Origin of the sequence: Clostridium sp. D5, from assembly GCF_000190355.1 — a bacterium.
GTDB classification, from domain to species: domain Bacteria; phylum Bacillota; class Clostridia; order Lachnospirales; family Lachnospiraceae; genus Faecalicatena; species Faecalicatena fissicatena_A.
Genome location: NZ_GL870812.1, coordinates 312050 through 369720, shown reverse-complemented (window position 1 = coordinate 369720; position 57671 = coordinate 312050). Strand labels below are relative to the sequence as shown.

At 46.1% G+C, this 57671-nt stretch carries 45 protein-coding genes and 2 pseudogenes (1 of these 47 cut by a window edge); 19 read left to right on the top strand and 28 right to left on the bottom strand.

The window, feature by feature from the left end; genetic code table 11:
* Positions 1–316: the 3' portion of a cation:proton antiporter gene (locus tag HMPREF0240_RS11780; protein WP_009003635.1), read on the top strand. The gene continues 905 nt to the left of window position 1, outside the view; only the last 316 of its 1221 coding nucleotides appear in the window; its start codon lies beyond the left edge, outside the window; it ends in the stop codon at positions 314–316.
* A gap of 46 nt (positions 317–362) precedes the next feature.
* Here the strand turns inward: HMPREF0240_RS11780 and HMPREF0240_RS11775 are convergent, their stop codons facing one another.
* The 5 genes and pseudogenes from HMPREF0240_RS11775 to HMPREF0240_RS11755 all read right to left on the bottom strand — a co-directional run bounded on the left by HMPREF0240_RS11775 (position 363) and on the right by HMPREF0240_RS11755 (position 7312).
* Positions 363–2987, bottom strand: a complete 2625-nt coding sequence (locus HMPREF0240_RS11775; RefSeq protein ID WP_009003634.1) for an FtsX-like permease family protein — start codon at positions 2985–2987, stop codon at positions 363–365.
* Positions 2980–3667: pseudogene (locus HMPREF0240_RS11770) on the bottom strand (ABC transporter ATP-binding protein). Before HMPREF0240_RS11770 ends, HMPREF0240_RS11775 begins: the two are co-directional and overlap by 8 nt.
* Before the next feature lie 98 nt (positions 3668–3765).
* Positions 3766–4614: a HAMP domain-containing sensor histidine kinase gene (locus HMPREF0240_RS11765; protein ID WP_009003631.1), complete on the bottom strand. Its 849-nt coding sequence runs from the start codon at positions 4612–4614 to the stop codon at positions 3766–3768.
* A 3-nt stretch (positions 4615–4617) separates the two neighbouring features.
* Positions 4618–5298, bottom strand: a complete 681-nt coding sequence (locus HMPREF0240_RS11760) for a response regulator transcription factor (protein WP_035313159.1) — start codon at positions 5296–5298, stop codon at positions 4618–4620.
* A 148-nt stretch (positions 5299–5446) separates the two neighbouring features.
* Positions 5447–7312: a glycosyltransferase gene (locus HMPREF0240_RS11755; protein ID WP_050794536.1), complete on the bottom strand. Its 1866-nt coding sequence runs from the start codon at positions 7310–7312 to the stop codon at positions 5447–5449.
* Positions 7313–7509: 197 nt separating this feature from the next.
* Here HMPREF0240_RS11755 and HMPREF0240_RS11750 point away from each other — a divergent pair, with 197 nt between their 5' ends.
* On the top strand, positions 7510–8529 hold the full coding sequence (locus tag HMPREF0240_RS11750; RefSeq protein ID WP_009003628.1) for a hypothetical protein: 1020 nt from the start codon (positions 7510–7512) through the stop codon (positions 8527–8529).
* Between the two features lie 303 nt (positions 8530–8832).
* Here HMPREF0240_RS11750 and HMPREF0240_RS11745 read toward each other — a convergent pair whose 3' ends face one another.
* From HMPREF0240_RS11745 to guaA, 8 genes are all read right to left on the bottom strand, one after another.
* Entirely contained in the window at positions 8833–9444 is a 612-nt protein-coding gene (locus tag HMPREF0240_RS11745; protein ID WP_347462588.1) for a KilA-N domain-containing protein, read from the bottom strand.
* 81 nt (positions 9445–9525) lie between these two features.
* Positions 9526–9702, bottom strand: coding sequence for a hypothetical protein (locus tag HMPREF0240_RS25320; RefSeq protein ID WP_347462587.1), 177 nt, complete (start codon positions 9700–9702; stop codon positions 9526–9528).
* Positions 9703–9886: 184 nt separating this feature from the next.
* Positions 9887–10654, bottom strand: a complete 768-nt coding sequence (locus tag HMPREF0240_RS11740) for a hypothetical protein (protein ID WP_009003627.1) — start codon at positions 10652–10654, stop codon at positions 9887–9889.
* A 123-nt stretch (positions 10655–10777) separates the two neighbouring features.
* Positions 10778–11710: a reverse transcriptase family protein gene (locus tag HMPREF0240_RS11735; protein WP_009003626.1), complete on the bottom strand. Its 933-nt coding sequence runs from the start codon at positions 11708–11710 to the stop codon at positions 10778–10780.
* Positions 11707–12003: a helix-turn-helix transcriptional regulator gene (locus HMPREF0240_RS11730; protein ID WP_009003625.1), complete on the bottom strand. Its 297-nt coding sequence runs from the start codon at positions 12001–12003 to the stop codon at positions 11707–11709. The genes HMPREF0240_RS11735 and HMPREF0240_RS11730 overlap by 4 nt, the downstream gene beginning before the upstream one ends.
* A gap of 84 nt (positions 12004–12087) precedes the next feature.
* Positions 12088–12264: a hypothetical protein gene (locus HMPREF0240_RS24355; protein ID WP_009003624.1), complete on the bottom strand. Its 177-nt coding sequence runs from the start codon at positions 12262–12264 to the stop codon at positions 12088–12090.
* 425 nt (positions 12265–12689) lie between these two features.
* Positions 12690–13064, bottom strand: coding sequence for a hypothetical protein (locus HMPREF0240_RS11725; RefSeq protein WP_148486327.1), 375 nt, complete (start codon positions 13062–13064; stop codon positions 12690–12692).
* Positions 13065–13612: 548 nt separating this feature from the next.
* A complete protein-coding gene (gene guaA, locus HMPREF0240_RS11720; protein WP_009003622.1) occupies positions 13613–14905 on the bottom strand; it encodes a glutamine-hydrolyzing GMP synthase in 1293 nt (430 codons plus the stop codon).
* A gap of 457 nt (positions 14906–15362) precedes the next feature.
* Here guaA and HMPREF0240_RS11715 point away from each other — a divergent pair, with 457 nt between their 5' ends.
* From HMPREF0240_RS11715 to asnB, 3 genes are all read left to right on the top strand, one after another.
* Positions 15363–16277, top strand: coding sequence for a dipicolinate synthase subunit DpsA (locus tag HMPREF0240_RS11715; protein ID WP_009003621.1), 915 nt, complete (start codon positions 15363–15365; stop codon positions 16275–16277).
* A 6-nt stretch (positions 16278–16283) separates the two neighbouring features.
* Positions 16284–16862, top strand: coding sequence for a dipicolinate synthase subunit B (locus HMPREF0240_RS11710; protein WP_009003620.1), 579 nt, complete (start codon positions 16284–16286; stop codon positions 16860–16862).
* A 75-nt stretch (positions 16863–16937) separates the two neighbouring features.
* Complete coding sequence (gene asnB / locus HMPREF0240_RS11705; RefSeq protein ID WP_009003619.1) at positions 16938–18785, top strand: asparagine synthase (glutamine-hydrolyzing); 1848 nt, start codon at positions 16938–16940, stop codon at positions 18783–18785.
* Between the two features lie 191 nt (positions 18786–18976).
* On the opposite strand, the gene HMPREF0240_RS11700 is transcribed toward asnB, so the two are convergent.
* Positions 18977–20026: a LacI family DNA-binding transcriptional regulator gene (locus HMPREF0240_RS11700; protein ID WP_035313156.1), complete on the bottom strand. Its 1050-nt coding sequence runs from the start codon at positions 20024–20026 to the stop codon at positions 18977–18979.
* A gap of 234 nt (positions 20027–20260) precedes the next feature.
* Between HMPREF0240_RS11700 and HMPREF0240_RS11695 the strand changes: the two genes are divergently transcribed.
* The 8 genes from HMPREF0240_RS11695 to HMPREF0240_RS11660 all read left to right on the top strand — a co-directional run bounded on the left by HMPREF0240_RS11695 (position 20261) and on the right by HMPREF0240_RS11660 (position 30531).
* Positions 20261–22951: a glycoside hydrolase family 38 C-terminal domain-containing protein gene (locus tag HMPREF0240_RS11695; protein ID WP_009003617.1), complete on the top strand. Its 2691-nt coding sequence runs from the start codon at positions 20261–20263 to the stop codon at positions 22949–22951.
* 18 nt (positions 22952–22969) lie between these two features.
* Positions 22970–23662, top strand: a complete 693-nt coding sequence (locus tag HMPREF0240_RS11690; protein ID WP_009003616.1) for a D-lyxose/D-mannose family sugar isomerase — start codon at positions 22970–22972, stop codon at positions 23660–23662.
* 150 nt (positions 23663–23812) lie between these two features.
* Positions 23813–25111, top strand: a complete 1299-nt coding sequence (locus HMPREF0240_RS11685; RefSeq protein WP_198137791.1) for a sugar ABC transporter substrate-binding protein — start codon at positions 23813–23815, stop codon at positions 25109–25111.
* Between the two features lie 168 nt (positions 25112–25279).
* Positions 25280–26182, top strand: coding sequence for a sugar ABC transporter permease (locus HMPREF0240_RS11680; RefSeq protein ID WP_009003614.1), 903 nt, complete (start codon positions 25280–25282; stop codon positions 26180–26182).
* A 10-nt stretch (positions 26183–26192) separates the two neighbouring features.
* Entirely contained in the window at positions 26193–27029 is an 837-nt protein-coding gene (locus HMPREF0240_RS11675; protein ID WP_009003613.1) for a carbohydrate ABC transporter permease, read from the top strand.
* A gap of 26 nt (positions 27030–27055) precedes the next feature.
* Positions 27056–27976, top strand: coding sequence for a class II fructose-bisphosphate aldolase (locus HMPREF0240_RS11670; protein ID WP_009003612.1), 921 nt, complete (start codon positions 27056–27058; stop codon positions 27974–27976).
* A 9-nt stretch (positions 27977–27985) separates the two neighbouring features.
* Entirely contained in the window at positions 27986–29473 is a 1488-nt protein-coding gene (locus HMPREF0240_RS11665; RefSeq protein ID WP_009003611.1) for an FGGY-family carbohydrate kinase, read from the top strand.
* Between the two features lie 77 nt (positions 29474–29550).
* Positions 29551–30531, top strand: a complete 981-nt coding sequence (locus tag HMPREF0240_RS11660) for an aldose 1-epimerase family protein (protein WP_035313154.1) — start codon at positions 29551–29553, stop codon at positions 30529–30531.
* Between the two features lie 173 nt (positions 30532–30704).
* On the opposite strand, the gene HMPREF0240_RS11655 is transcribed toward HMPREF0240_RS11660, so the two are convergent.
* The 5 genes from HMPREF0240_RS11655 to HMPREF0240_RS11635 all read right to left on the bottom strand — a co-directional run bounded on the left by HMPREF0240_RS11655 (position 30705) and on the right by HMPREF0240_RS11635 (position 37003).
* On the bottom strand, positions 30705–31394 hold the full coding sequence (locus HMPREF0240_RS11655) for a YoaK family protein (protein ID WP_009003609.1): 690 nt from the start codon (positions 31392–31394) through the stop codon (positions 30705–30707).
* Between the two features lie 436 nt (positions 31395–31830).
* Positions 31831–34494, bottom strand: coding sequence for an FtsX-like permease family protein (locus HMPREF0240_RS11650; RefSeq protein ID WP_009003608.1), 2664 nt, complete (start codon positions 34492–34494; stop codon positions 31831–31833).
* Positions 34491–35198 (bottom strand): ABC transporter ATP-binding protein, encoded by a 708-nt coding sequence (locus tag HMPREF0240_RS11645; RefSeq protein ID WP_009003607.1) that lies wholly within the window; start codon positions 35196–35198, stop codon positions 34491–34493. Before HMPREF0240_RS11645 ends, HMPREF0240_RS11650 begins: the two co-directional genes overlap by 4 nt.
* Before the next feature lie 96 nt (positions 35199–35294).
* Positions 35295–36215 (bottom strand): HAMP domain-containing sensor histidine kinase, encoded by a 921-nt coding sequence (locus HMPREF0240_RS11640; RefSeq protein ID WP_009003606.1) that lies wholly within the window; start codon positions 36213–36215, stop codon positions 35295–35297.
* 56 nt (positions 36216–36271) lie between these two features.
* Complete coding sequence (locus tag HMPREF0240_RS11635; RefSeq protein WP_009003605.1) at positions 36272–37003, bottom strand: response regulator transcription factor; 732 nt, start codon at positions 37001–37003, stop codon at positions 36272–36274.
* Between the two features lie 126 nt (positions 37004–37129).
* On the opposite strand from HMPREF0240_RS11635, the gene HMPREF0240_RS11630 reads away from it, so the two are divergent.
* Positions 37130–40939 (top strand): S8 family serine peptidase, encoded by a 3810-nt coding sequence (locus HMPREF0240_RS11630; protein ID WP_035313152.1) that lies wholly within the window; start codon positions 37130–37132, stop codon positions 40937–40939.
* Positions 40940–41423: 484 nt separating this feature from the next.
* Here the strand turns inward: HMPREF0240_RS11630 and HMPREF0240_RS11625 are convergent, their stop codons facing one another.
* Positions 41424–43955, bottom strand: a complete 2532-nt coding sequence (locus HMPREF0240_RS11625; protein WP_009003603.1) for an FAD-dependent oxidoreductase — start codon at positions 43953–43955, stop codon at positions 41424–41426.
* An 83-nt stretch (positions 43956–44038) separates the two neighbouring features.
* On the bottom strand, positions 44039–45352 hold the full coding sequence (locus HMPREF0240_RS11620) for a hypothetical protein (RefSeq protein WP_009003602.1): 1314 nt from the start codon (positions 45350–45352) through the stop codon (positions 44039–44041).
* Positions 45353–45469: 117 nt separating this feature from the next.
* Here HMPREF0240_RS11620 and HMPREF0240_RS11615 point away from each other — a divergent pair, with 117 nt between their 5' ends.
* Positions 45470–46825, top strand: coding sequence for an MATE family efflux transporter (locus tag HMPREF0240_RS11615; protein ID WP_050794535.1), 1356 nt, complete (start codon positions 45470–45472; stop codon positions 46823–46825).
* A gap of 204 nt (positions 46826–47029) precedes the next feature.
* On the opposite strand, the gene HMPREF0240_RS11610 is transcribed toward HMPREF0240_RS11615, so the two are convergent.
* The 7 genes from HMPREF0240_RS11610 to HMPREF0240_RS11580 form a co-directional block, all read right to left on the bottom strand.
* Positions 47030–47548, bottom strand: coding sequence for a nitroreductase family protein (locus tag HMPREF0240_RS11610; RefSeq protein WP_009003599.1), 519 nt, complete (start codon positions 47546–47548; stop codon positions 47030–47032).
* A 164-nt stretch (positions 47549–47712) separates the two neighbouring features.
* The gene (locus HMPREF0240_RS11605; RefSeq protein WP_009003598.1) at positions 47713–48558 is read right to left on the bottom strand and encodes a MerR family transcriptional regulator; all 846 of its coding nucleotides are present in this window, start codon (positions 48556–48558) and stop codon (positions 47713–47715) included.
* 242 nt (positions 48559–48800) lie between these two features.
* A complete protein-coding gene (locus HMPREF0240_RS11600) occupies positions 48801–50126 on the bottom strand; it encodes a putative ABC transporter permease (RefSeq protein WP_009003597.1) in 1326 nt (441 codons plus the stop codon).
* 787 nt (positions 50127–50913) lie between these two features.
* A complete protein-coding gene (locus HMPREF0240_RS11595; protein ID WP_009003596.1) occupies positions 50914–52161 on the bottom strand; it encodes an ABC transporter permease subunit in 1248 nt (415 codons plus the stop codon).
* Between the two features lies 1 nt (position 52162).
* Entirely contained in the window at positions 52163–53050 is an 888-nt protein-coding gene (locus HMPREF0240_RS11590; protein ID WP_009003595.1) for an ABC transporter ATP-binding protein, read from the bottom strand.
* 45 nt (positions 53051–53095) lie between these two features.
* Positions 53096–53893, bottom strand: a complete 798-nt coding sequence (locus HMPREF0240_RS11585) for a hypothetical protein (protein WP_035313150.1) — start codon at positions 53891–53893, stop codon at positions 53096–53098.
* A complete protein-coding gene (locus HMPREF0240_RS11580) occupies positions 53877–54458 on the bottom strand; it encodes an RNA polymerase sigma factor (protein ID WP_198137790.1) in 582 nt (193 codons plus the stop codon). Before HMPREF0240_RS11580 ends, HMPREF0240_RS11585 begins: the two co-directional genes overlap by 17 nt.
* Before the next feature lie 462 nt (positions 54459–54920).
* Between HMPREF0240_RS11580 and HMPREF0240_RS11575 the strand changes: the two genes are divergently transcribed.
* From HMPREF0240_RS11575 to HMPREF0240_RS11560, 4 genes and pseudogenes are all read left to right on the top strand, one after another.
* Positions 54921–55904, top strand: a complete 984-nt coding sequence (locus HMPREF0240_RS11575; protein WP_002590557.1) for a DUF6017 domain-containing protein — start codon at positions 54921–54923, stop codon at positions 55902–55904.
* 21 nt (positions 55905–55925) lie between these two features.
* Entirely contained in the window at positions 55926–56144 is a 219-nt protein-coding gene (locus tag HMPREF0240_RS11570) for a DUF5348 domain-containing protein (protein WP_002590558.1), read from the top strand.
* A gap of 41 nt (positions 56145–56185) precedes the next feature.
* A complete protein-coding gene (locus tag HMPREF0240_RS11565) occupies positions 56186–56662 on the top strand; it encodes a PcfB family protein (protein WP_002590559.1) in 477 nt (158 codons plus the stop codon).
* Positions 56659–57384 (top strand): annotated as a pseudogene (locus HMPREF0240_RS11560) (type IV secretory system conjugative DNA transfer family protein); the annotation flags it as partial. The gene HMPREF0240_RS11565 and the pseudogene HMPREF0240_RS11560, both read left to right, overlap by 4 nt.
* Positions 57385–57671: the final 287 nt, after the last annotated feature.

Below are 57671 nucleotides of genomic sequence, written 5' to 3'. Positions count from 1 at the left end.
TCTCGGCGCAGGGCTCTATACTTTTATCTATATTGCGTCAAGGGCTTTCGGCAAGTATTTTGGCGCAAGACTGGGTGCTAAAGCAACCAAAATGCCCGATACCGTGAAAAAATATCTCGGCTTGACACTGCTGCCCCATTCCGGAGTTTCGCTTGTTTTTACAGGGATTATCTGTACGGTTCTTGCTCCTGCGGAGCCAGGGCTTGCGCAGATCGTGCAGGGGACAGTCGCTGCCGCTGCGGTAATTAATGAATTTATTGCGGTTGTAGCTGCTAAGAAAGGGTTTCAGCTTGCGGGGGAAATTAAGAAGGCATGATTAGAGGGGGACTTGATCATTCAAGTCCCCCCTAATCATAAATATCCTAATCCACTTTCTGTAATTCTTCCACTACACTGCCAGAATTTCCAAACCGGAATGCCAGATACGGCACCAGTACTCCAAGTAATATCAGAACCGGGAATACAATCAGCATCGGGGTAATGAGAAATTCATACTTCATAAACCACATTCCTTCCGACAGCTTCCTGACAATAGTCAATGAGAGCATACATCCCGCTGCCAGCGAAAATACAATGGTAAGAAGTGCATAATAAAGCCCTTCCGCGATCACCAGTTTTGTCAGCTGCCGCCTCGTCATACCGATTGCCTGCATCATGGCAAACTCCCTCTGCCTTGAAATAATTCCCGTCAGTATGGAGTTAATGAAGTTAAGTATCCCAATAAATCCAATTACAAATGCGAGGGACCCTCCCACCATCAGGAACATTCCTGTTATGGATGAGAATTGTTCTTCATACTGCAGTTTTGACGAATAATCCATAAGCGGTTCACGGCTTTCGGTATAGCTCTCCAGCCAGGCGTCCACATCCCGGTCTTTTCCCTCCTCCACGTTAAAGGAGCAGCTCATAAGAAACTGATCAGACAGTATTTCTTTAAAGAAGTCCGCACTTGCATAATACTTAAATTCAGCGCTGAGCCGGTTGGTAAGGTTCCAGTAATCATCTTTAATGACCGACAGAACCGTGACCTCCTTCTCCTTATATTCTCCATTTCTATCCGTATACGAGAGTGTGATCTTATCTCCCGGCTCGTGCATGACTTTATCCTCATACACTTCCCCTTTATCACCAATTAATGTAGAATAGATGATGTAATCTCCTGTGGCAAGTTTTTGCCGTATCGTATCCACGTCGCTCTCGCCCTTCCACACTTTCATTTCATCCAGAATAAAGTCCTCCACACCGTAAAACATGGATGCATAATCCCCGTTCTCCATCTGCGGAATTGGAATGAAATGTTTCCCATAGTGCTCTCCAACTTCCCCTGACTCATTCACGTCATATCCCGAAGGAATGGTTAGCCCCTCTTTCTTAACCCCTACTTTTCCATTGGCAGCATAGATTCGTCCGCCCTCCTCAAACCCGTCAATGTCCTGGCATGCCTCTATAAAGGATTCCGTAAGGCTTTCCTCTGCAGCCAATTCTTCTGAGCCTCCATGATAATGTTCTGTATTAAAATATTTTGCATTGGCAATTAAAAAATCGGAACTCGTAAAGCTTCTCAGAAACATATCCATGTCAAAAGAATTCGTGACCGTGAAGACACTGTTTAAAAGCACGACCGCCAGTGATAAGGATACAATGATTATGGCTGTTTTCCCTTTACTTCTTCCCAAATTTGAAAGTGCCATCCGCCAGATCTTCCCACCGCCGGAAGAACGCTTCCCTTTCTTCTTTGCCTTCATCCCTTCCGTAAAACGCAGCGCCTCAATAGGAGAAACCTTTGCCGCCATTCTTGCCGGATGCCCGGTAGATATGAATACTGTGATCAATGAAAATACCGCAGCGCCGATAAAAATAACCGGGCTTACCGGAATCTGGGTCTCTGCCGGTGCTACTGTCCCCGTAGAATTCAAAATAGCGGGCAGCAGCGCTTTTCCCACGAAAAAACCGGCCAAAAGTCCGATGGGGATCCCTATGACAGAGAGTTTCAACGCCTGCCTGCGGATAATCTTCTTAATCTGACGCCCTGTCGTCCCGATTGTTTTAAGCAGTCCGTAGTAGCGGATATCTTTCATGATTGAAATGCGGAATATATTATATATAATCAGGTAGCCGGTAATCAGGATCAGCACAAGAGCTCCCGCAACAGCGCCCACGGTGGTGGGGTCTGTGTCTGCCCCGTCAGAAACATATGCCCAGTTGGCATTGCTGGCTATATAATTATCATCGCCCGATTCCGTTGAGAATCCACTTTCTGTCAGCACTTGATCCAGCTTTTTCTGGATACCTAAGCTATTGGAAAATATAACATCCATCCGGATAGCACCTATCGTGGAGCCAGTGTCATCTTGTCCCTTATACGCAAGCTCCTGTGCATATTTATCCGCGTAGGCTTCGGATACCAGGGCAAATCCCACATCCAGTGCCGGATCTGATTTTATAATCCCTGACACCGTAAATGTACGCTCTGTTATGGTTTCATCATAACTGTACAGCTGCAGATCCAGAGTGACTTTCTGTCCCGGCTCTTTCGGAAGTCCCAAAAGCTCCATAGAGGTCTCATCCAGCAGGATTTCGTCTGCCGCTTTCGGTGCTTTTCCCTCTATGATGTCTATAAAACAGTGCGGGTAGGCTTTTTCCGGATAGTACCAGGCCTCGGCATGGCGCTTTAAAAATTCCGGATTCCGGACATAATCCGCCACAAGCCGGCATGGCATGCTCTCTTTAATCAGCGGATGTACTTTAAGCTTCTCATACGCCTCCTGTGTCAGCTCTTTGAATACCCCGTGTGCATCGCCGCCGGACTGCCGTGCCGTCTGTCTCTGGAGGGTATATACGGTCCCAATGCCTACCGAAAACAATGCCGAAAACAACATTGATGTCAGTGCAATTGCAACCACGGCTATCAGATTCCTTGTTCTATTTAGTCTAAAACTTTTGTCTGAAAGGCGGCGGATCACCTCTTTATTCTTCACCTTACGCATGGCTTTCACCGCCTTTGCCCCTCACCTTTCCGTCCTCAATCCGTACAATTCTGTCTGAGAGCTGGGCAATCCCCTCATTGTGGGTAATCATTACCATGGTCTGCCCGTACCGCTGGCTTGTAATCTTCATCAGGCTTAACACATCCTGGCTTGTGGCAGAATCCAGATTCCCCGTAGGCTCATCCGCCAGGATAATGGCTGGCTTTGATGCCAGCGCCCTTGCAATGGCCACCCTTTGCTGCTGTCCTCCAGAAAGCTGTGATGGCAGACTATAGGTCTTTTCGCTAAGTCCCAGTGTTTTAATGACTTCTTTTACGAACGCCTTGTCAACCGGGTTGCCGTCCAGTTCAATGGGAAGGACGATATTCTCGTACACATTCAGTACAGGGACAAGGTTAAAGCTCTGGAATATAAACCCGATCTTGCGCCTGCGGAAAATTGTCAGTTCCTCGTCCTTCAGGGCGAAAATATCTTTTCCGTCCACATATACCGTCCCTTCCGTAGGCCGGTCAAGTCCCCCCAGCATATGCAGGAGCGTAGATTTGCCGGACCCGCTGGTCCCTACCGATCGATAGGAATTCCCCTTTCTCTACACTAAGGTCTACCCCGTCCAGGGCTTTTACAAGGATTGCGTCTTTCCCATAATATTTTTTCAGATTCTCTGTCTTTAATACAGCCATTTGTCATCCTCCTTACTTTTATATCCTCTATATTACGGGTCAATCCTTACCACATTCTGTCCGAATCCTAACAGTTTTGATAGATTTTAAGACAAATCTTAAACTCCCTTCCCCAAATAGATTTCAAAAAGTGATCCCTTCTCAGTACCCGGCCCTGCTTTGATATATCCATCGTTTTTTCTCACAATTTCCCTCGCCAGGTAAAGGCCGATACCGACTCCTTCTTCCTGCTGGTTGCCAGCGCTCCTGTAGAATCTTCCATATATCCGGTTCCGCTCCTCCTCGGGAATACCAGGGCCTTCATCGGCGACTCCAATACATACGTACATCGGATAATCCTTTACAGATACCGTTATTGTGCTGTTTTTTGGGGAATATTTTATCCCATTGTCCAGGATATTGAAAAGCGCTTCTTCCGTCCATTTCAGATCAAAAACCGCCTCAATGCCGTTAAAATCAGGTTCCAGGATTGCAATAGATTTCTCTTCGGCGCGGGCCTTTGCGTCCTTAACTGCGTTTACAACAAGAGGCCTGAGCGGTTGTTTCCTCGGAACAACTTCCAGAATATCACTCTCAAGCCGGGACATCTTAACCAGTGCTTTGATCAGGAATTCCAGCTTTTCGGCCTGGGTGTGAAGCTGTTCTGCAATGACCTCCCCTTCCGGTGTAAGAGGCTGTTCTTTTAAAAGCTCGCTGTATAGGATGATGTTAGCAAGCGGGGTCTTTGTCTGATGGGAAATATCTGAAAGAATTGCCTTGATCTCCGACCGTTCTCTGCGTGCCGCCTCAACCGACAGCCTGGAGGAGGAAAGGTATTGTTTCCATCTGGATTCCAGCCTTGAAAGCTCCGTCTCATCATAATTATCTTCCTGAAAATGACCCTCAATGGCATCATCAAGCATCTGTTCCAGGCGTTTCATCGTTTTATTTGTCCTCACTATGCCCATAATCTACTCCCCTTTTTCCCACACATACCCGATCCCGTAGACAGTTCTGATTGGGCTTTCTTTCCCGTTCAGCTGCAGCTTTTTCCTAAGCCTGCCTACGGCAACCGACAAGGCATTCTCATCGATGTAATCAGATCCCTCCTGCCAAATTCCTTCGTTTAGAATCTCCCTTGTCAGCGTCTGCCCCGGATGTGATATAAACATGCGGAGAAGCTTCTGCTCTGTACGGCTCAGCTCGATCTGTTTTCCCAGGACTTCAAACTCCTGCCGGTCAAATACAAAAGAATAACCGCCCTTTTGGTAACTGCCTCCTGTTTCATTTTCCAGACGCGAAAACAGCCGTTCCACACGGGCCCTTAAGACCATCAGGCTGAACGGCTTTGTAATGTAATCATCGGCACCCATCTCTATGCCCCGGACCTCGTCAATCTCCATATCGTTGGCCGTAAGCATGATGACCGGGACACGGGAAGTCAGCCGTACATGTCCAAGAAAATCATAGCCGCTTCCATCCGGAAGATTGATGTCCAGAAGCACCATGTCCACATCTGTTGACTCCCAGTATTTCATCCCTTCTTTCAAAGAAAAGGCTTTCAGGAACTGCCAGTCCGGCCTCCTTAAAGCCAGTGCAACGCCCTGGTTCAGGCCCTTGTCGTCTTCTATAATTAAAATTACTTTTCCCATAATGTGTCCTTTCATAAGTTCGGTTTTCGATCTGATTTTATAACATGCGAACTGGTTTACGGTTCCTCTATTGAAATATTATATTATGGGTTCGGTAAGAATTCAACGGTCCATCCGATGCAATCCACCTTTATTAAAATGATCTGTTCTAACGTTCTATATGATAATATGGACCAAGCCGGTCTACCCATATCCCATACAGCCATTCTTTTTCCCGGACAGACAGGGAATCCAGACATAATTCTAATCCGTGGTCTGTTACGGCATGCACAGGACATTTTATCTTACAGTGAAGTTTATTCTGGACAAAATCAAGGCGGACCTTTGAATGAACTGTAAACGGAACTGAATCAGAAAGATTCAGCCATAAGCTTACTTTAGATATCTTTTTAATTACACAAGGATATTTTTCACCTTTAAAAGATATCACCGCAACTTTACCTCCAGGGATCACGCCATATGGTTCGGGTTCAATTCCTGAGACATGATAGGCAGCCCGTACACAGATCAAGAGTCCCGCTAAGTTATAAATGCTCCAGACCATATTAACAGCATATGCTCCCGGACCGATCTGGCCGGATTTCAAGTAAAGGAATCCGCACAGCCACGCGATGATTGTAAAAAATATGAATAAAATGTGAGGGATTACAATGCCGAGTTGAAAATAAGACTTTTCCCTGCCGGCGTGTTTAGGCGTCACAATAAATTCCTTCTTCTGATGGAAAAGTTCTTTTAAAATGGACATCGATATGTGGGGAGCCATCGCCAGATCATAGATATGTGCCCACTTAAGACTTCGGGTGTTGGGTACCAGTGACCAGAAAGCCAGTAAAATCCCTAAATAATAAGGAATGAACATGGCATAGAGCTGGTCGAATGATGCATCAATACTTCTCTGTGAGGTAAAAAGAAACCAGAGAGGACAAAAAAGATATATCATTTTCTGAATGGAAGTAAACCAGTACAGGAAGCCGTTCAAGTATGCAAACTTCTGCCGGATGTCAAGCCCTCCTTCGAAAAATGGCCGGAAATGACGGGCAACCTGCAAATTTCCCCTGCACCAGCGGTCACGCTGTTTGGCCAGGTCGACATAAGTATCGGCAGACAGGCCGAATACCAGCATTTCATTTACAAATATCCCTTTATATCCTATGGACTGCAGGTTCATGCCCATAGCCATATCCTCGGTGATGGCGTTTGTTGGATAATATCCGGCAGCTTTGGCGGCGCTCCGGCGAAAGAGTGCATTTGTACCAACATGCAGAACGGCATTGATGGAGGCAAGCCCATCCTGGATATCACGCATAAAAAAGTCCTGCTCATTTGGAATCTCTTTTTTTAGATTTTGCTGGTACATATCTTTATTATAATAGACCTGGGGTGTCTGAACGAAGGCAGTATTTTCATCTATGAAATAACCGGCTGTCCGCTCTAAAAATCCGGGAGTGCAGACCATATCCGCATCCAGTACGGCAAAGAGTTCCCCATTAGTATGCATGAGGGCATTGTTCAGATTGCCTGCTTTAGCACCATTCCGGTTTTCTCTTGTAAAATAACCAACCTCATACTCACAGCACATCTTTTGCAGATCATCCCGCCTTCCGTCATCACAGACATAGATCCTAAGCCGTGATTTGTCATATCTAAGCCTTTTAGCGGCGATAATTGTCTTTTCAAGAAGCGTAAGAGGTTCATTATAAGTACAGATCAGCACATCTACTGAGGGGAGATTGTTTCCATAATCGGTCAGAGCATGGTCCGGCAGCTTGTTCTTCCTAAAAAACAGATATTGTGTAAAGGCAAACTGAATAAACCCCAAAATCTCGGCGGCCAGAAGGAGAATGCCCAAGATGATACCCGTTACATTATCCTCCGGAATTGTGGTAAAACGCCATAAAAGATAACAGGTGCCTGCCAAGATATTAACGGAGATAAAAAGCCCTTTTCTTTGTTTCCTGTTTCCCATACATAAATAGAGAATCAACAGAGCAGTAATCATTATAATCGTGTACATGTTAAAGACCTCCGCCAGGTTATATTTAACGTATAAAAGGTAGTATATCCTGCCTGTTAAAAAGTATGAAATGGTGTTATTATTAAGATGTCAGATTTGCCATCAGAAAATGTGATGATTGGGAGAAACACTGTCCCTCTTAATCACAGCCCAAAAACTAACCTGGAATTGAAAGCGAACGATAAGGAGTGACATATATGTTGTATTATCCCGGATTTGAGGTAAAAGATATAAACTGGTTGAAGTTTGCCCTTCTATATTTGGATGATTTGCGTCCTATTATCCCAATGATACCATATGGGAGAGAGCATTACCTTGATTCTCTGACTCTCAGGATAATGGATTCAACTGATTTAATAAGGGAATATTGCCCTGATTATAAAGAAGGCAATATCGCTTCATTAAAAGCAATGGAGTATTTTGATAACTATTTAAAAAATCCCAAAATATTTGCCGGTCAATTTAAATCCAGCTATAGACGTGCAGATTTTTTGATCGACAAATGGAAAAATGAATCGCAACAAGATTATGTTTTATACTACGGCAAGTTTTCAAACGCTTTTTATTATTATTGTATAGATGAAGGAATTGCTCACTGCTGTGATGAGGGCATAAAAATCAATGAAGACTTAGCTTTTGTATATATGAGCTTTTTGGCAGAAGTAATTTCTGAAGCAAATCAAATGGAAGCAATAACCGATATTTCTAAATATAACAGTATCATTCTTGGTAATAATACACTGTTAAGTAAAGCCGCTGGTAAAGAACTAAAATATGCTGTAAATAATATAGAACTGAATCTTCCAAATGATATTAGGAAAATCTCTATTAATAAGTTTATCGATCTGAGATCTTCCAAGGAATTCAGACAACTACGCACCGCTTATACAAATGAAATCAAAAACTTAATTGAAGCAAAAGAACAGAAGGATGATGGGTACTCTTTAGAAGACTTACTAAGTTATCAAAAGGAATTTGTGCGATTTTGTCAACAGAGTTTTAATATGTTGGGATCAATTTCCTTAACCGCCTTTGGCATACACCAAATTGCTAACCATAATCTGACTCCCATGGCACTGTTGAGCACCGCAATAGGAGTACATAGAGATCTCAATGCTGTAGTTAAGGCCAAAGAAATAGCCGAGACCTTTAAAGACATACATAATAAACATTTGGCAAGAAAATATGTGGCGGTACTAAGAAAAACCAAATTATAACTGGTATCACATCAAACGCAAAAGCCCCAGAAACGGTATAAATACACCATTTCCAGGGCTCTTTACTATTCAAATTCTGGTGCGGGTTGGGTGGTTAGTTGTAATCGATTTATCAGTTATCTGCTGCGATATAATCACGAATTCTTTTTAAATCAACTGCAACCAGGGGACGGGTCCGTAATTTAAGCATATATTTTCAAAAGTTCAGCTACTTTACCAATTTTTCCTTATAGAAACAAGCATATTCTATATGCAACTTCATAAATTGCGAGATTTTGCGAGATTAAATATCCTCTCAGTAAATTATTCATTTTTGCTTGTATCCTTAATAATATTCTGTTTTAATGTTTCAATAGTTTCCTGATTCTTCTTAAGAATTTCAAGCTGTCGGTATGCTTTTTCTCTTAATTTCTTCAGCCGCTCAATTTTAGGCACTTCTTGTCTTATTAAATCTGCATTCGTATCTTCCAGATTAATAAGTACAACTAATTCCTCTGCTAATGCAAAATCTCTGATATTAGGTGTTTTTCCACTTATCCCTTTTTCATTTCTCCATTGAGCCGCTGTCTTTCCAAACAGAGCCATATTGAGAATATCGGCTTCCGATGCATATGTATAAGCCATTTCCTGCGGAGATAATGTAGGCGTTATCAAAAACTCTTTTACCGCATCTGTATGAATACGATAGTTTATTTTGGAAAGCTCTCTTTTAACATCCCAACCAATCGCAAGTCTGTTCGCTTCGTCTTTCTTTAATCTCTGATAGTCTTTGATGATATAGAGTTTAAATTCAGGGGAAATCCATGACGCAAACTCAAAGGCAATGTCTGTATGAGCATAAGTACCGCCATACCGCCCCGATTTTGATACTATACCTATTGCATCCGTTGCTTTTATCCATTGCTTCGGTGTCAACGTAAACGCATTATCACCCGACTCTGCTTTAAACCTATCGAATTCGATAGGTTTAAAATTCGGATTATGAATCTGCTCCCACTAACCCAAAAATGCGATCGTGGATTGATTACGCATCCAATTGGCAACTACTATAAACGCATTGTCTGGATTTTTATATTTAGCAATATCAGTCAAAGAAATATGGGCTTCCTCGTTTATAACATCGCCAGTCACTCTAATTTCCGTTCCATTAGCATCAATTTTCATGTTTTTCATATAGACTTTACCTTCTCATATTCATACCACCTAACAGCCGGGATTATTCAAACTCGGCGTGTTCTTTGTTGTTCTTAACTATATTTGTTTAATGCTTATGCAAATACACGCTAGTTTTTACTTCAATTACATCAATTATTCTGCCTTACTAATTTTCTGTTGCCAATATGTTGCCACACAACACTTAATTGAGGTACGCTCCTTGAGGAGCAAAGATACAGCATACATAATGTTTCAAACGATATAAATCAGTTTTTATCCCTTTGTTATCATAATGTACTGGTATTGCATCAAACCTCATACCAAAAAACACTTTATTATCTGGCAAACACAAATTAAATGTATAGCTATCATTATTAGCTATTTCCTCTGCATGTAATACCGTATAATCCTTTGTTAAATCGAGCAACCATTTTATTTTGCTAAAAACAATTTTATCTATATAGAGAAATGAATCTGAAATCCCATATTTACTTCCTGATCCCTCCATGATATAAGCCTTGGAAAAAGCTGTATTCATCTGAAATTCTTTTGGGTAATAGGTTATAATTTCTCCTGTCGATGGCGTATACATATAATCGCTATCTATATAATCATATCGTTGACCACATGTTATTACCCCTCGAATACCAGGTAATACCTGCTCTTTTTCAATAGCATTAATTTTAGAAAAATCGTTGATTAATCCGCCTAGAAACTTTCGAACCTCAAACAATGTGTTGGATTCTGTCTTCATTATATCCATCGTATTTATAACACCATCATTTAGAATAAAGCTTTTTCCTAGTCCTAAGGCAGAAACCCCATAAAATCTATCTTTAATCTCCGTAATACGATGTACGTTTATTTCACATCTTGAATTCTCCAAATCCCAGCTTGATTCAACAAATGGCGAACCAAAACCTAACAAATCATACCAACAACAAATACATTCCTTAATCTCATAATTCATGCACTACCCTCACCATCATTTTATCTTTGAATATAATTGGCAGCACTCACACAAAGTAATTCTCAAAATCTAATAGATTACCTCCATATAAAATTGTATATGCAAATCATTTGTTACACAATATTATATTTGATTAACTAGCCTCTTAATTTCTGGGAATTTATTAGTTTCAATATTTCTTGATGCCTGTATTTGACCTTTTAATCTATCCAATTTCTTTTGGTCATTCCCACTTAATTCTTGTCCTTGCAATTTTTTTACCTCTTGAAATCCCTCGAATACTTTTTGCTGCAAACTATTTGGTACTTTTATTTCATGTTTCGCATTAATTATAGCTCCCGTTATAGGAACCGGTTTGCCATGTGAATAGTATTTGACTTTTTTATATTTAGGCTTATGTCCATATTTTCTTAATTTAAAATCAATCTCTTTTACTAATCTATTAACATCGAATGCTTTAATAGAAGAAAACGTCATATCATCAACATATAATGTAAATATGCAACCATGCTCCACTGCCAAACGGTAAATTTCATCAAACATTTGCTCGTATGCGTAATATGCTATCAATTGACTTGTTGGACACCCTGTTGGTATGCCTTGATTGAAAGTAACTATATCTGTACAAATCCCTGCAATATCACCACTCATTTGTAATTTGTTCTTAAAGAATTGATAAACGTATTCTCTTTTACAATTATCATAGAACTTTTTAATGTCAATAGTTAAAAAATAGTTTGATGAAATATGTGCTTTCCCATTATCAATATAACACTTCCCTTTCTCCCCAGAAATCAACCATTGTGGCCTTTCAACCTTTTGGATCAGTTCTAGCACTCGGCTTTGTATCTGCTTTATTCTTCTATTAGGCGCTGTTATGTCTCTTTTTTCTATTCCGTCCTTTTTATCAATTTGAAACTCATGATAACCTACGATTTCTGTTATTTTTTTATATTCTGTATCCTCTAGTCTCAACAATGTTTTTATCTTTTTAGGACTCCTGCATTTATATAAAGCACTTTGCGTGATATTATATCTCTTGGTTTCTTTTCTCATTGTTTCTCCATGTTAGGTGTCATTTTCTCAATCAAATGAACCATCATATTTTTAATGAAAACATCGTTTTTCTTTCCTTTATTAGTTTCATCATATTCTTCAGATAACAATATCAACGAGGAAAGTTTCATCCCATATATTTCAGAATATTTCTTTAGGATATCTAATGACGGTTGTTTTTTGTTATTTTCAATTTCAGAAAGGTAGCTCTTAGATATTTGCAACATTTCACTCATTTCAGATGCCTTGTAACCATAAATTGCCCTTGTTCTTTTTAAAACATCACCTATCATCTTCTTTCCCCTTTCTTCAAAATATATATGTTAAGTCTAATGACTATTTCTCAAAATTAGATAGACCTTTCTGTAGCCTTCCTCTTACTTAAAAATCTGCAATAGATACTGTACAATCTGCGTAAGCATCCACAAAGCTTCAATACCACGAAAGGTCAATTTAAAAATTTTTCCTCTCAGCTTTTTCCACTTCTTTTCAGATTTTTTGTTAGGTTTACGAGGCGCTACCTGAACATCCTGCACGAACAGCTTCTTTTTCATTAAATCATCTCCTTTAGAAGTTAGTAATATAGTTTCTAACCTCCATCCCGAAAGGAGAATGGTGCATACAGAACAGCCTATCTAATTCATTGCGCATCGCCGAGCTTCCCGAGCTCGGCGATGCGTTCGGTGCGGGCGTGCCACGGGTCTTTACGTACCATGCCGGCCCCTAACTGTAGAGTACTCAATTGGTACTCCTCAAGTGCTGACGCACTCCATTTTATGGGATTTTGACCTCAATATGTATGACATATTGTTTAGCTGTATCTATACAATACCAAATCTTTTTTTCTCTGTCAAGAACAAAATTCGCTATTTGCGAATTTTGATTCATATATAACAATAATAAATAGCACAAACAGCATTCTTTCGTTTTCTAATTTGTTAACCAAAATTAAAATAGCTTTTTTACACTATTATCATTCTTATTTATCCTTAATGCCAATATTATAATCTCCATATCTATTATATTCTATCTCCATATCATAATTCCCTATTTTCACCGTTCCTTCATTTACCGGATAGAATAATTTCTTATCCGCATCAAAAATAACAACCCCTTCCACCAATTTACTTTTACTGGCATTAAGTATCTTATATATACACTCATCACAAAACAGCGATTTCATCCTCTGCACACTCACAATACCACGTTCAGACTGAACCGTAGCAGTTCCCACCTTCTGTCCCGGACTTTTCGTAATGCGAATACCCGTCTCACTAATCTCATCGTATCCAAAACTCATTTTTGTTCCACCAGAATCACTATCTGTTTCCTCGCCATTTTCAAATAGATCCAACGAATACAATTCTCCCGTATTGTTACAGAGAAGATATGCCTGCGCCGGATAGTTCTCCATGCAAGTTCTACAGTTTTTAGAAGTATTGGGAATGTATTGAACAGCTTTTTCTGTATCCTGTCCAAACTCGCTCAGTAGCCTCCGACTGGATAAATCAGACTATTCAACCTTTACATCCATGTTTGATATGTTCCGTGCATGGCAGCAAGAAGCCGCCAAACTGGAACGTGGTGAAATCACAAAAGAAGAATATGACCAATGGCGTTACAACTAGCCTAAATTCGATACCTCTCAGCATTTGGTACATCTTCCTTCTCAGGAACTTAGTGATATGCTCGTTGAGGAATTTGAAAAGGAAAGCAAAAAGAAAAAATAAGCAAAAAAACCTTACCGACTTTCAGCTTCATTTCTGAAAATCAGTAAGGTTTCCCTATGTTATTGAAGTATTATTCTTTGAATATAGAGCCAAATGTTGCCAAATCGTTGCCATACGCTAAACAAATATGCTTGCAACCTGCATAAACACTGGACTTTTCAAAGTCATTTCATCACTCAAACTCAATAGTAGCCGGCGGCTTAGGTGACATATCATAGCAAACCCGATTCACATTCTCCACCTCGCCCAATATCCTCTCGGTTATCTTCTCCAGCACATCCCAGTCAACCTTCTCAATCGTAGCAGTCATAGCATCAATTGTATTAATAGCCCTCAGTATCACCATATACTCAAAGCATCTCTCATGATTCTTCATCCCCACAGATTTAAAATCCGGTACAACCGTAAAATACTGCCAAACCTTCTTATCCAGTCCAGCCTTCTCAAACTCTTCTCTCAGAATAGCATCAGACTCCCTGACAGCCTCCAGCCGCTCCCTGGTAATAGCCCCCAGGCACCTCACGCCCAGTCCCGGCCCCGGGAATGGCTGGCGGTATACCATGCTTCCCGGCAGTCCCAGTTCGATACCGCAGGCACGCACTTCATCCTTAAACAGCTGTTTCAGAGGCTCTACAAGCGCAAACTGCAGATCTTCCGGCAATCCCCCAACATTATGATGAGACTTCACCATCTTTGCAGTCTTCGTTCCGCTCTCAATAATATCCGGGTAGATGGTTCCCTGTCCCAGGAATTCAATCCCATCCAGTTTCCGTGCTTCTTCCTCAAATACGCGGATAAATTCCCCGCCGATAATCTTTCTCTTCTCCTCCGGGTCTGCAACTCCTGCAAGTTTATCCAAAAATCTATCCGTTGCATCCACATAAATCAAATTCGCATGAAGCTGATTCTGGAAGACTTCCACAACGCTCTCAGACTCATTTTTCCGCATCAGTCCATGGTTCACGTGGACGCATACCAGCTGCCCGCCAATTGCTTTGATCAAAAGCGCCGCTACTACAGAAGAGTCAACGCCGCCAGAAAGAGCAAGGAGGACTTTCTTATCCCCAACCTGACGCTTCACCAGCTCAACCTGGTCCTCAATAAAGTTCTTCATATTCCAGTTTGCCTCTGCTTTGCACTGGTCGAAGATAAACTCTTTCATCGTCTCATCATCTGGAAGCTCGTCGTACTGCTTTTCACATTTTGCGGTCGGGTGGTCTACGGAAATTACCGGATATCCACACTCGTATAATGCCGGGCTGACATCGACTGCCTGTCCGTCTACAACGCGGTTTTCACCGCCGTTTAATATAATTCCTTTTACATTGTCCAGTGCATTCAGCTCGTCCACGGTAATATCGTGAGGGTGAATCTCACTGTATACGCCAAGGCTGCGGATTTGACGGGCAAGCACAGTATTGTTGGTACTTCCCAGGTCCAGAATAACAATCATGTCCTGTTTCATTTGTTTTCCTCTCTTTCTTATACCATGAACCGGAACCGGATTCCCCTGTGGATTCCGGCCCATAATATATTCGTTCGTTTTTTCCATATTTTTTTGATGAGTCAGGCATACAAATTATTATAAACAGTTTCTTCTGTATGCAGAACCGGCTCATGAATGCAAGGCCAAAAGTATTTCCTGCGGCCCCATACCTTTTTATTATAACTGAACACGCCTTTATTTTCCATCTAAGAAATAGAAATAGCACATATTTTTGTTACTGTTCACGGAGCCGTGTACCCCGCTGCGGGGCATCCGCGCGAATAAAGTGATGGGGGTGGGCATCTGGCTCCCCGCCACAGACTACTTTTAATGAGCCAGATACCGTTACTATGCACCGCTCATAGGCCCGTGAATAGTAACATATTTTTCTCTCTGCATATAATAATTAAAATTGTATTTTGTCAGGAGTTTCAATATGGAATATCCCCAATACGATTACGCGGTCATCGGCGGAGATATGCGGCAGGTATATCTGGCGGAGGAACTGGCCCACCATCAGAACCGTGTATGTCACTATGCCCTGATGGCAGCGCCGGATGAGCGCAGATACTCCGATGCCTCCTTTGTAGCCGGAGTTTCCGGGCTGAAAGAAGCCTGTGCCGGATCCCGGTGTGTTATCGGTCCGATTCCGCTCAGCAAAAATGGGCGTGATATCAGTCAGAACGCACTGGACGGCTGTCTGCATCTGGATGCACTGCTCACCGCGCTGCGCCCCGGATGCCATTTCTTTTCGGGCTGTATCCCGGAAGCCTTCAGGGATGCCGCGCTGGAAAAAGGTGTTTCTGTTCATGATCTGATGGAACACACTTCCCTCGCTTACTACAATACGATTGCAACCGCGGAGGGCGCCCTGTGCGAGGCTATTTCCAGAAGCCCCCAGAATCTCCGCCAGAGCAGCTGTGCTGTTCTGGGATATGGAAAATGCGGCCGCACACTTGTCCAGTATCTGAAGGCAATGTGCTGTCATGTCTTTGTCTGTACCGATAATGAGCAGGAATGTGCCCAGGCCTCTGTTGCGGCAGACGGTTCCGTAACCCTGGACACTTTGCCGAAACGCACGGGTAGCTTTGATTTTATTTTTAATACGATTCCTGCCCCTGTCGTTACTGCGGAGGTGCTTGGCAATCTGAAAAGTTCCGCCACGATCATTGATATTGCATCTGCCCCCGGCGGAGTCGACTATAAAGAGGCACAGAAGCTTGGAGTCAACGCGGTTCTGTGTCCCGGACTGCCCGGAAAATATGCCCCTTCCTCCTCGGCGAAGGCGGTAAAAGAAACCATCGAATCCCTGCTCTCCCAAGAGGAACTGACTCAAATTAATAAGGAGTGATTGAATATGTCTTTAGAAGGAAAAACCATTGGAGTGGCCCTGACCGGCTCCTTCTGCACCTATGAGAAAGTATTTGTCGGAATTCAGAGTCTGGTAGACGAAGGTGCCCTGGTCCAGACCATTTTTTCCGACGCCTCAAGCAGCATTGACAGCCGCTTTGGCAGAGCGGAAACGTTTATTGAAAGAGCTGAGGACATCACGGGGGTCCATCCCATGATGACGATATCCGAAGCAGAGCCGATCGGCCCCGGCAGTCTGCTGGATATCCTCGTGCTTTTCCCCTGTACCGGAAACACGATTGCCAAACTGGCAAACGGCATCACCGATACCCCTGTCCTGATGGCGGCAAAGGCCCACCTCAGGAATAACAAACCGCTTCTCATCTCCATTTCCACCAACGATGCCCTGGGCATGAACATGAAAAATATCGGCCTCCTGCTGAATGCCAAAAATATCTATTTCATCCCGTTCGGCCAGGATAATCCGAAGAAAAAACCAAACTCCATGATCGCACACACGGAGCTTCTCATTCCCGCTCTGGAAGCCGCTTTAGAAGGACGCCAGTATCAGCCTGTCATCCGGTAAAGCGAAGGGCACCCTGTCATAATCTGAATTGTCTGGAAGAAGATATGACATTTATATGAAAAAGGAGAAGAAAAAATGTGTGGAATTGCCGGATTTTTTAACCCTTACATGGATTACAAAACAGAGGAACTAAAGTGGAAACATATACTGGAGGAAATGAACCGCGCCCAGAAGCGCAGAGGGCCCGACGATGAGGGTACTTATCTGAGTCCGATCTGTGCTCTGGCACATGTAAGGCTGGAGATCATCGACCTGAAGACCGGGCATCAGCCCATGATCCGCAGGACACAGGGCCGTGAATGTGCGATTGTATTTAACGGAGAAATATACAACATGGCGGAGCTGAAGGCAGAACTCATCCTGGAGGGCGCCGATTTTCGTACGTCCAGCGATACAGAAGTCGTTCTGACAGGTTATATGCTCCACGGAAAAGATTATATCCAAAAGCTGAACGGCATCTTCGCCATTGCACTGTGGGACTCTGTTCCCCAGGAACTCTACCTGTTCCGCGACAGGCTTGGCATTAAACCGCTGTTTTACACCATGACAGGGAAAACGCTTGTATTCTCCTCGGAAATCAAAGGACTGTTTGCCTATCCCGGTGTTGAACCGGTGCTGGACGCAAGCGGACTCTGTGAAGTCTTTGCCCTGGGGCCTGCCAAATCATACGGCAAGGGTGTTTTTAAAGATGTTCTGGAAGTCCTCCCCGGCCAGTGCATCACCTTCGACAGAACTTCCTGCACGGAGGAATTCTACTGGAAACTGGAGAGCCGCCCCCATGAGGATTCCATGGAGAAAACCATCGAAAAAACCGCATGGCTTGTAGAGGATGCAGTCAAGAAGCAGATGCTCTCAGACATTCCCATCAGTACCTTTCTGTCCGGCGGCGTAGACAGCAGCCTGGTCACTGCAATCTGTGCCAGAGAGCTGAAAAAGCAGGGAAAGCTGCTGAACACTTTTTCCTTTGATTTTGTGGGCAACAACCGTTACTTCCAGTCCAACTCCTTCCAGCCCAGCCAGGACCGGCCTTATGTGGATAAGATGGTTGAATTTGCAGGCACCAGCCACAGATATCTGGAATGCTCAAACCAGGACCAGCTGGACTGCCTGTACAAAGCCGTGGATGCCAGGGATCTGCCCTGTATGGCAGATGTGGAATCATCCATGCTGTATTTCTGCTCCCAGGTGAAGGACTTCAACAAGGTGACCATGACCGGAGAATGCGCGGATGAAATTTTCGGCGGCTACCCCTGGTTCCACAACAAGGAGGCTTTTGAGACCGATGCCTTCCCCTGGTCCAGAAGTATGGAGCCCAGACAGACGCTCCTGGATGACAGCCTGATCCAGGACCTGCACATGGAAGAATACGCCCATGCCGCTTATGAGAAAACAATCCACGAGACACCACTCCTTGCGGAAGACACACCGGAAGAAAAAAGACGCCGTGAAATCGCCTGGCTCAACCTGCGCTGGTTCATGGTTACCCTGCTCGACCGGATGGACCGCACCAGTATGTACAACGGACTGGAAGCCCGGGTTCCCCTGGCAGACCACCGGATCGTAGAATATATCTTCAATGTTCCCTGGCAGATGAAGTGCCCGGACGGCATCGTAAAAGGCCTTCTCCGACATGCAGGGGAAGGACTCCTCCCAAAAGAAATCCTCTGGCGGAAAAAGAGCCCCTACCCAAAGACCTACGATCCCGCATATGAAAACCTGCTTGGTGACCAGCTGAAAGAAGTCCTGGCTGATCCCAATGCCCCGATCCGATCCCTGCTGGATACCAAAAAAGTCCACGCATTTATGAACAGCCCGTCCGACTACGGAAAACCATGGTATGGACAGCTCATGGCCGGTCCCCAGATGCTGGCCTATATGCTCCAGGTCAATTACTGGCTGGATCGTTATAAAATCAGCCTTTAAAAGACAACCACAGGAAAATAAAGACAGGAGCTACCGGCCAACTGCCGGTAGCTCCTGTCTTTATAAATAAACTAATTGTTAAAACGTTCTTCGTTCATCCTCACACAAAACACAAAATTATGTAACGCTGCCCGCCACATAGCTCCCGCCCTAAATTGCTGCGTGAATTGCTACATAAACTGCCACATGAACTACCGCCTGATATCATTCACGCTGTCATAGTTTAAGTCCGTAGACTGCCGGATGACAATCTGGGCTCGATAGTCAGGATTCAGGCCGGATGGATCGATTTCTTTTTTGAAAATCAGCGAATACAGACATTCTACAGCCTGCTTTCCCATGTCTTTAATGGGAAGTGAAATGGTCGTCAATGAAGGATGTGACATGGCTGCCATAGGCAGATCATCAAAACCAGTCACAGCCACGTCATCGGGTGTTTTTATTCTGTTCTGGTGGCAGTATTTGATACTTCCGAACGCAAAAATATCCGCCTCCGTTACGATTGCATCGGGTCTTTCTGACGATTGATACATGTTCTGAGTGCCGAAATACCCCGTTTCCACATTGTACGGTCCATGGAAAATAAAATCAGGCCGGATCTCCAGACGGTTCTCTTCCATTGCCCTGAGATATCCATTCTTCTTTGACCTGGACGTGACACTGTCCTCGGGCGCCCCTATATATCCGATTGACTTCCGCCCTATGGAAATAAGATAATTGGTGATTTTATAAATCCCTTCTTCGACATCGACTAAAAGATTGATATCTGCCTTCTTGTCCGCTTTCCAGTTCAGGGCAACTATAGGCTGCTTCTTCCACTGGTGTCTTAGAAAGGAGATCACGTTGTCATCATCCGGAAAACAGACAATGATACCGTCCACATGCCGTATAAGTGATGAAAACGTAGAAAAGCGTTCATTCGGTTCGTCATTCGTCTTCTTGATTGATGAAATCGTCTGTAAGACAACGATGTACCCCACCTTGGCCGCCTGCGACTGGATGATACTGAATAGTTCAGCGAAAAACGGGTTTGTTACATTCGGACTGATGACCGCGATCATGCCTGTCCGGCCGGTGCGAAGCGATTGTGCCTGGGCGCTTGGTACATAATTTAATTCTTTAATTGCTTTCTCAATTCTGGTCTTTGTATCCGGTCTTACACTATCGGGATTTTTCAAATATTTAGACACAACCGAGACAGAAAGTCCGGCGGTTTCAGCAACATCTTTTATAACAGCCAAGAGAATCCCCCCTAATTATCGTTTTTTACCCTTTGGTGATTCATATGATACTTCACTAATTTGGAGAAGTCAATCAAAAACAAAAAACTGTATATTATCACTAAAAACGACACAGATTAATGTAGCACATTGCATAATTGACAAACGTGTATCGATACACGTATAATGAATTTAATCCATTTGGAACACGATAACTAGTTACGGATATTTAAAAATCAAGGAGGAAAAGAGGATATGGAAAAAGAATTTTTAGCCCATGTTGTACCTCACACTCACTGGGACAGAGAATGGTATTTTACTTTTGAAGAATTCCGGTATCGTCTGGGAAAGATGATGTCCCGTCTTTTAGATCTGATGAATGACAACACGATTGAGTATTTTATCGCTGACGGACATACGCTGATGATCGATGATTATCTTGAAGTTTGTCCCGAACGTGAAGAGGAAGTCCGTAAGCTGATCAGCGAAGGCAGACTTCTGCTTGGTCCCTGGTATACACAGCCAAACGTATATATGTCCGATGCCGAAGCGCAGGTGCGCAACCTGCTCCGCGGAAAAGAAGAGATGTTAAAGTACGCAGACACCATGGAAATGGCTTCCATTAATTACATGCCCGACATGTTTGGATACCACGCTCAGCTGCCCCAGATGATGAAACAGTTTGGTATGACACATCTTATTGGTGCAAGGGGGATGCCGAACGGCTGTCCCAATTATTTTAAATGGGAAGGCACAGACGGCACAAAGGTCATGGTATGCTGCATGCCAAACAGTTACAACAATGGTATGGCATTATCTGACAGAGAGGAAGCCATCGGAATTCCTGCACTGGGTGACCAGGTGATCCTGCCTTCACTGCAGACTCAGCTCAATGTAATCTTTGAAGATAACGACGAGCGCAAAAGAGCCATCGCACCACAGCTGCTGATTCTCAACGGTGTTGACCATATGTGGGCAAACCCCAGAATGAAAGAAACACTGGCTAAGATCTCCGAGCTTTATCCGGACGTTACTGCAGTACAGAGTACTTTTGCAAAATACATTCAAAGCGTTGAGGATACATTAACCCAGGAACCGGCTTTATATCAGGGCGAATTGCGTGACCCCCGCCAGATCTTGATTCTGCCGGCATCTCAATCTACCAGAATGGACGTGAAAAAGTTCAATCGAAGGCTGGAAGATAAACTGGAATTCCAGGTGGAACCACTGATGGCCTGTCTGCAGAGCCTTGGCGAAGAAGAACTTCCCTTTGCATTCCTGAAAAAAGCCTGGGAATATATGCTGACCAATCAGGCCCATGACAGTCTTTGCTGCGCAATGCCGGATCCCGCCTACCGGGAAGTTATGACACGGTTTGAAAAAGCGGAGCAGATTACAGAAGAGATGCATACAGAATTAGCACAGCGCCTGTTCCGCAGAATGAAAGGAGTAACGGACGAGGCAGTTATGATCTATAACCCCCTGCCTCATAAGCGAAACGAAACCATCACATTTGAAATTACTGTTGCCGACAAAGAGGCATATAAGAATACGCAGCCTCATTTATATGATGCCGGTACCGAACTTCCGGTTTTCGTTCAGAAAGTCCGTAAAAACACGCTGCTGAAATATGTTCCGGCGAATGGTTATACAACCGAGATTCCGGTTTTGATTTATACCGTAACAGCAAACTTTGAAAACATCCCGGCACTGGGATACAAAACATATGAGATTCGTTACGCAAAGCCCCATACAAAACCGGTCGAGGGTATTGTAAAAGGCCTCACAACACTGGATAACAAATATCTCACAGTTGAGGTCAACAGTGACGGAACTCTGGATGTGACAGACAAGAAAACAGGCAAAATTTACAGACAGATCCATCGTTTCTACGATGAAGGGGAAAACGGCTGCGGCTTTATGCATATCCCGCCCGTCGGGGATGCCATGTTTGTCAGCTCAGGCAGGGACATGGATCTGGAAATTGTCGAAAATAATGCCTGCCAGGGGATCATCCGGATCAGGCAGACATTCCGTATACCAAAAAGCATTGCACCTGACGAACAGTCCAGAAGCACAGAGCTTGCTGAGACAAAGATTGTTACCGATGTGATCCTTGGGAAAGACAGCCGCAGTGTAGAGTTTGAAACAGTCATCGATAATCAGGCAAAGGACCACCGCCTGCGCGTGGCATTTCCAACGGATATCGACAGTGATGAGACTTATTCGGGTCTGCCATTTGATGTAATCACCCGCCCGGTTCAGCCGGAAAATGTGAATGATATTGAACCAGGCTCCAATGAAGCTTATGTGGGCTACCATCCCATGTTTGATTTCTGCGGCATTACAGACCAGACTGCAGGGGCTGCCGTTGCGGGAGACGGCATTACAGAATTCGAAGTACTGCCGATGCGCCGCACCGTATCCATCACTTTAATAAGAGCCGTAGATCACTTACATGTGGGTGCCATGAGATATGGGGATAAATTCAAAATGAACGCGGCCCAGATGATTGGAGAACACTCCTACCGCTATGCTTTTCTACCCCATGACGGAGGCTATGAAGCCGTACTGGATAAAGTACAGGAATTCCGCCATCCGTTATGCACGGTACAAAGAGATTTCCTGGAGGAAGAATCTCTGGCGGATTATAAGGCGCCAAAGCAGAATCTGGGGTTAGAACATTCCTTTATTAATATAGAAGGAACGGTATTATTCTCAGCATTAAAACCGGCCGAGGATCAGAAAGGAATGATTCTGAGAGTGTACAATCCTCTCACCGCAAAAACGGATGCCGCGATTCAGCTGAATGACAATAACGGCGGTTATTCTGTTGAAAAAGTCAACCTGGATGAAACCAGGATCGAAGAGATTGAAACAGAACAGGGGAGATTCTCAATGAGTTTTGAACCAAAAGAAATAGTAAGTTTTAGAATATATAAATAGAAAGAAGACAGGGACAAGATGAAACGATCAGAATTAAATAACATTATAGAAAACGAAATTGAATTTATCAACAAAATGAATTTCAAGCTGCCTCCATTTGCATTCTGGGATAAGGAGGAATGGGCAAAAAAAGACGAGCGTTATAAAGAAATCAAAGATAATATGCTGGGCTGGGATATCACAGACTTTGGACATGGAGATTATGAAAAAATCGGCCTGCTGATGTTTACAATCCGCAATGGTTCTCTGGAAAGCGACGAGTACTCCAAGCCATATGCAGAAAAGCTTTTGATCTCCCATGAAAACCAGGTGACTCCGTATCATTTCCACAGGCAGAAAATGGAGGATATCATTAACAGAGGCGGGGGCAACCTCATTGTAAAAGTCTACAATGCCACCAAGGACGAAACACTGGATGAAACCTCAGAGGTCACTGTCTATAAAGACGGTTTCACAGACACCATTCCGGCGGGCAGCACGATCCGCCTTCAGCCAGGGGAAAGCATTACCATTCAGCCGGGGCTGTATCACAGCTTCTGGGGAGAAGAAGGACATGGAACCGTATTAGTCGGAGAAGTCTCCAAGGTGAATGATGACAGGACGGACAATCGTTTTCTCGAAGAAACGGGAAGATTTCCGGCGATTGAGGAAGATGAAGAACCCTTATATCTGCTGTACCAGGACTATTCAGATATGGAGGCCGATAAGTAGTAATAACAGATGTGGCACATGAATATAACGGTTCAGACCTGTCTGAACTGTTACACATGAATACATATTGAACGGATACACTAACAGAAACTCTTGCCTCAGAAGATGAGGCCGACAAATAGAGTGTTTAATCAAAAAGGAGGAACAGGAATGAAAAACAGTAAAAAGGTTATGGCAGGATTGCTGGCAGCAAGCATGGTTATCGGAATGGCAGGATGCGGCTCTAATAAAGACGCCGATACATCTGATGCGGATTCCGGCAAAAAAGACAATGGTGGGAAACTCTCTGTTGCAATCTGGGACCCGCCGCAGGAGGAAGGTCTGAAACAGATCCTGGCAGATTTTAAAGAGGAAACCGGAATTGATACAGAGATTCAGGTCATGGGCTTCAACGAATACTGGACGCTGCTTGAAGCCGGAGCGGAAGGCGGTTCACTGCCGGATGTCTTCTGGATGAATTCAAATGAGAGTGAGCGTTACAGCTCAAACGGCATGCTGATGGACCTGACTGAAAGAATCGAAGAAAGTGATAAGATTGATCCCGAGAACTATCCGGAAGACCTGATGGATATCTACACTTACGAAGACAAGTATTATGCAATTCCAAAAGATATCGATACCATTGCCATGTGGTATAACAAGGCAATCTTCGATGAGGCAGGGGTGGAATATCCTACCGCCGACTGGACCTGGGATGATTATTATGAAATAGCTAAAAAACTGACAAAAGACGATGGATCTGTATACGGAACGGTAATCGGCAGCGCTTACGCACAGCCCGGATACTATAACCTCATTTTCGCAAAAAACGGTTATGTAATCTCTGATGATAAAAAGAAATCCGGCTGGGATAACCCAACCACAATTGAGTCCATGCAGTTCTTTGAAAACATGCTGAAAGACGGTATTATGCCGTCACAGGAAATCATGGCTGAAGTAGGTGAAGTGGGCCTGTTCCAGTCCGGAAAAGCAGCCATGGTTCCGTTTGGTTCCTGGATGATCGGCGATTTCAAGAAAAACGAATACATGCTGGAAAACACAGATGTTGTAGAACTTCCAAAAGATGCAGAGACCGGAAGACGTGTGTCAATCTACAACGGCATCAGCTGGGCCGTTTCAGCGAATACCTCCATGCCGGATGAAGCATGGCAGCTTGTGGAATATCTGGGTTCTAAAGAGGGACAGGAAAAACAGGCTGAACTTGGCATTACATTAAGCGCATACAAGGGAACTACCGACAAATGGATCAACAGCGCTCCGGATTACAACCTGCAGGCATACATCAATATGACCGAAGATACCGTAATCAGACCATATTCAAGGAATTCAACTGTTTGGGAGAATTCGAATCAGGACTGGTTCAGAAAAGCCTGGTCACAGGAGATTTCGATGGAGGAGGCCTGCAAGGGAGCGGCAAAAGATATGAATGACCTGCTGGCAGAAGAATAACAGCAAGACCGGTTCTGTAACGGCAAAACAGCTCCCTTGACTCTAAATATCTTTAAGATTAAAGTGGAGTCTCATTTACTTATGATTGGCGTGAGCAGTTTTCTCATGCCAATCATAAAACTTTTAAAGGCTTCTATACAGCGTAATGTTCGAAAGAAGGAGTAAAGCATGACAAAATCTAAAAAACTGGGCCTGAATGCGCGCAGGCGAAGAGGCGAGTTCCTTTGGGGATGGGCCTTCCTTTTACCGACAATCGTCGGCGTTTTTATATTAAATATATTTCCGATCCTCAGTACCATAAAACAGAGCCTGTATAAAACAGGGGATTTCGGCAGAAGCAACATCTTTGTCGGACTGGACAATTTTGAAAGATTAATACACGATCCGGATGTATGGCAGGCACTGATTAACACGATAAAATACGGAGTTGTAGAAGTTCCGATTTCCATAGCCCTCGGCCTGGTGCTTGCAGTACTTCTGAACAAGAAAATAAAGGGCAGAACCATATACAGAACGATTCTTTTCCTTCCAATGGTTGCCGCACCGGCTGCAATCGCGATGATATGGAAATGGCTGTATAATTCTCAGTTCGGACTGATCAACCACATATTCGGAACAAATGTCAAATGGGTCTCGGATCCCAATATAGCCATATATTCACTGGCCATTGTGGGAATCTGGTCCGTCATTGGATACAATATGGTACTGTTTCTGGCAGGGCTGCAGGAAATACCCAAAGATTATTACGAAGCCGCCGAGATTGACGGTGCCTCGGGTATCCGGCAGTTTTTCAGCATCACGGTACCGCTGATATCTCCTTCCACCTTTTTTGTTGCAGTTACCAGAGTCATCGCCGCACTGCAGGTATTTGACATTATATATATGGTAATAGACCGAAGTAATCCGGCCTTCACCAAAACACGGTCACTGTCCTATTTGTTCTACGAGTACACGTTCATGGACAAAAATGTAGGCTACGGTTCTGCGGTGGTTGTTCTGCTTTTGCTGTTGATACTTGTAGTAACGGTGATCCAGATGATTGCACAGAAGAAATGGGTACAGTATAACTAGGAGGAAAAGGATGAAAACAAAGAAAATATTCAAGAAAAATAAACTGCTTATTCATATCATCCTGATTATCGTTTCTGTTTCAATGCTTATCCCATTTTTATGGATGATATTAACAGCTTTTAAAACCAATGCCGAAGCAACACAAGTGGCCCCATTTATTATTTTCCCGAAAGAGTGGAAGCTGGATTCCTTTATCAGAGTTACAAATACCGTAGATTTCCTGAAGTTATACGCAAATACAATCCTCTTTATTCTTTTAAGAATCGTATGTGCAGTTGTGACGTCTACTATGGCCGGCTATGCCCTGGCACGCTTAAACTTTTTAGGAAAGAAATTTGCATTCATGGTTGTTCTGCTGCAGATGATGGTTCCCGGGCAGGTATTTGTGATCCCTCAGTATCAGATGGTTTCAGATCTGGGTATGACCAACACCATTTTCGCCCTGGTATTTCCGGGACTTGTTTCAACTTTTGGAACCTTTTTCTTACGGCAGGCATTTATGTCGCTTCCGAATGACCTGGAGGAGGCCGCCAGGCTGGACGGGTGCAATATAGGGCAGATTTTCTTATACGTCTTTATGCCTCTGACAAAATCAGCTGTTACTGCGCTGAGCATATTCACCGCAGTATTCGCTTATAAAGATCTGATGTGGCCAATGATTGTAAACACAAGAAAAAGCTCTCAGGTGCTCTCCTCTGCTCTCGCACAGCTTCAGGGGCAGTATGCCTCAAATTATCCGGATTTGATGGCTGCATCTTTGATCGCCAGCGTCCCTATGATTGTTCTGTATCTGATTTTCCAGAGACAGTTCATCGAAGGTATCGCTACATCGGGCGGAAAACTATAATAGAAAGAAAATTTGGAGGTATTATTATGCTTGTAAACCTGAAAGAAATACTGCGGATTGCGGAGGCAAGAAAAATAGCGGTAGGATCTTTTAACACACCGAATCTGGAGAGCGTGCAGGCAGTCATCGGGGCTGCTGAGGAACTGGACGTCCCCGTTATCATTATGCATGCGGAAGTGCATGAGGAGATCAGCCCTCTCAAAGTCATTGGAAAAGTCATGGTACAGTGCGCCGAGGACGCAAAGGTTCCGGTCTGCGTACACTTGGATCATGGAGAGCACCTGGACTACCTGAACCGGGTGCTGGACATTGGTTTTACGTCAGTCATGTACGATGGTTCCGCACTTCCTTACGAGGAAAATGTAGCCAATACCTGTATTGCCGTCAGTCTGGCCCGCAAGAAAGGGGCCTCCGTGGAAGCGGAAATCGGGACTCTCGGCAAACGGGAGCTGGGCTATCATGAGGAGCCCTCCGGTGAGGAACCCAAACAGGTATATACCAACCCGCGGGATGCCGAACGCTTTGTAAAAGATACCGGGATCGATGCGCTGGCCTGTTCCTTTGGAACCGCACACGGACTGTACCTCAGCAAACCCAAACTGGACATGCATGTCCTGGATGAAATTAAAAAGAGAGTTGATGTCCCGCTCGTCATGCACGGCGGCAGCGGCGTCAGTGAGGAGGACTACCGCACAGTCATTGAAAAGGGTGTCCGCAAAATCAATTATTATACATATATGGCAAAGGCCGGCGGCGAAAAGATCGAGAGTCATTTCCACATGAATCAGATGCCCATTGAAAAAGACGGCAGAGAGTTTATCATGTACTATGCAATCGCGGAAAAGAGCAAAGAAAAACCGGTATACTATCACGATATTGTACGCTGGGGCATACAGGCAATGAAGGAAAATGTTTTAAAAGCACTGACAGTATTTTCAGGAAAGTAGGTGGCAGATATGAAGATAGCCGGACTGGATATCGGGACAACCGGATGTAAGCTGACAGTATTTGATGAAAACGGAGAATATCTGGACAAGTCATATCAGGACTATCCGGTTTCCAGAGGGAGCGGTGAACATGAGACCGATGCCGAAGCCATTCTGGAAGGTGTTTATCATGTCATTCGGCAGATGAGCAGCAAGTTTCCGGATATTTCAGGCATCGGGGTAACCAGCTTTGGAGAAACGTTCGTTATGACAGACGGGGAAGGCAGACCGCTTCACCGGGCCATGCTCTATACAGATCCAAGAGGTGCGAAGGAATGCCGGGAACTGGAAAATAAACTGGGAGGGAAAATCATCGCATCCATTACAGGCCTGAAGCCCCATGAGATGTACAGCCTTCCGAAAATCATGTGGATGAAGAAACATCATCCCGAGATCTACAACAAAGCAAAACACATCTTCCTGATGGAAGATTTCGTAATATATACACTCACCGGGGAAGCAAAAATTGATTATTCCCTGGCCAGCAGAACCATGGGGTTTGATATCACATTTCTTAGATGGAGCAGTGAGCTGTTCGATGCCGCAGGGGTAGATATGAAGCTGATGTCAGAGCCTGTGCTTACCGGCACACTGGCAGGTACCGTAACAAAAGGGGCCGCTGAAAAAACCGGACTGGCCGAAAACACAAAAATTGTAGCCGTCAGCCATGATCAGGTTGCAGCGGCCGTGGGCGCCGGGGTGTTCAGTTCCGACAAAGCAGTTGACGGGGCAGGTACCGTGGAGTGTCTGACTCCTGTTTATGACGGACTGCCAAATCTGGAGGATATGTACCGGGGCAACTATTCGGCTGTTCCTTACGTCATCCCCGGAAAATATGTCTGCTACGCCTTCTCCTATACCGGAGGCGCCCTGATCCAGTGGTGCGTGGATACAATAGCCAAAAAGGAAAAAGAGCTGGCTGCAGAAATGGGGATTTCCGTAAATGAGCTGCTGGAAAAAGAATCCGAAAGCCCCACGGGACTGCTGGTTCTGCCCCATTTTGCCGGGGCCGCCACCCCCTATATGGATACCGGCTCCCGGGGTGCCATTGTGGGACTCACGGCAGCACATACTGCCGGAGATATTTACAGGGCCTGCATGGAAGGCGTTGTCTACGAGATGATGCTGAATATGGAATACTTAAAAGAATCCGGCGTAAAGTTTAAGATGCTTCACGCCACAGGAGGCGGAGCCCGCTCAGAAGTCTGGATGCAGATGAAAGCGGATATGCTGAACGTCCCCATTACCGCACTGGAAACCCTGGATGCCGGCACCGTGGGAAGCGCCATGCTTACAGGGATCGCGGCGGGCTGTTTCCGGGATCTGGAGGACGCGCAGAATGCAATGGTAAAGACACGCAAAGTATATACTCCTGATCCTTCCATGCATGAAAAATACTGCAAAATATACGAGCGGTACCGGAAACTGTATCAGGCAGTCAGACCGCTTGTTTCATAAGATAAAAAGTCTATAGAAGATTATCCGGGCTGAAAGCAGAGCTTTTCAGCCCGGAACCCATGAAAGGAGCAATTTATATGAACCCATATATCGGATGTGAATCCCAGCTGTACGGGATCGAAGAACACAGACTGACAGGAGGCCGGGGCGACGGAATGCGCCTGCTTATCATCCGTAACGGCAAAGGCATGGAGATGACGGTTTCCCTGGATCGGGCAGCGGATATCTCCCGGCTCAGTTTCGACGGATGCAACATGTCCTATTTTTCCCCCTGCGGTTATGTTTCGCCCGCATATTATCAGGCCACTGGTTCCGACTGGCTCAAATCCTTTACCGCCGGCTTTTTAACAACCTGCGGTCTACAGGCCGTGGGAAGCCCCTGCGAGGATGAAGGAGAGATCCTTCCCCTGCACGGCTCCATAGCCAATACCCCGGCAGAGCAGGCATACTGGTTCGAAGAAAAAGAGTCCCTCATCATACGCGCCCGGATCCAGGACGAAACCCTCTTCGGACGCAAACTCAGAATGCACCGTGAAATCTGTGTAAGCCTAAAGGAAAACACATTTACAGTTCAGGATACCATAGAAAACACAGGCGACACGAAACAGCCCTTTGAGATCCTCTACCACATGAACATGGGATATCCCCTTCTGGACGAAGACAGCATTCTGGAAATCCCCGCCCGGGAAGTACTGCCCAGAGACGACCACGCCGCCGCAGACATCCAAAACTGCCTGAAGATAGATAAGCCCCAGGCAGGTTACACCGAAAGATGCTACTACCACCGTTTCAAAGACAAAACCGGCCAGGCCTCCATCTATCAGCCCAAACGAAACAAGGGCCTGAAAATCGAATTTGATGCCGAAAAACTGGACGGCTTCACCCAATGGAAAATGATGGGCATCCGCGACTACGTCCTCGGCCTCGAGTGCGGGAACTGCTATCCTGATGGCCGTAATATCATGCGCCAGACCGGAATGCTAAAATTCCTCGATCCAGGCCAATCCATAACATACCAGGTGAAAATTACGGAGATAAAAAATAGTATTATAGTTTAAGGTATCGTAAATTGGAAGTTTCCCACCTCCTCTCTCTTTTACTTAAAGAGGCTTAAAGAGTACCATTTCCGATGGAACACATGATTTTCCTGTAACTATAATGTCGCAATAAGGTTTCATTTGTTATCAATATTATGAGAAACAGATAACCCAACTAGGAATGGCATCCCGCTTCAGACAGGCGGCCTCCCCCCTTCCCCCTCCCTCAAAAACATAAGTATAAATCCTCCGGCCAGCAGTCCCCCCGCTATCCATATTGAATGCAGCCCGATGGTTCGGCTCATAATTGCCCCCACCGCTGCTCCCACAGCAAATATCAAGATCACAAAATAATAATGCATACTTTTCTTTCTCAGCGTCTTATCTTTTGTAATATGATACCTGCAGAGCATTTCTGTGGCACTTCGCATATTGCCGATACACATGGTAGTAGCACAGGGAATTCCCCTGAATTTACGGAAGCTGTTAACCTGCATGGCACAGGCAAAAGACATCAGTACATTAGCCAGTACATCAAAAGAATGCGGCAGAATCCCCACCACAGCAAGCAAGACCACCTCCACAATCAGGACAATCTGCCGCCAGTGTATTCTCTGGTAATCTTTATATAAATGGTGTACCCATTCCGTCACATATACCCCGCCAATAAAGGCAGCCAGAGGCATCAGATAATGAAGCGCCGTCCCCCAGTTACCCTGTGCCAGGTTCTGCCCCAGCAATACAATATTCCCGGTCTGGGCATTGGCAAACACCTTCCCTCTGCAGTTGTACGAATATGCATCCTGAAATCCTCCCGCCAGCGTCAATAATACCGCCAACACCATAGATTCCGACATCTGCTGTTTTGCTTTTAAATTAATCATTTATCTAACCTCCAGCGCAAAAAAACATTTCCACCACTATTATACGACCTTCTCACCCAAAGTAAAGAGATTTAGCAACGTGCTTTGGGCACGGCGCGGATGGGGACGCTTTATGACAGGGATAGCCGCAAACCGCCCTAAGAACATACCTGTCCTTTCAAAAACGCTAAAGCGGGCCTTAGAAATTCCTGGTGGGAAACAGCCGCGAAAATGGAGAGATTTTTCGATTCCGAATCGAAAAATCGGCTGACCCAGCGCGAGAAATCATCGGATTTCTTGCGATGTGTCAGCTGTGCTCCATTTTCGCGGCTGTTTCCCGCCTGGAATTTCTTAGGTCCGTGTCCGCATTTTTGAAAGGACAGGTATGTTCTTAGGGCGGTTTGCGGCTATCCCTTCATGGAGCGTCCCCCACCCGCGCCGAAACTAAATCTCGTCGCTAAGTCCTGATTTCCCGGATAATCTGCTCTTTTAGTACAGCCTGCCCCGAGATCAGTACTGCCGCAACGCAGATCAGGATATTTACCAACGCCATTCCCAGTATAGGCAGCGGAGACATACTTGCTTTGGGATGCAGATACAGGTATACATGGATCATAAAGTAATACAGAATCTTCTGTACAATCAGGTATAGCACCGCCATCACCAGGCTGGAGTATACTCCGTATCTGATGCCCTCCTTCACAAGCATTTTCCGGAATCCTGCATCTGTGATTCCCATGGCCCTCAGTATCCCAAACTCGTGTTTCCTGGCTGCTACCAGGTACTGCATGCTGTTCACAATATGGAGAAAACTGATGACAAGGAGAATGGCTCCTACGCCATAGAAGAACATCATTTTCTGGGCGAGGTATTGGTTCTCGGTCTTAATCTGCTCTGTGTAGTCTTTCACAATGCATTTCCCGATTCCGGATGTGAGCCTGCGGATTTCATCGGATACTTTCGAGGCATCCGCGCCCTCTGTCAGGCTGATGCTGACTGTCCGGTAACCGCTGACTCCAAAGTTCTTCTCCATCTGCTCATTTGTCATAATGATATCGACCCGGTCCTTGCCGTCATCTTCTATAAATGCATCTACCTTTGCCAGTGGGCGGCTTGTGATTGCGGCTGCCTGGAACTCTGCTTCCCTGTACTGGTCCGCTTCGGATTCAAAGCGCAGCACCTCTGGGGCGGCCGCTGAACTGACCGGCGTTTTCAGGGTTATGGCATCTCCTGCTTTGAGATCGATGCCGTCGTAATTTCCCTGTCCGTCCATGATCGTCTTAAAGATCACACTGTTATTTGCACGCATGTTATCTGGATTGATTTCTCCCTTCAGAAGATACTCGTTCAGGCCGTCAAGCAGCTGGTCGTCATATCCGTAAATATTCACCTTCAGCAGATAATCATTCTCCCCTGTCTGTACGGCTACTCCATTGTACTTCTCCATCAGCACCGGATCGGGTTTAAAATCCTCCTGATCCGCAGTTTCCGGATAATAACTGGGCCAGTTGAAAGCCCCTCCCACAAACGGTACTTCCCCCAGCATATACCTGACTGCACTGAGGCTTCCGATTCCATCAATCTGTTTCAGCTGCTGTATCGTTTTCTCCGGTATGACCGTCTTCAAATCATCTGTATCCAGATAGATCTGAATATCAGAACCCAGGCCATCGTCGGCTTTGAAGGTCAATTCATTATTAATTCTTGTATTTTCCGCCACATAAGCTGATCCCAGGAAAAGCAGGCACCCCGCGGACAGGGAAAGCAGTATGCCTATGAATGCCCCTTTTCTTGCAAACATAAACTTCTTCGTCAGAACTCCTGTCAGGTTGGAAAACTTTATGCTGTATATTTTTCGGTTCTTTCTTTTTTTCCCGCCTTCTTTGGCAAGAAGCTCCCTGAGGGTCAGTCTGTGCATCCTCCGTACCAGTATGAAGCTGATCAGAAGGATCAGCACGAGGAAGAAGACTGCACCGCCCGCAATAATGTCTTCGGAAACATGAAATTTTCCGGGAGCAGGCAGATTCACTGCTGTCAGCTTCGTATCGCCGCTTTGATGTACAATAAAGTCTTCCGGATACACAAAGATCCGGCCCCCGACTCTGTAGATCAGTGAAGCCGCACCATTTCCCAGAAGATAGCCCAAAGGATATCCGGGCAGAAAGATCATAAATAATTCTGCGGCAAGAATACCAAAGGTACTCTTCTCTCCCATTCCCACCGTCTGTAGTATGCTGTACTGCGACATTCTTCGGATAACGGATACCTGAAACAGGCTGTACATAATAAATATACTGAACAGTCCCAGAGCGGCCACTACCACCTTCTCCGTCAGGTTCCAGTTTTCATTGAGTATGTACCAGATATAGGGAAGTCCGGCCCCCTTTATGGAAATTCCTGTTTTAATTGTTTCCAGCACGGAAGTGCCGCCTTCTCCGCCCAGATATTTAAGAGTTTCATTATTTCTCTTCAGACCGGTCTTATCAATTCCAAAAGTGTCTGCCATTTTGGCGGCCTGCTTATACACCTTGCGGGACTCATCAAATTTCATATACAGAAACTTTCCATTGGCCCCGTAATTCAGGTCTTCGTCAACCAGCACCTGCATACTGTCCGCGTCAGGCATACTGGAAATGATTCCGCACAATGTGAATTCTTCATTGTCCAGCTCCACCCTGCTGCCCAGTTCCGCCGGGATTTCCAGGTTTCTGAGCGTATACGTGTCCATTGCCACTTCATTTTCCTGCTGCGGATAATGTCCCTGCTCCAACCTGCGGCCCATGATGTCCAGATAGCCCGAATCCGCATACGCCATTGTTATCTCGTAAGGTTCTTCCAGCACCTTACGTATGGTCAGAACACCTGATTTTTCTACTTTATATCCTGTCCCCTGGGTGTGCTCCTGAAATTCCGGGAACCAGGGAAAATCGCAGCGCACATAATAATGCCAGTCCCCTGTCTTATCCCGGGCATTTTCAAGCGCAGCATTCCTGCCGCTCCCCATCAGAGATCCGATCCCGGTCAGTATAGATGCAGACAGGACAATCCCCAGAAAGAGAGACAGTGTCTGTTTTTTATAATATTTCAAATAGGCAAAAGCCAGACGGATCGTATTTTTCACTGCGCCTCACCGCCTTTTGCGTAGAATTCCCTCTCGCCGTCATACAGCCGCCCGTCCTCTATGCGGATCATCCTGTCGCAGGTCTGCGCAAGGGCCTCGTTATGTGTCACCATTAAAATTGTCTGGTTATACTTTTTACTGCTGGATTTTAAAAGCCCCATCACTTCAATCGCGGTGCGGGAATCCAGGTTGCCGGTGGGTTCATCCGCCAGTATGATCGCCGGCTTATTTGCCAGCGCACGGGCAAGGGCCGCTCTCTGCTGCTGCCCGCCGGACAGCTCATTGGGGTAACTCTTTCTCTTTTCCCACAGTCCCAGCTCTTTCAGCAGATCTTCTATATAGGAATGGTCCATATATTTTCCCTTGTCAAATGTAACCGGAAGCGCCACATTATCGTACACATTCAGCACCGGCATCAGACTGTAATTCTGGAAAACAAATCCGATATTCCGGCGGCGGAAGATCGTCAGTTCCTTCCGTTTCAGCTCCGCAATATCGTGATCCCTTATGACCACCTTCCCCCTGGTCGGCACATCCAGGCCGCCGATCAGGTTCAGCAGGGTGCTTTTTCCGCTCCCGCTGGCTCCAACAATTGCCGCAAATTCCCCCTGCTCCGCGGAGAGAGTCACGTCGGACAGCGCTTTGACCGGAATATCCCCGGAACCGTATATTTTATCAACATGCTGTATGTCCAAAATTTTCATATCCATACACTCCTTTCCTGTTGTCCTTAATTGTAGCAGGGCATACTTACATGCATCCTACAAATAAAAAAGAAATTCTTACAAAACTGTCAGAATTCAATTCCCACAGTTCTGTAAGAAAACAGAAAAGCAGCTCCCCTTTCCAGGTTCAGAAGCCACATTCATATACCCCTTCTCCTTTTCCAGAATCAATTTGGACAAATACAGGCCGATTCCGGAGCCATCCATGTTCTCTGCAGCCCTGCTCCGGTAAAAACGTTTGAAGATCTCTGTAATCTCCTCTTTTGCAATTCCCATCCCCGTATCCCGAAACCAGATCTCCGTGTACATCTCGTACCGGCGCATCCCAATTGTAATCCGTCCCGACTGCGGCGTATACTTGACCGCATTTTCCAGAATATTGGCAAACACCTCCGTGGTCCATTTCGGATTATGATACAGTCTGCACTCCGGAAAATATTCCGTCTCTATCTCAATCTGTCTGCGCTGTGCCTTATCATAAATCAGGTTCACCGCATCCAGCAGAGTCCGCCGGATCAACGCCCCCTCCGCTTCAAATACGATCACATCCTGCTCCAGTTTCACCATCTTAAACAGAGAAGTCAAGATCCACTCCACCTTCTCCGACTGCCTTTTCATCTTGCCCAGAAACTTCTCCTGCTCCGCTCTCGTAAGCGACTCATCCTCCAGAATTTCCTCGTACATCATAATATTGGCAAGAGGAGTTTTCAACTGATGAGACATATTCGAAATCAGGCTTTTCACCTGTTCCTTTTCCCTCTGTGCGCCGCCCACCTCAACCTGCAGTTTCTCCTGGATCCGCCTCGCCTTGCCCGCCAGAGCGGAGATCTCACCCTCTTTTAAATCCGTCTGCTCAATCACTTTATCATCCAGGATCCGATCCATCATCCGGTCAACTTCCTGATACAGCCTTCTGTTTTTCCGCCCAAGCCACACCGCAGTCCCGGCGAAAACCAGAGCCAGCACGCCAAGAATACCGATCCATATCCATTCCATAACTCACTACCGCCTTTACCCACAAGAGTTTCCAAGAGTCCCCCATAAAAATACAATTACTGCTCTTTCCATATGTATCCCAGCCCATGCACCGTCTTAATACAGCAGGGGGAATCCGGGTGCTCCTCAACCTTAGCCCGCAGCCTCCGAATATTCACAGACACCGTATTCTCATCCACAAACCGGCCCGCACTGTCCCAGACATTTTCCAGAATCTGCTCCTTAGAAAGCACCTGATTCCGGTTCTCCAAAAAGAACAAAAGCAGCTTATACTCCACCTTACTCAGCACCACTTCCTCCCCTTCCCGGAAAACCCTGCATTCCTTCACATCCACCCGAATCCCGTTAGACTGAATCACCGTCCCCCCATTCCTCCGCAGAACCAGCCGTTTCACCCGTGCCTTCAGCACCGCAACCGAAAAAGGCTTGGTCATAAAATCATCCACCCCCAGCTCCAGAGCCTTCACCTCATCCAGCTCTGTATCCCTGGCCGTCAGCATCAAAATAGGAACATCACTCCCCGCCCGGATCTCTCTGCAAAACTCAAACCCATTCCCATCCGGAAGATTACAATCCAAAATCACGCAATCAACGCCCCCGTCGTCCAGCATCCGCCGCCCCTCCCGAATACAAGAAGCAAGCCTCGTCACATACCCGTCCGCCGAAAAAGCAAACCCGATCCCTTCCCCCAGATCAACATCATCCTCAACAATCAACAAACAAGCCATAACATCGCTCTCCTCATCTACCCACATATAAATATCCAGCCATTCACATTCTATCTTCATATTCTACCATAGTAAAAAAGCACTGCAAAGGCAAGTACAAAATATTATAATTGTAAGAAATTAACTGTTTCAGGATGTGCTATAATGGTAGCAATGAACAAGGAAGATAGAAGGAGGGCTGCCTGGATGAAAAAGAGACAACTGGCATTCATTTTAAGCATTTTACTATTTATTTCCGTTATCCCGGTATCAGCAATGGGGGATAATGAAAATCAGGCTGACCGCGCTGAAGACTACGGGACTCCCGGGGTCGACTACGCCGAGGGGGAAGTCATCGTGTGTGTAAATGGAGGAAAAGATGCACTGGCTAAAAGAAGCCGCAGTGTCTCTTACCAGGTGGAAGAGTTAATGGATGTTACGGTGACTGCGGACACAGATACGCCAATGACAATGAATGCCCTGGCAGATAATCCAAATGGGAACTCTGACAGTGAAAAGATGCTTGTGCTGGTGAAAGGTCAGGGGGATGTAGCAGACCTGATCGAGGATTTAGAAAGCAACCCGTCCGTGGAGTATGCGGAGCCGAACTATTTTGTAAAGCTGTATGATGAGAGGGACACATCAGAGGCGCAGAAAACAGACGTATCAGAGACACCAAAAACAGAAGTTCCAGAGACTGAAACGGAGACTCCAAAGACTGAAACGGAGATTTCGGAGACAGAAACATCAGAAACAAAGGTACCTGAGGCAGACGCTCTGGAGACTGCCGGATACCAGGAAGTTCTGGATACAGAGGCCGCCAAACCGGGATTTACGAGTGAACGCAATGATCCATACTTTGGATACCAGTGGGCACTGAAGAATCAGACAGACACAGGCGCCGGAGGTGTAGATGCCAATGTAACGGCAGCATGGAATACGGCGGCGGCAGCGGATAAGACGGTAGTAGCGGTTATCGACACTGGCGTGGATTATAATCACGAAGACCTGAAGGATGTGATGTGGGATGACGGCCTTAACTATCCGGTTTTAACGGAACTGGGCGGAGGTAAATACGGCGCTAATTATGCCGGCGGCAACACGGATGACCCGATGGATACAGAATCAGGACATGGTACACACTGCGCAGGTATTATTGCTGCTCAGAGTGACAATGCGGCAGGGGTGTCAGGGGTAGCACAAGGGGCAGAGATTATGGCGCTTCGAATGTTTGGTGAAGAAGCCAAAGAAGATACAGCTATTAAATGTTATGCATATATACAGGCTGCAAAAGATGCCGGGGTCAATGTGACGGCGATAAATAATTCCTGGGGGCCGTCAAACTATTACGAAGCGGAACTCAAGTCTGTGGCGACTGCGGTTACGACGCTGGGCAAAAAAGGAATTGTAAGCTGCTTCGCATCCGGCAACAGCGGAACTGATAATGATCTGAATCCCGGAGGCGTTGCCAGGAGCCCATACACTATCAGGGTAAGTGCAATTGAAAGCCGGGGACATGCTGCTTTATTTAGCTGTTATGGAGAGAGTATGGTAGATATATTTGCGCCGGGGGTGGCTATCTTGTCCACGGTAACCACGGATACAAGCGCGGGAGATATGTGTAAAAACCCGCCACAGTATCTGCCTCAGTTAATGGAACCTGCAGCAAACTATTTTTATGAGGATTTTGAAGGTGATGATTCTGACGTGACATTAAAGCTTCTTGATGAGAACGGGAATGTAAAGGCAGAAACAAAGGCAGCAGCCCCGGGGGCTGGCTTTATAGAAAGCAAAGGTGCGGCTCTCCCCCTTGATACGATTAATGAAGGGGAAGGCTATTATATCGAGATGACAATCCCGAAAGAAAAATTTACAGGAATGGCTGCAAACCCATCTGAGCAAAACGATCCGGTATATCTGGCATTTCAGGGGCGTTGTGAGGATGCAATGCTGGGGGAATATCTGCTGGCACTCTACAAAAATGAGGCGGGCCAATGGACTCCACTGTATACGGCGAATGGCAGCCAGCCGGCCAATATTTGTTTTGATAATTATGGCTTTAATCAATCATCCGGTAAGATTTCTAATGACAATCTTTCATTTCTTGAGGGCAATCAGAATGGAAATATAACGATTCGGTTTACATCATTTTATAATTATGATTATGATAAAAATATAGGCGTTATGAACGGACGTGGCGAGCATCCTGCCTTTTATCTGGACAATCTGGGATTTGGGAAGGAAGCGGTTCCGTATGCCTTCCTTAGCGGAACATCTATGGCAGCGCCTGTAGTGACGGGAATCGCCGCACTGGCCTCCCAGACAGTAACGGGAACGGATGAAGAGCGGGCGGCTGAGGTCTGCGCCCGCATCAAAGGAAGTGCTAACCGGGATGATACAACTGATCTTATGAATACCTGTGTGACAGAAGGAATGGTGGATGCAGGAACGGCAGTTTCATCAGACGAGTCGGCTTTTAACCCGGTACTCAATACGCTGGATATGCAGAATGACATAACCGGAGTATTAAAAGGATACTTCTTTGGCAGTATCCAGGGAACGCTTATGGCTTCCGGGGCTGACGGCGTGATGAATAAACTGGAAGTGAAGAATTGGACGGACAGAGAGATTTTCTTTACACCGCCGGAGGATTTTACCGGAAGGTATCAACTGAAGGTTATCCGGGCAGACGGAAAATACGGACGGGACTTCTTTCTTACACAGCAGACAGCACGAGGCTATACCGGCCTTCCGGCACCTGAACTTTCTTACGAAGACCTTTGCGGTTATGGAATTACATCTGCAGATGCCTTTACGATGGGCTTAGGAGCAGCTGGAAATACAATTCTAAGAATCGCGTTGTTAACTGAATCTAATCAGGCAGTGGCAGAAGTCTATGACGTGGAGCACCGGACGTGGGGCAAGGCATCTCTGCCGGAGGGATTAACCGGAAACTGGCTTTCTTTGCATAACGAAAACATGAAAATAGCCGACGGCCTTTCAAAGATCTATCTCAAATATAAGTCTGAGCCGGCAGATCAATGGATGCTGGGTATTTACGATACAGAAACCGGTATGTGGGAGACTGTCCCGGCTGAGTTTAAAGGCGGTGAGGCACTGGCTGTCTACCAGAACCAGCTTCTGGCGATCGGAAGCGCTAAGCAGATCTCTGAGAACGGCAATGACTCTAATAATTTTGAACTAAGTGCAGATATAAAAGTAGTAGACCCCTCGACAGGAGCACTTACAGACAGCAAACTCAAGCTTCCTGAAGAGGAAGGAACTGCTTGGGCGTCCGCGTCAGGAAATGTACTGGCAATTTATAAAGGGACAAACGGCAGCACAATGATTTATGACGGCAGTGCATGGAGTGTGACAAAAGACACATTTTTTAATGGGGACAACGAAATGTTTGATGCGTTACAGGCTCTGGATATAGGATGCCATGCTGTAAACAACGGCCTTATTGCATCAGGCCCGGTTCAGAATCTGGGCAAAGATAATATGAGGGACACCTGGAGCTTTGACAAGACGCAAAAAGTATGGAGCAGCAGGGAAGATGTACTTTACCACTCCGAGAAAACAACCTTGAATATGGCAGTATGTCTAAATGGCAAGTTCTACGAATTATCAAGAGGCAGGCTGGACAGTCCACTAATATTCCGATCCCTGGCCGTAAATCACACCGGACCGACCATGAACCCGGGAGAGAGTGAGAATCCAGGAGGCAACGAGAACCCTGGAGGCAATGAGAACCCTGGAGGCAATGAGAACCCAGGAGGCAACGAGAACCCAGGAGGCAACGAGAACCCAGGAGGAAATGGCAACTCCGATCCAACGCCAATTCCAGGTACGAATACCATAACGGACAATAAAATCCCCCCCATATCGGACATTTCCGGTAAGAAGAGAGCCACAAAGACAGGTGATACAGCTGATATGGCACCATGGCTTTTACTGTTAACGGGAAGCATAATCCTTGCCGTCACCAGGGGAAAAAAGAGACAACTAAAATAGCAGAGTGAGAAGTCTCCTTATAGCTATCGAACAAACAGTAGTCTCCCTTTACAAATCACCATATCATCAAAAGGTACGAACTTTTATGTATCCTCCCAGCCCGTCATGCACCGCCACTCCCATCCGCCGCTCCCGCCTGACTTACCTTCCGCGCAAGCCGCCTCTCCCTCCCGCCGGATGCACCCAGCGCCTTTGGCGGATAGACGGGAAACTGCATTCGGATACACATGCTGGTAGAAAATGCTCAGAGTGCATTTACGAATTCTTGAAGCAATCAGGCGGACGACAGGGGAGACACCGTGATTCCGAATCACGGTGTCGGATGACCCAGCGCGAGAAATCATCTGATTTCTCGTGCTGTGTCATCCCGTGCCCCTGTCGCCCGCCTGATTGCTTCCTAGAATTCGTTAATAAACGGCCGCATTTTCTACCAGCATGTGTATCCGAATGCAGCTTCCCGTCTATCCGCCAAAGGCGCGGCCACCTAACTCCCCATAACCTCCCGATACGAAGCCCTCTTCTCTACAGCCGCCCCCAAGTCTCCCATCTCAGAAACATCCCCAATCAATATAACTCCGCAAAGCCGATTATTGAGGAAGTAATATTTTTTATACTGTTTTCTTCCCATATCTTTCAATTCCACGGTCTTATACACAAGATTCGGATTTTTCCCCGTATCCCCCACCGCATAAAGCGCGGTATTCATCCCATGGAACGTAAGTGCCGCCGGTACCTGTACATATTCTGTCTTATCCCCTGCCGCATTGGCACCAGCCACTTTGCCCTGATCCACCGCTTCCGGCCAGATTGCATAATTCACATTCTGGTACTGGGCACAGTCGCCACAGGCATAGACATCCGCCATGCTGGTTTCCATCCCGCTGTTTACCACCACGCCGCGGTCCGTCTCCAGCCCCATCTGCTGTGCAAGCCCAATATTAGACCGGACACCACTTGAAATAATAACCATATCCGCAGGGATCTCCTCCCCATCCTTCAGGCGCACTGCACTTACCCGCTCATTTCCAAGAATCTCCGCAGGCTGTACATTTGTCCGTATCATAATTCCGCAGTCCTGCCCGATCTCTTTCAACAGTCCGCCTGCAGGTTCATCCAGCTGACGCCCCATCAGAACCGGAGCAATCTCCAGCACCGTGACGCTGCACTTTGCCTTTTTCATTTCCCATGCCGCTTCCAGTCCAAGCACTCCTCCGCCGATCACAACTACATTCTTTACAGAAGGAAGCAACTCTGCGACCTTCTTCGTGTCCTCCAGCCTCCGGATCGCCACAACAGCCTCTTTTTCACTGCCCGGGATCGGAGGAATAAAGCATTCTGCACCCAGTGCATAGATCAGTTTTGTATACTTCAGCCGTGTTCCGTCCTCCAGCGATACTTCTTTCTCCCCCGTATCCACAGAGGCCACTTTCTTTCCCAGAACCTGTACGATGTTCTGCTCTTCATACCACTTTTCATCCTGAATTGCAATCTGGTCTTCGTCTAATTCCGCCATAATGGACTTTGTCAGCATGGGTCTGTTATAAGAACGGTAAGGTTCGTCTGATATCATGACCACCGAAGCAGTGCGGTCCCGGTCCCTGATTGCTTTCGCAGCCTGATAGCCCGCTGCCCCGTTTCCAAGAATCAGATAAAAACCATCTGTATCATTGCGGTAAGAACTTTCCTCCACTTCAACAGGAACAAAGTTTTCCTTTCCCACTCCGCATACCGGACAGATCTCAAGTGAGGCATCGAATATTTCACCGCAGACAAGACATTTTACCAGACCGCTCTCGGCAGATTTCTTTTTCGTATTCGGTCTGTCCAGAAGAATACACCCAAAGTTATATCCAAAATCAAAAGCATCCTGCCGATCCGCCTGATCGGGCCTGAAACGCACCTGATAACCATCCACTACCTGCATCCGGAGCTGCCTGAGACGTTCCTCTATATGAGGCACCCCCTCGCCGCTCCATCCATAGCTGCCGAATGCCCCCGCAAGTTTTCCTCCATGGGTAACCGGCGTCATAGCCAGCGTCAGATCCCAGACCGGCTTCAGCGCCTCACCGACGATCGTTGGCGTTCCGAACAGAATCCCGTCTGCAAATCCCAGTTCCTCCACGACCTTTCCTGCATCTTCCTCTACCATGTCATAAAGTCTGACATCAATTTCCCCGCATTCCCGGATTCCTACAGCGATATCCTCCGCCACCTGTTTCGTGTAACCGTATGCACTGACATAAGGGATGATGACCGTCTTGCGCTGATTTGGATTATGAACCGTGCACCAGGTCTCATACCACTGGTACATTTGCTCCAGCTTTGTATCCAGAACCGGCCCGTGTCCGGTGCAGATCATCGTCACATCCAGCTGCCTTACCCGCTCCAGAGCCTTTATCATATAGGATTTGAACGGCCCTATAATACAGTCAAAATAATACTTTGTCGCCTTTTCATAATCCTCCCAGTTCTCCACTTTGCTGACCAGCACATCGTGAAACCCATAATGAGAGCCAAAGGAATCACAGGTCACAAGTATCTGCTCTTCTTCAATATAGGTGTACATTGTATCCGGCCAGTGCAGATTCGGCACTGCCATAAAGCAAAGCGTTTTATTTCCAATGCGCATACTCTGTCCGTCTTTTATCACAATTCCCGTAAAATCCCGATTCACGATATCTTTCAAAAATCCGTTGGCTGTCCCTGTAGATATGATTTTCAAATGCGGGCACAGATCCAGCAGACGCTCCACACTGCCGGCGTGGTCCGGCTCGGTATGGCTCACGACCAGATAATCAATCTCACTGACCGTTGTCACCTCTTCCAGTTTTTCCAGATAATCATCCCAGAACCGCTCCTTCGCCGTTTCAAACAAAATCGTTTTATCCCCGGCCTTTAATACATACGAATTGTATGTAGTACCGAACTCCGTATACATGATGATATCAAACACACGCAGGGAATCGTCAACAATACCGGTCCAATAGAATCCTTCTCTTAATTTCAGGCTTTTCATTATGCTACTCCTTTCAAGAAACAAATGTCTTTTTTCTTATAATACCACAGAAACCATTTTCTTAAACCAGATAGTATGATTGTTTATTCAAAGTATACATCTATTTCATTTTCCTCCGCTATATCTCTAATCTGCTGCAATTCATAGTCATGAAAACATTTTAAACGAATCAGCATTTTCCCATCTTCCAACATGGCTTCTTTTAGTTTACAGTAAGACTCTAATGCTTTTTTTAATTTATCATACGCCCCTCTTTCAATCCTTTCTGCTTTTAGTGTAATATGATATAACTCAGTGGCTTCTGAGCCGTTATAACAGGTACTACTTGCAAAGCTTCTCAAAGCCGCACTATACAATAAAGCAGTACGTTCTTTTTTATCGTACAAGCTTCCGACATACTCACAGGCAATATAGTCATAAATATCTGTAATTCCTTCCAGCCGCCACTCTTCCCCTGATTCCAAAATCCTTTCATAAGATTCTATATTATATCGAAGTACTTTTGCACATACCCCAATATTAAATTTTCCATTCAATAATTTCTGCAAAAAACTATCCGGATTTTCTCTCAAAATTTTCTGAGCAGTTGAAATTTTAATCTGGGCAATACCAACTGACAGATCTCTTTTAATTGTAATAGATTTTAAAAATGTACACATAATATATTCAAGCGTTCTGTAATATATTTTTTCTCTGTAAATTAGTTCCAGTTTTAAAATAGTGCTCAAAAGTGCTACGCTGATATCATTTTCTCTTGCGGCATCATCTATTATATATTTATATTTATTTAAAATAGGATTCTCTATCTGCAGCTGATTCCGTAGTATATAAGCTTCTTCCTTAAATGTATCTATATTCTGTACCACTACTACACAGGAAAACTTTGCCAAAAACGATTCGATTGGTATCGGAAGAGCTATTGCAAAAATTGTAGTAAGTATCGATATTGCCTGATTATCCAAAAGCATTATCTGCATTTCTCCATTCAGCATAGGGAGCAAAAGTTTTACAGTTAGATATGCTGTAAATATTGAGGCTGTAATAAATACCACATACCCTGTCAGTAGGATCCATTCAGATTTAGTTTTGACAAATCGCAGTAATCTGTATTGTATGACTGCAGGCCATACATTTAAAAAAGCTGCGATAAAAATTCCTATATAGATGACCTCTGCCCTAAAACTAAATCCCACATAGAGTAATGCTGTCATAATAATAATGTAAATTATTCTAACTGCTGTACTCTCTGCAGTTTTCTTAGGATCCTCCTCACTTTTAAACTGAAGGAACGCACTGTATTTATTAGGTAAAAGCACACGATGAGCTGTCGCCAGAAAAGAGAAAAGAAGAGTTGTGATAATAATCGATATAATGTCTTTTTCAGATATCCAAAACATATTATTTCCCCCTCCGCCAATAATATTTTTAATCAACTCCCTTGAAATATACTTATTATATCACAGAACTATGATATACTGTTGCTGTTGAAATTATTTCTGAAAGGTGTCATTGCTATGGATAAAGAATATTTGATACACCAAAGACCGCTGAAGGCACTTCTTGTCTTCGCATTTCCTATGATTATCGGAAATCTGTTCCAGCAGTTTTATACCATGGCCGATTCGGTGGTTGTGGGCCAGTTTGTTGGTGAAAATGCATTGGCAGCCGTCGGTGCTTCCTATTCGCTCACCAATGTATTCATCTCCATCGCCATAGGCGGAGGTATCGGTTCCTCCGTTGTTACAAGCCGTTTCTTCGGTTCCCGGGATTATACGAAGATGAAGCTCTCCATATATACTTCGCTGCTCACATTTCTTGGACTGAGCATCCTGCTGGGCGCTTTCGGGTTCTGGCAAAGCAAATCAATCATGCTGCTTTTAAACACACCCGCCAATATTATGGATCAGGCCACAGAATATCTGAATATTTATTTTCTGGGACTGCCCTTTTTATTTATGTACAATGTGCTCTCTTCCATGTTCAATGCACTTGGCCGATCCCGCATCCCGCTCTACCTGCTGATCTTCTCCTCCGTTTTTAACATCGGGCTGGATGTCTACATGGTATATTCCCTGGGACTCGGCGTTGCCGGCGTCGCCTGGGCCACACTCATAGCACAGGGAATCTCGGCAGTAACTGCCTTTTTCCTGTTTCTGAGAGAGCTGAAAGCATATCCCACTGAACGCACGGCCCTGTACAGCAGGGAAGAGCTGAAGTCCATGGCCAAGATCGCACTGCCCTCTATTCTGCAGCAGTCCACAGTCTCCATCGGCATGATGCTCGTTCAGTCTGTGGTTAACAGTTTCGGCTCCGAAATTCTTGCAGGCTACTCTGCCGCCATGCGCGTGGAAGGCATTTGCGTCGTTCCCATGGCGGCCATGGGTAATGCGATGTCCCCCTATACCGCCCAGAACATTGGTGCCCAGCGGTTTGACCGGGTGCAGAAAGGCTATCACACAGCATATGGGATCATCGCTGTATTTGCAGTGCTGCTCTGCCTTCCACTGGAACTCTTCAACCGTCCGATCATCACCATGTTTCTGGGAGAAGGCGGTTCCGCGCTCGCCATGGACACCGGAATACGCTGCCTGCAATTCATGGGCTGGTTCTATTTCCTGATCGGCCTGAAAATGATTACGGATGGGGTACTTCGCGGTGCCGGAGACATGAAGATGTTTACCGTTGCAAACCTGGTAAATCTGGGAATCCGCGTATGTTTTGCCATCACCATGGCGCCCCATTTCGGCATCTCCATGGTCTGGCTGGCAGTGCCCATTGGCTGGACAGCAAATTATTTGATCTCTTTTATGGAATACCGGACCGGGAAATGGAAAAAGATTCATCAGAGAGAACCAGAAGCCCAGACATAAAAACATAGCACACCGGGAGACTTCCGCTCCTCCCGATGTGCTTTTTACATTTTCAGTAATTGATAAATTCTCCGGTCCGACACGGGACAGGAAAGCCTCTTCTCCACCTGTCCGGGAAACGTATGGATCCAGATAACCGGGTATTCCTCCCGACCGTCGTGCCCCAGCATTTCCACACTCAGCCCGTCGGTCTTTATAGAATCTCTAAACACGGATCACATATCCTTCTTTCCTCGGTTTCGCCTTTCCTTCTTCCGCCGCATAACCCAGGATACAATGTCCCACGCCGATATAGCGGTCCGAATCCAGTCCCCAGCCGCTCAGGATCTCTCTGCCCTCTTCCCCTGCAAACACCTCTCTGGCCCGGTGAATCCAGCAGGACCCAATACCAAGGGAAGCCGAAGCATTCAGCAGATTCCCCATAACAAGGCTTCCGTCCTCCACACAAGTCCCCCTGGACTTATCTGCCAGCACAACAATCACCGTAGGCGCCCCATAAAAAGGATCACTGTCCGTCCCCATAACAGCCGCATTCAAAGCAGAAAGCCGCCGTATCATGTCCGCATCCTGCACAACAACCATCACCGGAGACTGCATCCCCATCCCCGTAGGCGCATACATTCCCGCCCGCAGAATCTCCTCCAGAATCTCCTCCGGAACCTGTTCCGCTTTATACTTACGAATACTCCGTCGTTCTTCCAGACACTTCAATGTCTCATTCATTCAAATCACTCCTTCGTTCAAACATTAACATCACAAACCGTTACACCTTCATTGTACCACTTAAATACGAGCCCTAAAACCCCATTTATCCCCGTTTTTCCTACACCATTCCAGATCCACAAACTTTCCGCATATCCCGCTCATCATTTCAGGCAGGCGTCCCCCTATCCATAAAACGCCCGAATAGCCCTCCCCAAAAATTCCGCTGCTCCATCCCCATAAGCCGTATCATAGTACTTTATCATGTCTTCATTTGTCTCATACAGTTCCGCCATTTCCAGCATCAGTCCGCTCACATCCTCCATCTGATACAGTTGTTTCCAGACGAAATCCATCTCCCCCACAATCTGTTTTACTTCAAATGCATTCACATCTTTCCCTTTCGATTCCGCAAGTTTCTTATAGAGCGCCTCACTTCTTTTCTGGTAAGAGTTAAACACATCCCCGGGTGCAGTATTTTTTACAGAATCCAAAGCTCTGTCTTTGCTGCCATACCACTCGATCATCTTCTGATAATTCTGCTGCGCCTGCCCCGATCCCGCTTTCTCCAGAAAAGATTCCTTAAATTTCACCAGATCACCGTACTGTTCTTTCAGCACATCCCTCTGTGTTTCTCCCATATTTTCCAGCATAAGTGTATACATTTTCTCGATATCTGTTTTACTGAATACTTCAAAACTCATTGCATTCTCTCCTTTCAAAATATCCTTGATTGTACCGATCAGCCTGTTCAGTCTGTCTCTTTTCAGTTCCAGCATCCGCATCTGGCTGGCAAGTACTTTATCCTTATCAAATTCGGGACTCTCCAGAATGGATTTGATCTCCTTTAAAGGCATGTCAAATTCCCTGAAAAACAGAATCTGCTGCAATGTTTCCAGTGCTTTATCGTCATAAAGCCGGTATCCCGCATCACTGCATGTTGTCGGCTTTAACAGTCCGATCTCGTCATAGTAATGAAGCGTGCGCACGCTGATACCTGTCAGTTCTGATACATCTTTTACTGTTCTCATGTTTTATTCACTCCTTTGATAAGGCTACGATACACCCTGACGCTCCGTCAGGGTCAAGACTCTTTATAAAACTTTTTTAAAGGCTGCCCCAGAACGCAAAAAAAGAATAGACATTTTATTTCTATTCTAATATTCTAATATGGCAAAGGCAGTCTCGTACCCGAAACAGGTACGAGATTTTTTCTTTGTCTTTCATTCATTTAACTCAGACTTCCGCCGTCCTTTTTCTTACATATTTTTATTTATTTACCATCCGTCTGATCTTCTGTAATTTTAACATTCGGATAGACTCTTTCCATCCTGTCATCCGGGAAATGTTCATCCAGGAACCTCCCCACCCCGGTCTGTTCCGGTTTCCCAGTATTTCGCTCCGTATATCTTCCAAGCGCCATGCCGGAGATCAGCATATTGACGATCATAAACACAATCATCACATTGCATATCATCTTTCCCGCGCGCATCGGTATCTTCTCAATCCATCCTGAAATTTTCGGATAAATCCCTTTCATCCAGATGACCGCTGCAATTCCCCAGAAAAAACAGTACAGCAGATTGATCCTCCCGCCCAGATTGAATGCAAAATCACTGTAATCCCAGAACACGGTTCCAAATACCAGTTCCGTAAACACGCTGCAGATATACTCGTAAGCCCCTCCCAAAACGGTTCCAAACAAAAAGATAAAACGATCACTCTTATCCCGGTATTTATATAGAATCAGCGTCAGAACCGCACAGGCCAGCCCCCAGACAATACTGAACGGCCCGTACACCACACTGCTTCGGCTCATCAGCTCCCCACTGGTGATCAGGCAGAAGATCGTTTCCACGATATCCCCCAGAAATGCCCCGATAAAGAACAGTGAGACCAGTTTATAAAAACTGCATCCCTCCGCAAACACTTCCGGCTTCACCTTTTCGGCCGCCACTCCAGCCGCAGACTCAATATCCGGGAATGCCTTCAGCATACGGCTCTGAATCCGCCGTGTAAGTGCATTTTCCAGGAATTTTGAGGTCTTATGTAACTCTTCCGTGATCTGGCTGATCCGCTTATTCTTCTTCAATCCCAAAATTGCAATTGCTGAGCCGACTGTGTCCACTGCCAGCAAAATAACCACTGCCCATACAACGATCATCCCCGCCAGCTCCGGCAGCAGAGATACAACCCGAAGCAGCAGCGGATTGATAAAACGTATGGTCAAAACCGCGCAGATTCCCCACAGTACAGAGCTCTCCAGACAGACATAACCTTCAATGTGGAAACGCCGTTCTCCGTAATCCCACCACTTCTTATGAAAAATCTTTTCCATCAGCCGCCCTGTCATATATTCAATAAAGGAGGCCAGTATCAGCCCGCCCAGGAAAAGAAAGAATATATGATTTCTCAATTCCGGCAGGAAAATGGCAAATGCCGCGGCTCCTGCTCCGTATATGGGACAAAGCGGTCCGTTCACAAATCCCCGGTTAATAAACTTATGCTTTTTAACTGCTGCAACCGCCACCTCGCCGCACCATCCCACAAAGGAATAAATCACGTACAGCCAGAGCAGTTCGTATCCTGTGTACTCCATAATTACTACCACCTTTTTCATTCAATATCATCAGCCTATGGGACACATTGTAACATAAAATCACCCTAAAAACAGGAGAGGAAATTTAAAAGATTGCGGGAGGGGGGACGCCAAGGAGGATGTAAGGCACAAGTCTTCCTGCCTGTATGGTCGGTTTAAAATCCTGTCCGCTTGACGAAGAAGTTCTAATAGAGCCAGAGGCGCCCAGAAGGGCACATCCGACATTCAACGAGAAAGCCTGATGCTTTCTCGTCTCAGGCCGGAATGAAAATTGATTTTGAAAATCAATTTTCATCCCTTCTGGGCGCCTCTGGCTCTATAAGAACTTCTAATCGTCCGCTATAAGGCGTTTTAAACCGACCATACAGGCAGGAAGACTTGTGCCTTACATCCCCCTTGGCTGGTTCATCCGACCGGAACGTATAATTCTTTTTAGGGTGTTCCCTAAAACGGGGCAACGGATGGATACTGGCTTTCCGGTAATAACCTGACCCGGTTGCTAAATCTGTCAGTTATTGGAACAGTCAGTATTTTGCGCTTTACTATCTGGCTAATATCAAAATAATCCCATTTTCAACTCCACACCCTCTCATATATACGCCCCCGTAAAACAAAGTAAATCACAGTGAGTACAAATCCGCTGCCCCCGTCACGGGAGCCTCCCTGGGAATGTACAGTATCTGCCGCCCTGATGCGCCCAGCTAATGAGAAGCCAGGTGCCGGACTTGACTTCTCATTAGCGCCCCCATCCCCGCCCAAGCCTACCTCTCATTCACAGACTCCCCCCTTATTTGCTGTGTCTGCAGTAGGTTTCTACCGTGAGAGTGCTGAACAATACTATATTTACAAACGCCGCCGCGACCATAACATAAGGCACCCAGAATGCATACTCTCCGACAGACAAGAACCGGGTATCCAGCAATGCGTATAAGAAGCTGTTTCCCATCCCGGTTCCTCCCGACGGCAGCACCGCGCTGATCCAGTCACCCAGGCTGCTGCTCCAGAAGCTGCTGAGAAAGAAGGGCAGAAGACAGAAGATTAGCGCTGTTATGGCAGATGCAGCTACACTTTTTAGTCTGCTGGATAAAAACAGGGTGAAAAAGATTGTCGCGAGTAATGTCAGATATCCCATCCCTATAATAAGCATTTGAAGCTGTCCCACTGTCAGTTTTATAAAGGTAATTGCAGAAAATACAAACTGAACATCCGTCTGTCTGGCTTCCCAGCCAAATGCCGTATTGATTACCACTGTAAAAATCGTCATGCATACTGCGTATATGACTGTCAGTATCGTGAAGCAGGCCAGCAGCTTTATGGCTGCAAGCCGCCGTTTTCCATGCTTTGTACAGCGCAGGATCTGGTCGGACTCCGTCTGGTATTCTATGGAAAATATGGGGGCCGTGATCACGATACCCACCACAGCCATCAGAAGTACCATAATCCCAAAATATTCAATAGAATTGGAATCTGTCCCTGGATAATAGGAAAAGGGCTTATCCACTGTCTCATACATTGCTTCCGCCTTCTCCCTGGCCTGAGGATGATCCGGCTGTTCCAGATTCATCAGGTCAGTCAAATGCTGGCTGCATTGCTCATAAAACCGCCCGGCATCCTCTGCCGTCAAACTCATTACATCTGCTGCAAATCCTGTCTTATCGTCTGCATACACCTCTGCCAGCTTACTGACAATGAATGACACCGGAGCTATTTTCTCATTGTATTCATTCACCGGCATATTGTCATCGTAAACACCGTTCTCATACTGTCCGGCGCATTCCTGATATTGTATCAGTGCCTGTACGGCCATTTCCGGAGTTATAATTCCTGTATAATCCGCCTGGGCCTCTTTTTGCTTGTATATCGCCTCCGTCCCCTTTAACTCAAACTTATTCCCTGCATCGTCATAATAAGTATATTTCACAAAACTAATCGGAGCATACGCCAAGAGGGCAGTCAGCACAAGGGCTCCCAGTATCACGATCTGCACGGACCTGGTTTTCAGGATTCTTTTCAGCTCTATCAGAAAAAGTCTCATATCAGTGCTCCTCCTTTCCTGATTCTTCCTGTGGAAAAAGCCACAGATACAGATCCTCAAGTCTCGGCTGTGCCTGCAAAGATTCCGGGAACACCGGCTTATCCGACAGATAGCGGACGGACACAGATTCACTGTTATCGTTGCGAAGATTTACAATTCTGGCCTTCTGCTCTGCTCGATGCACATCATAGGCCGGCATCTGCACATTCCAGACTTTGCCGTCCATGATTCCCACCAGCTCCTCCGTTGTGCCCGATGCCAGTATGCGCCCGTCTTTCATCACCGCATTCTGGCAGGCAATATATTCTATGTCCGGTACGATGTGTGTAGAGATCAGTACAATTCTGTTCTGTGCAAATTCGGAGAGCAGATTGCGGAAGCGCACCCTCTCTCCGGGATCCAGGCCGCTTGTAGGTTCATCCAGTATCAGGACTTCCGGCTCGTTTAAAAGTGCCTGGGCGATTCCCACCCGGCGTTTCATTCCTCCGGATAATTTGATAATCTTTTTATTTTTCACCCCTTCCAGAGTGAGTGTTTCCAGCAATTCTCCTGTTTTTCTTTTCGTCTCCTGCCTGGTCAGCCCTTTTAACACAGCTACATATTCCAGATAGTCTTTTACAGTAAACTCGGGGTAAAATCCAAACTCCTGGGGCAGATATCCGAAAATGTCCCGGTAAGTCTCTCCAAGCGCAGTAATGTTGATCCCATCATACTTCACACAGCCCGAGTCCGGCTTCATGATCCCTGCTATCATTCTCATCAGCGTTGTTTTTCCTGCTCCGTTTGCCCCAAGCAGGCCCCATATTCCGGGGGTGACCGTCAGGCTGACGTCATCCACAGCCGTCTTGTCTTTGTATTTTTTGGTAAGATGCTCTATTTTAAGTTCCATAATTGCTCCTCTCAATTCGTTTTCTCAGCGTGGGGGTCATATATTTTAACAGAAAACCGTTCCGTCCTCAAAGCTGTCTTTTTTCCAGAGCCTTCTGATTTGATATGCACAGGCCGCCAGGCAGAACACACATGCCGTCCAGCCGGCTGCTGCCGGCAGATCCGCCGGGCTCCTGGTTCCAAGCCGGTCCATGATAAACACAGATGCGAGAATGCAGGCAACTGCTGCGTTGCAGCTCTTTACATAAGACTGAACCCTGATATGTCCAAGCAGTCCGGTACAAATACCGGTCACGGCCAGAAATGGCAGCAGACTTGAAAAAACAATCTCACTGAGGCGGTATATACTTCCTGCTGCCGTGAGCCGCATCATTCCTGCCATCAATACAACCGCACCTGCTTCTGTAATCAGCAGCCTCGCCGCCATCAGCCGGCCCAGGGAGAACCGGGATGCACTCTCTATCTCTGCCATGCGGTATCTAATACTCCTTCCCATCATCGGAACTGCCATCCATGCCAGCATCACGGCCATCGCAAACAGCAGAAACGGCATATGCCTGGATGCCACATCCATATTCCAGAAGATGGTATGGAGCGCACAATACATTACAGCCATAACCGCCAGCTGTAAGCACCATATTTTCCAGCCGATAAACCTGATCTGGCGCAGAACCAGTTCACCAAAACCGATTCTCCTAGTTCTGGACCGGCTGTTCTGTCTGCTTTCATAAAAAGTTTTCACCAGTCCCGCCGTTTTTTCCATATGTTTTTCACAAACTTCCGGGCAGTTTTCCCGAAACTCTTTTTTTAGTTCAGTTATAAATGCATCATTTTTCATCTCCATCACCTCGTTTATCCTGCATATTCTGCAATGCACGCTCTTCATTCTGCTCCGCGGCGGCCGTCTTTTTCAGTTTTTTCAGGGCATAGCGCAGCTTTGACTGTACCGTCCTGACCGGCAGCCCGGTAATCTCCGCGATTTCCCTCAGCTTCATCTCCTGTCCATAACGCAGAAAGACCAGCTCTGACATTTCTTCCGGAAGCTGCCTGACAAGCCTCAAAAAATCGGTTTCGTCTTCTGCTGCCCGGAAAGAGGTATCCACCAAGGGGACTGCCTCCAGTATCTCCAACTCCACAGGCACTTCATATTTTTTGCGGCTCATGTCAATGCATGTATTTGCGGCAATCCGATACAGAAATGCACGGAATTTTCCACGATGGGCATACCTGTCCATATATCTGACCGCCTTCAGAAATGTCTCCTGCACCGCGTCTTCCGCATTGGCTCGATTAGATGTATGCCAGCAGCAGTACCGGAATATTTCAGGGTAGTACAACCCGATCAGCTCGTCCAGACTCTCCATATTTCCCTGTTCTATTTGTTTAAAAATTTCATTTTCGCGCGTCAATTTATCCTCCTCAGGGCGTCCCCTGATTATAATAACGTGTGGGGGGACTGGAATGATTTAATTTTTTATTAAATCAAATGATTATCTCAAAAAATCCCCAGTTTACGGGCATTTCCGCAAGACAGCAGCTTGAATTTACTACCCATTTACTACTTACGGATTGAGCCTTGATATGCTTTGAAGCTCTTGCGGATAGACCAAACAGGCAGCGCACACCAGTATTGACCTACCATAGATTGAAAAATTTCATACAGCACCGTACAAGCGGCGTTTCCCACTCCCTACACAGGGAGAACAGGAACGCCGCTTTTTTCATGCCCTTGTTACGCAGTAGGGGCAGAAAAAGCCTTGCTACAAGCGGTTTTGCGGGCGCGTATCTGGCGCGGCAAGGGATTTATACCTTATCCCCCGAAACCGCGCTTCTACTGCGTAACAAATCCACAGCAAAAGGAGTGATTTACTATGGCAGTTTTCCGGGTGGAACGAAACAAGGGCTACACCGTAATGAGCAACCACCACCTACGCAACAAGGAGCTTTCCTTAAAGGCAAAGGGGCTGTTGTCGCAAATGCTGTCACTCCCCGAAGATTGGGACTACACCTTGAAAGGCTTATCCCTTATCAACCGGGAGAAGATAGACGCTATCCGCGAAGCCATACGGGAGCTTGAACGCGCCGGGTATATCGTCCGTTCAAGGGAGCGCGACGAGAAAGGACGCTTGCGGGGCGCGGACTATGTGATATTCGAGCAGCCGCAGCCGCCTACGCCGGATTTACCTACATTGGAAAATCCAACATTGGATAATCCAACACAGGAAAAACCAACATTGGAAAAACCTACGTTGGAAAATCCAACGCAATTAAATAAAGATATACAAAGAACTGACTTACCAAAAAAAGAAAAATCAAATACGGATTTATCAAGTACCCATTCCATTCCTATCCTTTCCCCTAACCCCTCACCTTGCGGGGAAGCGGCTACGCCGCCGGAACGGAAAGGAACGGAAGCGGCAGCACAGAGCGCAGTAGAGATATACCGGGAAATCATCAAGGACAATATCGACTACGACATTCTCAAACAGGACATGAGATTTGACGGTGACAGGCTTGACGAGATTGTAGACCTCATGCTTGAAACAGTATGCACCGCAAGGAAGCGGGTGCGGATTGCGGGGGACGACTACCCGGCAGAGCTTGTGAAGTCAAAGTTTATGAAGCTGGACGGCGAGCATATCCGCTTTGTGCTTGACTGTATGCGGGAGAACACAACCAAAATCCGCAACATCAAGCAATATCTGAAAGCAGCCCTTTTCAATGCCCCGTCCACTATCGGCAACTACTACACTTCCCTTGTCGCCCATGACATGGCAAGCGGCGCACTGGCACCGAAGAAGCCGCAGTACGGCGACCCGGACTATTATTCATTCAAACCGGGCGAAAGCCTGTAAACAACAAAAGGAGGATTTTTTATGGCACAGAGAACAGGAGCATTGGTATTTGACGAGCGCACCGACCGTTACGACATCCGCTTTGACCTCAACACTTACTACGGGGGCTTGCATTGCGGCGAGTGCTTTGACGTGTTCGTGCGGGGCAAGTGGAAGCCTACCCGGATTGAGTACGGCGACAACTGGTATCTTGTGGGTATCAGAGCCGAGGACTTGAACGGGCTGCGGGTGCGTATCTGACCGCCGCCCCATAAAGAAACGCGAAAGGAGGACGCGAGAAATTGCAGGACGAAGTAAACGAAAAGACCATAGCCCTTTACATCAAGACCGGGAAGCTGACCGCGCAGACGCTCCAAAAGGCAATGAAAGCCATTCTCTCAAAGGGCAAGAAAGAGCTTTCCAAACCGCCACAGGGCAAGCAGAGCTTAAAGCAGCTTATGAAGCAGAACGCGGGCGTTTCCAACATTGAGATTACAAAAGACAATATCAAGGCTTTTGAGAGTACCGCAAAAAAATATGGTATCGACTTTGCGCTGAAAAAGGACACGACGGAAACCCCGCCCCGTTACCTTGTTTTCTTCAAGGGGCGGGACGCGGACGCGCTGACCGCAGCCTTTAAGGAATTTTCCGCAAAGAAGCTGACACAGGATAGGAAGCCCTCAATCCGAAAGCTGCTCTCAACCCTTAAAGAAGCCGCACAGGGCAGAAACGCGGAACGGGCAAAAGTCAAGAACAAGGACAGGGAGGTATCGCTATGAAGCCGGAAATCAAGAAGCTGCTTATCCTCAATCTCCCGTATCTGCTCTTTGTGTGGCTCTTTGATAAAGTGGGTGCGGCTGTCCGGCTCTCCCCCGGCGCGGACGCGAGCGCAAAGCTGCTACATCTTGGGGACGGTTTTAGTGCCGCCTTTTCCAGTATCGCGCCGAGCTTCCACCCGGCAGATTTACTTATCGGCATTGCCGGGGCGGTCATTGTCCGGCTGATTATCTACGTCAAGGGCAAGAACGCGAAGAAGTACAGGAAAGGCATGGAGTACGGCAGCGCACGTTGGGGGACAGCCGAGGACATAAAGCCATACACAGACCCAGTATTTGAGAACAATATCCCCCTCACGCAGACGGAACGGCTTACCATGAACAGCCGCCCGAAGCAGCCGAAATATGCCCGCAACAAGAACATTCTTGTAATCGGCGGTTCCGGCAGCGGCAAGACAAGGTTTTTCGTCAAACCGTCGCTTATGCAAATGCACAGCAGCTATGTTGTCACAGACCCGAAAGGCACCGTCTTAATCGAGTGCGGGAAGCTCTTACAGCGGGGCGGCTACCAGATTAAAGTGCTGAATACGATTAACTTCAAGAAATCCATGAAATACAATCCCTTTGCCTATCTGCGGAGCGAAAAGGACATTTTGAAGTTGGTCAATACCATTATCGCCAACACAAAAGGCGACGGGGAGAAATCCGGCGAGGATTTTTGGGTGAGTGCGACTCGTTCGCAGACGGTAAAAAGTCTGCGCACGAGCAACGGTTTTCCGTTGTTCGGAGAACTGGTAGTTTGATAGGTGGAATGACGGGGTAACGCCCTGAAACGCCTACCCTTGATGGGCGTGCATTAGCTGTAATGGCTGGTGTACGAAGCCCCATGACAAAGGCTGAGAGTAACCGTAACCACTGCCTAAAGTGGTCGAAAGCGGTCTGGAGGCAGACTGTGTTACCTATAAGCCGAGAGTCTATAAGATACCTATGGTTAGAATGTTCGCTTTGGCGG

Coding starts and splice junctions, on each gene's coding strand:
- HMPREF0240_RS11615 (WP_050794535.1), top strand. CDS start 45,470: ATGGATAAAGAATATTTGATACACCAAAGACCGCTGAAGGCACTTCTT.
- HMPREF0240_RS24355 (WP_009003624.1), bottom strand. CDS start 12,264: ATGAAAAAGAAGCTGTTCGTGCAGGATGTTCAGGTAGCGCCTCGTAAA.
- HMPREF0240_RS11645 (WP_009003607.1), bottom strand. CDS start 35,198: ATGAAAATTTTGGACATACAGCATGTTGATAAAATATACGGTTCCGGG.
- HMPREF0240_RS11575 (WP_002590557.1), top strand. CDS start 54,921: ATGGCAGTTTTCCGGGTGGAACGAAACAAGGGCTACACCGTAATGAGC.
- HMPREF0240_RS11695 (WP_009003617.1), top strand. CDS start 20,261: ATGGAAAAAGAATTTTTAGCCCATGTTGTACCTCACACTCACTGGGAC.
- HMPREF0240_RS11570 (WP_002590558.1), top strand. CDS start 55,926: ATGGCACAGAGAACAGGAGCATTGGTATTTGACGAGCGCACCGACCGT.
- HMPREF0240_RS11735 (WP_009003626.1), bottom strand. CDS start 11,710: ATGAGAAAAGAAACCAAGAGATATAATATCACGCAAAGTGCTTTATAT.
- HMPREF0240_RS11620 (WP_009003602.1), bottom strand. CDS start 45,352: ATGTTTTGGATATCTGAAAAAGACATTATATCGATTATTATCACAACT.
- HMPREF0240_RS11585 (WP_035313150.1), bottom strand. CDS start 53,893: ATGGAGATGAAAAATGATGCATTTATAACTGAACTAAAAAAAGAGTTT.
- HMPREF0240_RS11685 (WP_198137791.1), top strand. CDS start 23,813: ATGAAAAACAGTAAAAAGGTTATGGCAGGATTGCTGGCAGCAAGCATG.
- HMPREF0240_RS11755 (WP_050794536.1), bottom strand. CDS start 7,312: ATGTACACGATTATAATGATTACTGCTCTGTTGATTCTCTATTTATGT.
- HMPREF0240_RS11590 (WP_009003595.1), bottom strand. CDS start 53,050: ATGGAACTTAAAATAGAGCATCTTACCAAAAAATACAAAGACAAGACG.
- HMPREF0240_RS11660 (WP_035313154.1), top strand. CDS start 29,551: ATGAACCCATATATCGGATGTGAATCCCAGCTGTACGGGATCGAAGAA.
- HMPREF0240_RS11765 (WP_009003631.1), bottom strand. CDS start 4,614: ATGGGCATAGTGAGGACAAATAAAACGATGAAACGCCTGGAACAGATG.
- HMPREF0240_RS25320 (WP_347462587.1), bottom strand. CDS start 9,702: ATGAAAAACATGAAAATTGATGCTAATGGAACGGAAATTAGAGTGACT.
- HMPREF0240_RS11680 (WP_009003614.1), top strand. CDS start 25,280: ATGACAAAATCTAAAAAACTGGGCCTGAATGCGCGCAGGCGAAGAGGC.
- HMPREF0240_RS11675 (WP_009003613.1), top strand. CDS start 26,193: ATGAAAACAAAGAAAATATTCAAGAAAAATAAACTGCTTATTCATATC.
- HMPREF0240_RS11670 (WP_009003612.1), top strand. CDS start 27,056: ATGCTTGTAAACCTGAAAGAAATACTGCGGATTGCGGAGGCAAGAAAA.
- HMPREF0240_RS11760 (WP_035313159.1), bottom strand. CDS start 5,298: ATGGGAAAAGTAATTTTAATTATAGAAGACGACAAGGGCCTGAACCAG.
- HMPREF0240_RS11610 (WP_009003599.1), bottom strand. CDS start 47,548: ATGAATGAGACATTGAAGTGTCTGGAAGAACGACGGAGTATTCGTAAG.
- HMPREF0240_RS11730 (WP_009003625.1), bottom strand. CDS start 12,003: ATGATAGGTGATGTTTTAAAAAGAACAAGGGCAATTTATGGTTACAAG.
- HMPREF0240_RS11635 (WP_009003605.1), bottom strand. CDS start 37,003: ATGAAGATAGAATGTGAATGGCTGGATATTTATATGTGGGTAGATGAG.
- HMPREF0240_RS11715 (WP_009003621.1), top strand. CDS start 15,363: ATGGAATATCCCCAATACGATTACGCGGTCATCGGCGGAGATATGCGG.
- HMPREF0240_RS11775 (WP_009003634.1), bottom strand. CDS start 2,987: ATGCGTAAGGTGAAGAATAAAGAGGTGATCCGCCGCCTTTCAGACAAA.
- HMPREF0240_RS11750 (WP_009003628.1), top strand. CDS start 7,510: ATGTTGTATTATCCCGGATTTGAGGTAAAAGATATAAACTGGTTGAAG.
- HMPREF0240_RS11690 (WP_009003616.1), top strand. CDS start 22,970: ATGAAACGATCAGAATTAAATAACATTATAGAAAACGAAATTGAATTT.
- HMPREF0240_RS11600 (WP_009003597.1), bottom strand. CDS start 50,126: ATGGAGTACACAGGATACGAACTGCTCTGGCTGTACGTGATTTATTCC.
- HMPREF0240_RS11625 (WP_009003603.1), bottom strand. CDS start 43,955: ATGAAAAGCCTGAAATTAAGAGAAGGATTCTATTGGACCGGTATTGTT.
- HMPREF0240_RS11640 (WP_009003606.1), bottom strand. CDS start 36,215: ATGGAATGGATATGGATCGGTATTCTTGGCGTGCTGGCTCTGGTTTTC.
- HMPREF0240_RS11630 (WP_035313152.1), top strand. CDS start 37,130: ATGAAAAAGAGACAACTGGCATTCATTTTAAGCATTTTACTATTTATT.
- HMPREF0240_RS11595 (WP_009003596.1), bottom strand. CDS start 52,161: ATGAGACTTTTTCTGATAGAGCTGAAAAGAATCCTGAAAACCAGGTCC.
- HMPREF0240_RS11655 (WP_009003609.1), bottom strand. CDS start 31,394: ATGATTAATTTAAAAGCAAAACAGCAGATGTCGGAATCTATGGTGTTG.
- HMPREF0240_RS11740 (WP_009003627.1), bottom strand. CDS start 10,654: ATGAATTATGAGATTAAGGAATGTATTTGTTGTTGGTATGATTTGTTA.
- HMPREF0240_RS11710 (WP_009003620.1), top strand. CDS start 16,284: ATGTCTTTAGAAGGAAAAACCATTGGAGTGGCCCTGACCGGCTCCTTC.
- HMPREF0240_RS11665 (WP_009003611.1), top strand. CDS start 27,986: ATGAAGATAGCCGGACTGGATATCGGGACAACCGGATGTAAGCTGACA.
- guaA (WP_009003622.1), bottom strand. CDS start 14,905: ATGAAACAGGACATGATTGTTATTCTGGACCTGGGAAGTACCAACAAT.
- asnB (WP_009003619.1), top strand. CDS start 16,938: ATGTGTGGAATTGCCGGATTTTTTAACCCTTACATGGATTACAAAACA.
- HMPREF0240_RS11605 (WP_009003598.1), bottom strand. CDS start 48,558: ATGAGAACAGTAAAAGATGTATCAGAACTGACAGGTATCAGCGTGCGC.